Annotated in this window: 39 protein-coding genes and 1 pseudogene (1 of these 40 only partly in view); 11 read left to right on the forward strand and 29 right to left on the reverse strand. The window is 71.8% G+C overall.

What is annotated here, in order from left to right; genetic code table 11:
- From G412_RS0125020 to G412_RS0125060, 9 genes are all read right to left on the reverse strand, one after another.
- On the reverse strand, window positions 1-213 hold the 5' end (the start) of the coding sequence (locus G412_RS0125020) for a tyrosine-type recombinase/integrase (protein WP_028814470.1). Its footprint begins 1,044 nt before the window's first position; 213 of the gene's 1,257 nt are visible here — the first part of the coding sequence; the start codon lies at window positions 211-213; its stop codon lies beyond the left edge, outside the window.
- Between the two features lie 79 nt (window positions 214-292).
- Window positions 293-535, reverse strand: a complete 243-nt coding sequence (locus G412_RS0125025) for a helix-turn-helix domain-containing protein (RefSeq protein WP_028814471.1) — start codon at window positions 533-535, stop codon at window positions 293-295.
- 444 nt (window positions 536-979) lie between these two features.
- Window positions 980-2,455 carry a hypothetical protein gene (locus G412_RS0125030; protein WP_028814472.1) on the reverse strand — a complete coding sequence of 492 codons (1,476 nt, stop codon included), beginning with the start codon at window positions 2,453-2,455 and terminating at the stop codon, window positions 980-982.
- Window positions 2,448-3,311, reverse strand: coding sequence for a bifunctional DNA primase/polymerase (locus G412_RS0125035; RefSeq protein WP_028814473.1), 864 nt, complete (start codon window positions 3,309-3,311; stop codon window positions 2,448-2,450). The genes G412_RS0125030 and G412_RS0125035 overlap by 8 nt, the downstream gene beginning before the upstream one ends.
- 94 nt (window positions 3,312-3,405) lie before the next feature.
- Window positions 3,406-5,193, reverse strand: a complete 1,788-nt coding sequence (locus tag G412_RS0125040) for a MarR family transcriptional regulator (RefSeq protein WP_028814474.1) — start codon at window positions 5,191-5,193, stop codon at window positions 3,406-3,408.
- A 265-nt stretch (window positions 5,194-5,458) separates the two neighbouring features.
- Window positions 5,459-5,824 carry a DUF6251 family protein gene (locus G412_RS0125045; protein WP_028814475.1) on the reverse strand — a complete coding sequence of 122 codons (366 nt, stop codon included), beginning with the start codon at window positions 5,822-5,824 and terminating at the stop codon, window positions 5,459-5,461.
- Window positions 5,794-6,165: an RRQRL motif-containing zinc-binding protein gene (locus G412_RS0125050; RefSeq protein ID WP_037649803.1), complete on the reverse strand. Its 372-nt coding sequence runs from the start codon at window positions 6,163-6,165 to the stop codon at window positions 5,794-5,796. The genes G412_RS0125045 and G412_RS0125050 overlap by 31 nt, the downstream gene beginning before the upstream one ends.
- Entirely contained in the window at window positions 6,165-7,055 is an 891-nt protein-coding gene (locus G412_RS0125055; protein WP_037649806.1) for a DUF2637 domain-containing protein, read from the reverse strand. Before G412_RS0125055 ends, G412_RS0125050 begins: the two co-directional genes overlap by 1 nt.
- The gene (locus G412_RS0125060; protein ID WP_028814478.1) at window positions 7,052-7,315 is read right to left on the reverse strand and encodes a DUF6284 family protein; all 264 of its coding nucleotides are present in this window, start codon (window positions 7,313-7,315) and stop codon (window positions 7,052-7,054) included. The genes G412_RS0125055 and G412_RS0125060 overlap by 4 nt, the downstream gene beginning before the upstream one ends.
- 687 nt (window positions 7,316-8,002) lie before the next feature.
- Between G412_RS0125060 and G412_RS0125065 the strand changes: the two genes are divergently transcribed.
- On the forward strand, window positions 8,003-9,133 hold the full coding sequence (locus G412_RS0125065; protein WP_483027167.1) for a helix-turn-helix transcriptional regulator: 1,131 nt from the start codon (window positions 8,003-8,005) through the stop codon (window positions 9,131-9,133).
- On the opposite strand, the gene G412_RS0125070 is transcribed toward G412_RS0125065, so the two are convergent.
- Window positions 9,117-9,905, reverse strand: a complete 789-nt coding sequence (locus tag G412_RS0125070; RefSeq protein ID WP_078607348.1) for an NUDIX domain-containing protein — start codon at window positions 9,903-9,905, stop codon at window positions 9,117-9,119. The genes G412_RS0125065 and G412_RS0125070 overlap by 17 nt on opposite strands.
- Window positions 9,906-10,242: 337 nt before the next feature.
- Here G412_RS0125070 and ettA point away from each other — a divergent pair, with 337 nt between their 5' ends.
- The 3 genes from ettA to G412_RS0125090 are packed head-to-tail and all read left to right on the forward strand — an operon-like array spanning window position 10,243 to window position 13,106.
- Complete coding sequence (gene ettA, locus G412_RS0125080) at window positions 10,243-11,907, forward strand: energy-dependent translational throttle protein EttA (RefSeq protein WP_078607350.1); 1,665 nt, start codon at window positions 10,243-10,245, stop codon at window positions 11,905-11,907.
- A 6-nt stretch (window positions 11,908-11,913) separates the two neighbouring features.
- Window positions 11,914-12,390, forward strand: coding sequence for an acyl-CoA thioesterase (locus G412_RS35925; protein ID WP_037649808.1), 477 nt, complete (start codon window positions 11,914-11,916; stop codon window positions 12,388-12,390).
- Complete coding sequence (locus tag G412_RS0125090; RefSeq protein ID WP_037649810.1) at window positions 12,387-13,106, forward strand: DUF8185 domain-containing protein; 720 nt, start codon at window positions 12,387-12,389, stop codon at window positions 13,104-13,106. The genes G412_RS35925 and G412_RS0125090 overlap by 4 nt, the downstream gene beginning before the upstream one ends.
- A gap of 140 nt (window positions 13,107-13,246) precedes the next feature.
- Here G412_RS0125090 and G412_RS0125095 read toward each other — a convergent pair whose 3' ends face one another.
- The 4 genes from G412_RS0125095 to G412_RS0125110 all read right to left on the reverse strand — a co-directional run bounded on the left by G412_RS0125095 (window position 13,247) and on the right by G412_RS0125110 (window position 20,921).
- The gene (locus tag G412_RS0125095; protein ID WP_028814482.1) at window positions 13,247-14,206 is read right to left on the reverse strand and encodes an ABC transporter ATP-binding protein; all 960 of its coding nucleotides are present in this window, start codon (window positions 14,204-14,206) and stop codon (window positions 13,247-13,249) included.
- Window positions 14,203-16,968: an FtsX-like permease family protein gene (locus G412_RS0125100; RefSeq protein WP_028814483.1), complete on the reverse strand. Its 2,766-nt coding sequence runs from the start codon at window positions 16,966-16,968 to the stop codon at window positions 14,203-14,205. The genes G412_RS0125095 and G412_RS0125100 overlap by 4 nt, the downstream gene beginning before the upstream one ends.
- A gap of 1 nt (window position 16,969) precedes the next feature.
- Window positions 16,970-20,305, reverse strand: a complete 3,336-nt coding sequence (locus G412_RS0125105; protein WP_028814484.1) for an FtsX-like permease family protein — start codon at window positions 20,303-20,305, stop codon at window positions 16,970-16,972.
- A 211-nt stretch (window positions 20,306-20,516) separates the two neighbouring features.
- Window positions 20,517-20,921, reverse strand: coding sequence for a globin (locus G412_RS0125110; RefSeq protein WP_028814485.1), 405 nt, complete (start codon window positions 20,919-20,921; stop codon window positions 20,517-20,519).
- A 116-nt stretch (window positions 20,922-21,037) separates the two neighbouring features.
- On the opposite strand from G412_RS0125110, the gene G412_RS0125115 reads away from it, so the two are divergent.
- Window positions 21,038-22,015: a methyltransferase domain-containing protein gene (locus G412_RS0125115; protein ID WP_028814486.1), complete on the forward strand. Its 978-nt coding sequence runs from the start codon at window positions 21,038-21,040 to the stop codon at window positions 22,013-22,015.
- A 72-nt stretch (window positions 22,016-22,087) separates the two neighbouring features.
- Here the strand turns inward: G412_RS0125115 and G412_RS38475 are convergent.
- From G412_RS38475 to G412_RS0125190, 14 genes and pseudogenes are all read right to left on the reverse strand, one after another.
- Window positions 22,088-23,351, reverse strand: a pseudogene (locus G412_RS38475) (FHA domain-containing protein).
- A 64-nt stretch (window positions 23,352-23,415) separates the two neighbouring features.
- Entirely contained in the window at window positions 23,416-24,789 is a 1,374-nt protein-coding gene (locus G412_RS0125125; protein ID WP_028814487.1) for a vWA domain-containing protein, read from the reverse strand.
- A gap of 112 nt (window positions 24,790-24,901) precedes the next feature.
- Window positions 24,902-26,197 (reverse strand): PP2C family protein-serine/threonine phosphatase, encoded by a 1,296-nt coding sequence (locus G412_RS0125130; RefSeq protein WP_028814488.1) that lies wholly within the window; start codon window positions 26,195-26,197, stop codon window positions 24,902-24,904.
- Window positions 26,198-26,200: 3 nt separating this feature from the next.
- Window positions 26,201-28,993, reverse strand: a complete 2,793-nt coding sequence (locus G412_RS0125135) for a serine/threonine-protein kinase (protein WP_167546488.1) — start codon at window positions 28,991-28,993, stop codon at window positions 26,201-26,203.
- Window positions 28,990-30,273: a hypothetical protein gene (locus G412_RS0125145; protein ID WP_037649850.1), complete on the reverse strand. Its 1,284-nt coding sequence runs from the start codon at window positions 30,271-30,273 to the stop codon at window positions 28,990-28,992. The genes G412_RS0125135 and G412_RS0125145 overlap by 4 nt, the downstream gene beginning before the upstream one ends.
- A gap of 158 nt (window positions 30,274-30,431) precedes the next feature.
- The gene (locus G412_RS0125150; protein WP_051338607.1) at window positions 30,432-31,457 is read right to left on the reverse strand and encodes a glutamate ABC transporter substrate-binding protein; all 1,026 of its coding nucleotides are present in this window, start codon (window positions 31,455-31,457) and stop codon (window positions 30,432-30,434) included.
- Between the two features lie 26 nt (window positions 31,458-31,483).
- Window positions 31,484-32,833, reverse strand: coding sequence for a hypothetical protein (locus G412_RS0125155; protein ID WP_037649811.1), 1,350 nt, complete (start codon window positions 32,831-32,833; stop codon window positions 31,484-31,486).
- Window positions 32,834-33,258: 425 nt separating this feature from the next.
- Complete coding sequence (locus G412_RS0125160) at window positions 33,259-34,230, reverse strand: N-acetylglucosamine kinase (RefSeq protein WP_028814493.1); 972 nt, start codon at window positions 34,228-34,230, stop codon at window positions 33,259-33,261.
- Window positions 34,221-35,486, reverse strand: a complete 1,266-nt coding sequence (locus G412_RS0125165; RefSeq protein WP_028814494.1) for a 6-phospho-beta-glucosidase — start codon at window positions 35,484-35,486, stop codon at window positions 34,221-34,223. Before G412_RS0125165 ends, G412_RS0125160 begins: the two co-directional genes overlap by 10 nt.
- 14 nt (window positions 35,487-35,500) lie before the next feature.
- Window positions 35,501-36,367 (reverse strand): carbohydrate ABC transporter permease, encoded by an 867-nt coding sequence (locus G412_RS0125170; protein WP_037649852.1) that lies wholly within the window; start codon window positions 36,365-36,367, stop codon window positions 35,501-35,503.
- A 5-nt stretch (window positions 36,368-36,372) separates the two neighbouring features.
- Window positions 36,373-37,320, reverse strand: a complete 948-nt coding sequence (locus tag G412_RS0125175; RefSeq protein WP_028814496.1) for a carbohydrate ABC transporter permease — start codon at window positions 37,318-37,320, stop codon at window positions 36,373-36,375.
- A 7-nt stretch (window positions 37,321-37,327) separates the two neighbouring features.
- Window positions 37,328-38,662, reverse strand: a complete 1,335-nt coding sequence (locus G412_RS0125180) for an ABC transporter substrate-binding protein (RefSeq protein WP_028814497.1) — start codon at window positions 38,660-38,662, stop codon at window positions 37,328-37,330.
- Window positions 38,663-38,717: 55 nt separating this feature from the next.
- Entirely contained in the window at window positions 38,718-39,938 is a 1,221-nt protein-coding gene (locus G412_RS0125185) for an ROK family transcriptional regulator (RefSeq protein ID WP_028814498.1), read from the reverse strand.
- A gap of 87 nt (window positions 39,939-40,025) precedes the next feature.
- Window positions 40,026-41,099, reverse strand: coding sequence for a mechanosensitive ion channel family protein (locus tag G412_RS0125190; protein ID WP_028814499.1), 1,074 nt, complete (start codon window positions 41,097-41,099; stop codon window positions 40,026-40,028).
- Window positions 41,100-41,339: 240 nt separating this feature from the next.
- Between G412_RS0125190 and G412_RS0125195 the strand changes: the two genes are divergently transcribed.
- Window positions 41,340-41,876, forward strand: coding sequence for an HNH endonuclease (locus G412_RS0125195; RefSeq protein ID WP_028814500.1), 537 nt, complete (start codon window positions 41,340-41,342; stop codon window positions 41,874-41,876).
- Between the two features lie 511 nt (window positions 41,877-42,387).
- On the opposite strand, the gene G412_RS0125200 is transcribed toward G412_RS0125195, so the two are convergent.
- Window positions 42,388-45,387 (reverse strand): glycoside hydrolase family 84 protein, encoded by a 3,000-nt coding sequence (locus tag G412_RS0125200; RefSeq protein WP_028814501.1) that lies wholly within the window; start codon window positions 45,385-45,387, stop codon window positions 42,388-42,390.
- A 250-nt stretch (window positions 45,388-45,637) separates the two neighbouring features.
- On the opposite strand from G412_RS0125200, the gene G412_RS0125205 reads away from it, so the two are divergent.
- From G412_RS0125205 to G412_RS0125225, 5 genes are all read left to right on the forward strand, one after another.
- Entirely contained in the window at window positions 45,638-45,835 is a 198-nt protein-coding gene (locus G412_RS0125205; RefSeq protein WP_374224731.1) for a hypothetical protein, read from the forward strand.
- Entirely contained in the window at window positions 45,836-48,163 is a 2,328-nt protein-coding gene (malQ, locus tag G412_RS0125210) for a 4-alpha-glucanotransferase (RefSeq protein ID WP_028814503.1), read from the forward strand.
- Between the two features lie 20 nt (window positions 48,164-48,183).
- The gene (locus G412_RS0125215; protein WP_028814504.1) at window positions 48,184-48,414 is read left to right on the forward strand and encodes a hypothetical protein; all 231 of its coding nucleotides are present in this window, start codon (window positions 48,184-48,186) and stop codon (window positions 48,412-48,414) included.
- Window positions 48,415-48,596: 182 nt separating this feature from the next.
- A complete protein-coding gene (locus G412_RS0125220) occupies window positions 48,597-49,547 on the forward strand; it encodes a DMT family transporter (protein WP_028814505.1) in 951 nt (316 codons plus the stop codon).
- A gap of 41 nt (window positions 49,548-49,588) precedes the next feature.
- Window positions 49,589-50,497: a LysR family transcriptional regulator gene (locus tag G412_RS0125225; protein WP_028814506.1), complete on the forward strand. Its 909-nt coding sequence runs from the start codon at window positions 49,589-49,591 to the stop codon at window positions 50,495-50,497.
- The last annotated feature ends 1,144 nt before the right edge of the window (window positions 50,498-51,641 follow it).

Here is a 51,641-nt window from a genome sequence, read left to right on the forward strand (position 1 = left end):
CGCGTCCATGTCGGCTTCAATCCGCGTCAACCACTTCTCGGCACCCCCCTTCTGACGGTCTGGGAAGCTCTTGGACTTCTCGGTGCCGTCGGGGCCGATGTAGCGGGCGCGGTAGCGCAGGCCGATGCCGTAGCGGTCGGAGCGGACTCGGGTGGGCTTGCCGTTTGCGTCAGTCTCGGTCTTGAACCAGCGGTCTTGGATGTGGCCTGCCATGTGGTGGCGATCCTCTCAACACGCAGCAGGGAGAGCCGCTGGGTAGCGGCTCTCCCTGCTGGTTGTGGTGGGTGTTGGACTAGGCGGCGTCCTGGTCGGCGCTCTTGCGGTCGACTACGTGGGCGAGTACGTCGGCGGGGTCGTAGCGGATGTGTTTGCCGATGCGGAAGCCGGGCGGGCCGATGCGCTTCTTACGCCACTGGTAGACGGTCTCCTTGGGCACCTCGAAGATCTCGGCGATGTCGTCGGGGGTGAGGTAGCGGTCCGGCAACCCGGCGCGGAGCGTGGCGCGCGGGTCTGGCAGTTCAAGTGCGGTGCTCATGGCGTGTCCTCCGTGCGCCGGTGGCTGTTTCGGGGGCCCGTGTCTGTCCGAGGTGCGGATTTCTGCGTCATTGCGTCACCAGCGTCATCTAGGCTTCTGACCTGCGGTTTTGTGTGACGCAGTGGTTCGGGGGTGCGTCATCGGTGCGTCATGGGCTGCGTCATCGGGTGACGCAGATGACGCAGGATGACGCAGAGACCGCCGTCTGCGTCATGGCTTTCGTCGCAGGTCAGGTGCCGTTTCTCGACCTGCATGACGCAGATGACGCAGCGTCTTCCCTCTTAGGACAAAAGGAGGGGGTGTCTGTTGTAGTTCGGTGCGCCTCACAGCGTGAAGAAGGAGCCGCTTCGCGGCGCGACCACCAGGGCGGCGTTCCGCCGAACAGCAAGAAGAGCACGCCTGGCCGGGTGCTCTTCTTGCTTGTCCGGGCGAACACGGTGCGGGTCAGAACACCCGCTTCTGTTCGTGTGGGGGCGGGGTGGTCTGGCGGGTCATTTCGAGGTAGCGGCCCTCGCTGGTGCGGCCCGTGTCGATGAGGACACCGCGAGCGGCAAGCGTCGGCTGGAGGCGCTTGAGGCGGTCGGAGAGGACTTTGCCCGTGGTCGGCCAGCCCTTGGGCAGGGGACGCAGTTCGTCACCGCTGTAGAGGCGACTGAGGCAGTGCAGCCACTCGGTGGAGGTCATCCGCTGCTCGCCGCCCGGTTCCATGCTTTCGGCATGCTTGAGAACGGTCTGCGCGAGGAGATCGCCCTCGATCACGTCGTCGTTCAGGTCGTCCAGACTGGCCCGGTACGCGTTGAGGGCCCCAAGGCCGGTTGCCGCGTCGAGCTGCGCGCACAGGTGGGCGAAGTCGGCCATCCGCAGGTCGGTGGGGGTCTCCGCCTCGGCTGCGCGGACCTTGACCGCGAGGTCCAGGAGCGAGCCGAGAACGACGGGCAGGATCTCCGCGTACTCCGCCCACAGTTCTGCCTCGGTGCGCCTCACGCGGGGCCGCTCCAGGCGCAGGGGCAGGAGCCGTTCCGCGAGGTCGGGCCGGATGACGCCCACGTCGATACCGGTCAGGAGCAGGGGGCGGCGGTAGCCGACGCGGAACACGTCCCCGTCGGTGAACAGGGCGCGCTTGACGTTCTCGGCTCCGGTGACGATGCAGCACATGGCGTCGGACAGGTCCGGGGTCATGTGGGAGAGGTTGTCCAGGGCGGTGACCCATCCGGCCGCGACCGCCGCGATCAGGTTCTCCTCGTCCTTCGGGGCGCGGCGCAGGTCGCCGCTCATTCCCTCGATGATCCGTACCAGCATCCGGCCGCCGGTGGACTTGCCCGCGCCCTGCGGGCCGGTGAGGAACGGCGCGGGGACGGGCACGGACGGTCCCAGGCAGCCGATGAGCCAGGCGATGGCCAGGCATTCGGTCTCGGCGTTGGCGAAGTTGCACAGCCGCATCAGGAGGTCGATGCCCTTGCCGTCGGTGTCCTTGACGGGCAGGGGCAGTTCCCCGGTGAGCTGGGTGCGGCGCCAGCACACCTCGCGCGGGTCGGGGGTGAGGATGTCCCATCCGGTGGGGTGGATGCGGACGGACTGCCCGTCGTTGCGGCCCAGGTCCAGCCACGTCGCTCCGTCGAATCCGGGGGCGACGCGGATGTGGACGGGCTGCACGTCCTCGGTCAGCGCGAGTGCTTCGATCAGGTCGAGCGCCTCCTTGAGCGCGCTCCCGTTGAACACGCCGCGCCCGTCCCTGAAGAGGCCGACCATGAGTTCCTGGCGGTGGCTGCCCGTCGTGCCTTGGGAGCGGATCGGGCGGGCCACGGGGTGGCCGTTCTTCTGCGCGTACACGGTTCCTTCGGCGGTGCGGAAGTACCGGAAGTGCTCTTGGGCGTAGTCCGCGATGACCTCGCGGGCGGGAGTCTTTTCGTCCTCAGACATGGCTAAGTCCCAACGTGGTCAGGGCGTTGGTCCACGCGTCGGTGCAGTGCCGGGCGGTTTCGCCCTTGGTCTGTGCGGCGGTGAACAGCCGCGCGGTGTGCGCCTCGGTGAGGCAGCCGCAGCGGCCGTGCGTGGACAGCACGGCGAGGAACGTCCGGTACACGGTGGCGTGCACCGCCTCACGAGCCTCGGTGATGCGCTGTTCCGCCATGGCGATGCCACGGTCCAGATAGGCGGGCGTGCGGTGAGGGCAGTCCCCGCCCCCGGCCAGTGCGGGCACAGTGATGGCCGCCGGTCGAACTGCGGTGGGCTCCTTTACGACCAGTGCGCGCACGACTTCCGGCAGCGCCGTCATGGTGCCGGTGCCGGGGCCCAGCCACCGGGCGTAGGACATGAGCGACTTGATGTCCACGCCGGGCCGCACGGCGTTGGCGGACTGCATGGCGCCCTGGTAGAGCCAGTGCTCACCTCGGGTCGTCGGCACGGCCCGTGTGGCGGGCAGGCTAGCGCGCGCCCATGCGATGGCGTCCGCGTTGTCCAGGTCCACCACGGTGAGACCGGCCCCACCGGGGTGGTAGGCCACAGCCGCCGCGTCGCGCCACGTACGTGCCCAGGTCGTGGAGCGGAGGACGGCGGGGTCGGTGGTGGCGGCGGCCCAGCCGTGGCAGGGTGCCGGGCAGGTGCAGGGGCCGGGGGTCTTCATGTTCGGTCGGCCGCCGCATGCGTTGTCGGCGCAGCGGCGGCAGTTGCCGAACGGCACTTTCCCTGCTCGTAACGGCAGCACGGGCACGTTGGAGGCTGCCAGGGAGAGCGCCGTAGGCAGGTGCTCTCCCTGAATGATGGTGGGTTGAGTCATGCTGAATGTCTCCAGTTCTCTGTGAAGGTGCTGGATTGGCGGCGGCCCCGGTTCTTGGCGGAAGGGGGCCGCCGTTGTCGTTCGTCGGAAGGGGTCAGGCGGCGGCGGTGTCGTCGCCGCGCGTGGTGGTCAGTCGGCCGTCCAGGGTGCGGACGACCGTGCCGCCGGTGGTGAGGGTTTTGACGGCCTTGGACACGGCGCCCTTGGACAGGCCCGTGATGGTGGCCAGGTCCTTCTGGAGGACCGGTTCGTCGGCGGTCTCGATGGCCTTGAGGACACGGTTGACGGCGCTGTCCGTGGCCGGTGCCGTCTCGGTCGCGGTGTCCTTGACGAGGGTGAGCGTCGGGGCTCCCGCGGCTTCCACTGAAGGAGCGGCGGTGCGGGACCACGGGGTGCGGTCGGGCAGGGCGATGACGACTGCCTTGTCCATGTAGCGGACCTTGACGGGGTCGGGCTTGCGCACGCCGTCGCGGATCAGCGCCACACCGGGGACCGGGAGTTCGTCGGCGTTCCATCCCTTGGCCTGTGCGTCCTCCCCGAGGACGACGCGCGCTTCTGCGGGGGTGCGTACGGCGAGGCAGATGGAGACGCCGATCTGTGGGGCGATCTGCTTGGGGATGCCGTCGCCGATGGTGGGCTTTTGAGTCATCCACCACAGGTCGATGCACGCCGCGCGACCCATCCGAGCCAGGGACTCCAGGCCAGGCAGCGCGGACCGGTTGACGGTGCGCGTCTTGCCGTCTGCGGCCTCGGTCTCGTAGGGGACCTTGTCGGCGGCCGTCATGACCTCGGCGCCCTCGTCGACGACGACCGTGATGCGCGGACGGCCCGCCGTGGGGGTCCAGGTGTCCTGGCCCTTGGGCAGGATGCTGAGCCGGTCCAGCATCTCCGTCTCCAGCTCGTCGACCACGTCGACGACTTCGCGCGGAGTGGAGGCGACGCGGGCCCGGTGGTCCCACAGGCGGCCTTCCACCCGCTTGAGGTCGATAATGACGAGCGCGTTCGTCTGTCCCTCGGAGGCGTCGTACAGCAGCGGCCGGGAGGCCACCGACTTGCCTGCGCCGGATCGTCCGGCGATCAGCAGTCGTTCCCCGAGCGGCACGGTGACCTGCTCGCCGGTGACGGTGTCGATGCCGAGCGAGCGGCGCTCCGGGGTCCACGTGAGGTCGTCGCCGTCGGCCGCGCTGCGGGTGCGCAAGGTGAGTTCGGCCCAGCCGCCTTGCTTGCCTGCCTTGATCTGCATGCGCAGGCTCGTGCGTGCCCCGAGCAGGGCGCGGATGTGGTCCTCGGCCGTGCGGAGCTTGGTCGCGGTCCATGTGCCGTCGAGGCGGACGGAGCAGACGATGCCCGCCTCGGTCAGCTTCGGCCGGCCGGTTAGCGTGCCCGCCAGGCCGCGCTGTTCGGCGTGCTCCTTCCAGTGCTGCGGCGCGAGCCGCTTGAGCAGCGCCGTCTCTTCGGCGGTGGGCTTGAGTCCGGTGGTGTCGCGCTCGCGCAGGGCCACCCACACGGTCAGGGCGGTGATGGCGGCGACGACGGCGACGGCCGACCACACCCACACGCGGGCAGTGACCTGCGGCAGCCAGACGTATCCGGCGACACCGAGCGCGGTGGCGCTCTTGGACGCGATCAGCCACATGGGGTCCGGGACGCGCCGCTTGGCGGTGCGCAACTCCCGCTCCGCGCGGTGGCGCAGGGAGGTGACGCCCTCGGGGTCGATGGCGCGTGCGGTGGCGAGCGCGCGGCGGGCATCGCGCACGAGCGGCTTGCGTTCGGCGCGCAGAGTGCGGCGGCGGTCGGCTTCCTTGCGCCACCGCTCCGCGCTCCAGCGGGCGGCGGTGGCGGCGTACTGGCGGTGGGTGCGCCAGACTTGTCCGTGACTCACGGGTGTCCTCTTCTCTGGGATGAGTGGGTCGGTGGTGACGGGCCATGCGGCGGCCCGTCACCACACACATGTGTTACGCGGAGTGAGCGTGTTTCCGGTTTTCTGGTTTCCGAGGCGGCCCCTACGCGTGCGCGCGCGGGGACGGAAACTTCCGTCACCCTGCGTTGCTACGGGGCCTGTGGCGGCCGAACGGCCCTCGGGGGGTCAAACCCCACCCGGAAGGCCCTTCGGGCGCCCTGCGGGCCGTCTATGGGCTCGCGGTGATTTAGCGGCCCTTCCGGATGCGCTTGCCGGTGCTCTTGGTGCCGGTGGTGACCGAGCGGACCACGGTGACCAGGGCCCAGCCGAGGACGAGCGCGATGAAGGCGAGCATCGCGAGGTTCGCGGCGATGGCGGTCAGTACGCCGACGAGCAGCGGGCCGAAGTAGACGCCAGCCGCGACCGCACCGGCACCGACGCCGGAGCCGAGCGCGACGCGCTGCATCGTGCGGTCCGGCGGCGCGTGGTGGATGTGCACCACCTGCGGCCCGGCGGGCTGCTGGACGGGAAGAGAGGCGGGGTCGGCGTAGACGTGGCTGCCGTCCGGGAGCTGGACGACCGTCAGCGGGCGGTGTGAGGGGAGCTGTTCCATGACGCACCCTCCGGGGCGTTGTCGGGGAAAGCGCAGGCAGAGCACATGCCGAGCGACGGCGGAATGACGTACCCGGCGTCGCGTCGGCACTCGGGGCAGGTACGACGGGCAGCGTTGGCCTTGGCCAGAGCCGCCCAGCGGGCCGGGGTCATCGCACGCACCGGCTTGGCCCTGTCGATGCGGTAGAGGTAGGCGACCAGCGGGCCCCGTCGGCGCCGGGGCCGCTCCACCTGTGCCGCCACCTCCTGACCACCCGGACGGAGTCCCAGGGCGCGGAGCTGGCGGTAGGTCGCGTAGCCGTCCGGAGCGAGCCGCCACCGGTAGACGGGCAGCGCAGCCATCACGCGACCTGAAGCCCGCGTTCAGCACGCAGGGTGTCCCGCAGGGTACGGGCGTTCGCAGGCGAGGTACGGACCTCACGGCGGATGCCCTCGGCAGTCAGCTTCGCGTCCGCCCAACCGGCCGTGGCCTTCCGTGCCTCGTCGAGCAGCTCATCCCGGGTGCGCTTCGGGCGCGGAGTGCGGGCCACCTCCGGCACGCGGCCCGTGGCCCGGCGCGGGCCGGGCGACTCGGCAGCCACCGCGCGCCGCTCGACCGGCGTCACAGTCGGCTGCTCAATGGCCTGGACCGGCTTGGCTGGGATGGTCGACTTGAGGAACCCGACGGCCACCGGTCGGGGCAGCGGCTTCACGTTCGGCGCGATCACCGCCGGGGTCGATACCACGAGGTCAGAACTAGACCGATTCCTCACGCTATTGGTCGATTCATCAGCATTCGTGGTTGGAGCTGCGATCGGGGTGGGGCGGTGGTGCAGCACCTTCGCCACGAGGTCGGACCCGAAGTAGATCGACCCGACTGGCAACGAGGTGGCGAGCAGTACCAGAACCCAGTTCGCCGGGTCCCAGTCGGCCAGTCGACCCCAGTCGACCGAGCCGCCATGCAGCTCCGGGACCAAGCCGTGCACGTAGTTCAGGACGAGCGAGGCGACGGTGTAGGCGGCCAGCACCCGCAGCGCGAACGTCCGGTCCCGCCCGGCGAGCACGAGCGTGGCGATCAGGGCCAGGGCCATGAGGCCGTCGACGACGAACGGGTACAGCGTCGCGGCCGTGGCATCCGCGCCGATGGCGCCCGCGATGTCGCGCAGGGCGTTCCAGGACACTCGGAAGGCCATGGCGACCACGACGACCAGCGCGAGCACGAGGGCCGTGCGGCCCTTGCGGTGCAGGCTCATGCGGCACCGCCCGTCTGACCGGACAGGCCGTTGACCTGGTCGCGGTGCGCGGCGAGCACACGTCGGCGGGCCCGGCGGATGCGCCGCTCGTCCAGCTCGCACGGCGTGCGGTCGATGACGATGATCTGTGCGTCCAGCAGTTCCATCTCCGCGCGGATGACGGGCATCTCCGCGTCGATGGCGTCCAGCTCCGCCTCTGTGGGCTCCATCCACGGCTCGAACGCGGTAACAGCTTCCTGAACAGTGACGATGTGGTTCATGGGTCGTGTTCTCCCTAGCAGGTGGAACGGCCCGAGAAGCGGCCCCGGTGTTTGCCCACCGGGGCCGCGCGCCGTTGAAGTCGGAACATCCAGCTCCCTGCCGCTCCCCCCGTACGGCACCGCACGCGGCGGTCCGGACGGGGGAAGGAGGCAACCGGCCGCAGCGCTCTTGCTGCGGAAGTCAGTGAGACGCGGGCGGCGTTGCCGTCGTGCTGGTCAGGCGCGATGGCGCCGGGCGATGTCGTCGGTACATGTGCGTCTCCTCTCTGCCGTGGCCGGATGTGGTGGTGCACTGCAAGGGGGACCAAGTCCCCACCCTCCGGCCGTTGCTCGCGGTCACCGGGCCACCTCGCCAGTCGGGCCGAAACCCTGTCCCCTGGCCTTCACGGGCGGTCTTGCAGCGTCCTCCGCCCCTTGCTTGCGCACCGGGAGGCGGAAACAATTCCGTCATCTGGTGCGCACCAGAAGGAAAGTATCTGGTGCGCACCAGAGTCAAGGGCTTCGTCGTTTCGAGTGGGGTCCGTCCGCCCCGGTGCATCTCCAGAAGACCCGTTCGGGTAGGGGTGTCGGTAGCCAACAGCGCTTCACAGCAGGCCTGTTAAGGAGCTAGTTAAGGCCTGTTGACCTGCGGCGGTATGAGGCATGCTGGAATGGTCAGTGAGCGGATCCAACGTCGGGCGGTGGCCTGTGAGTACAGGACTTCGGGGCGCGCGAACGGCGCGTGGCTGGTCTCAGGAGCGTCTGGTTCGCGAGATAGAGCAGTACGCCCGACAGCACGTCACCGACGTTGCTTCCACTGCGAGTTTGCGGGTGTACGTATCCGAGTGGGAGAACGGCAGGCGCACTCTCTCGGACCGCTACGCAGTGATCCTGAGGCAGCTTCTCGGGGTCACTGACAGGGAGTTGAGGGGTGCCCCGCTCGCTTCCGCTCCGCCGATGGCCGACGGGTATGACGAACTGCTGGGCAGGATCGATTCAGCCAGCAGCGTCAGCCAGTCCATGGTGAAGACGTTTAACGACCAGACCGAGCTACTGCGCACCATGGATCGTCAGTTGGGCGCATCCGGTCTCGTCGACCAAATGACGGGGCATCTCGCCCGTCTGGAAGACGCGCTGAATTTCGCAGTGCTTCCCACCGCACGCCAACCTGTCGCGCTCGCGCTCGCGGGGGCGGCGACCCTGGCAGCATGGCAGGCGATCGACTCTGGAGCGGTCGAACGAGCGTGGCGTCACTACGAACTCGCGAAGCGGGCAGCGCACGACGCTGAGGCGCCGATGTACCTCGCGCACGCTATGGCGGAGCAGGCATACGTACTCTGCGAGGCTGGCCGGCCGTCCCTCGGTGTCGACCTGGTACGCGATGCGCAACGGACCGTTGGCCAGGCGGGTTCGCCGCGTCTCCGGGCATGGCTGTACGCGGCCGAAGCGGAGATGTGCGCCCACGCGGGAATGCCCGACGACTGCCGACGCGCCCTCGATGCGGCCCTGGCCAGCATCCCGCCCGGATCCGAGGACCGAGACCCGGACATGTTGAGCATCTTCCTCAACGGCGCCCACTTGGCCCGATGGCACGGCAACGTTCTTGCCCTGCTCGGTGACGGTGACGCGGTGACCAGCCTGTATGACGCCCTGGACGTGGTGGACCCCACCTTTGTCCGAGCGCAGGCCGGTCTCCACACCGATCTCGCCCAAGCGCACGTCGCGCGAGCTGAGTATGACGACGCGCAGACCCACCTGCGACAGGCACGGCTGTTGGCGAGCCGCACCGGTTCCGTGCGGCAGCGCCGCCGTGTCGATCTGCTCAGTGCGCGGCTGTGAGCCCCTGCTTGCCCCGGCTCGCGAGGATGTGCAGCAGGGCAACGAGGGTGCCGGACCCCATCAGGTCACCGCGTGCCATAAGCCCCGGCACGTCAGCTAGCGGCACCCATTCGATGTGTCCCGCCTCTTCAAGGTCCGTTGGGGAACCGACGCGCTCAGCTCCATGCCCTACGAAGATCTCGTGAGGTGAGTCGACCATGCCGACCATGGGCTGATACGTGACGACGTGTTCCACTGCTTTGGGGCGCCACCCCGTCTCTTCCACCACTTCCCGCATGGCCGTGTGCGACGGGTCCTCCCCTTCGTCCACGATGCCCCCCGGAAGCTCCCACCCCCACTGCTGAGGGACGAAGCGGTACCGCCACATCATCAAGACGCGGTCCTGATCATCCAGAACGGCAGTAACGGCGACGTGATGCAGCTTCACCACGTGATGTTCGAAACGCTCCACTCCCGGCGGTTCAACGTCCCAGAGCTGAAGCTTGACCCATTGGTTGTCGTAGACGTCCCGCTCGCCATGGATGCGCCACGGCTCCAGCCCCTCGGGTGTCGTGACGCTCACCGCTCCCGGTACCCGGTACGAACTCCGCCCTCGAACTTCCAAAGCGCTCTCAGCGACGAGTCGGGCCAGTACCTGCCGCAGCGCGGTACGGCCGATGCCGAGTTCCTCTACGAGCGCCCGTTCCGAGGGGAACTTGTCGCCGGGGGCATACCGGCCCGTAGCGAGTCGATCGCGCAGCGTCTCGTAGACCTTCGTCGTCTTCGGTCCCATCCGTGGAGCACTCTCCGTTCTCAGGTGGTGCATAACAGCGTAGTGGGCCACGCGCACACTGCCTCCGGTCTCGGGTGGAAGGGTGAGAGAGTGGGGCTTCGGACCTTCGCTGAGCCCCGTATAGCAGCAGGTCGGAGCCCATCTCCTGGGCCGTCTACGGGCCGTCCGAGGGCGACCAACGACGGCCAACAACGACCAACAATGACGGGTACCAGACACAGGGCCACCTACTGCGCCGCTGGTCAGGGGCCCTCCGCCATACCCGTTTCCGTCGCGGGGTGGACGTCAGGCAAGATGGGGTGTATCTGCCCACACATCGATTGCCGGACGGTTTCTCTTGGCTGAGTACATCTACACGATGCGCAAGACGCGCAAGGCGCACGGCGACAAGGTGATCCTTGACGACGTCACGCTGAGCTTCCTGCCGGGCGCGAAGATCGGTGTGGTGGGGCCCAACGGTGCCGGTAAGTCCACGGTGCTGAAGATCATGGCCGGACTGGAGCAGCCGTCCAACGGTGACGCGTTCCTGTCGCCCGGCTTCAGCGTCGGCATCCTCATGCAGGAGCCGAAGCTGGACGAGTCCAAGACCGTTCTGGAGAACGTCCAGGACGGCGCTGCCGAGATCATGGGCAAGCTCAAGCGCTTCAACGAGGTCGCCGAGCTCATGGCGACCGACTACTCCGACGAGCTGCTCGACGAGATGGGCAAGCTCCAGGAGGACCTCGACCACGCCAACGCCTGGGACCTCGACGCCCAGCTGGAGCAGGCCATGGACGCGCTGGGCTGCCCGCCCGGCGACTGGCCCGTCACCAACCTCTCCGGTGGCGAGAAGCGCCGTGTCGCGCTCTGCAAGCTGCTCATCGAGGCGCCCGACCTGCTGCTCCTCGACGAGCCCACCAACCACCTCGACGCCGAGTCGGTGAACTGGCTGGAGCAGCACCTCTCGAAGTACGCGGGCGCCGTTGTCGCCGTCACCCACGACCGGTACTTCCTGAACAACGTCGCCGAGTGGATCCTCGAGCTCGACCGCGGCCGCGCGATCCCCTACGAGGGCAACTACTCGACGTACCTCGACAAGAAGTCGGCCCGCCTCAAGGTCGAGGGCCGCAAGGACGAGAAGCGTCAGAAGCGGCTCAAGGAAGAGCTGGAGTGGGTCCGCTCCAACGCCAAGGGCCGCCAGACCAAGTCGAAGGCGCGTCTCGCCCGGTACGAGGAGATGGCCGCCGAGGCGGACAAGATGCGGAAGCTGGACTTCGAGGAGATCCAGATTCCGCCGGGCCCGCGCCTGGGTTCGGTCGTCGTCGAGGTCGACAAGCTCTCGAAGGCATTCGGCGACAAGGTCCTGATCGACGACCTGTCCTTCACCCTGCCGCGCAACGGCATCGTGGGCGTCATCGGTCCGAACGGTGCCGGTAAGACGACCCTGTTCAAGATGATCCAGGGTCTGGAGACCCCGGACTCCGGCTCGATCCGTGTCGGCGAGACCGTCAAGATCTCGTACGTCGACCAGAACCGCTCCAACATCGACCCGAAGAAGTCGCTCTGGGCGGTCGTGTCGGACGAGCTGGACTACATCAACGTGGGCCAGGTCGAGATGCCTTCGCGGGCGTACGTCTCCGCCTTCGGCTTCAAGGGCCCGGACCAGCAGAAGCCGGCCGGTGTCCTGTCCGGTGGTGAGCGCAACCGCCTCAACCTGGCGCTGACGCTCAAGGAGGGCGGCAACCTGCTGCTCCTCGACGAGCCGACGAACGACCTGGACGTCGAGACCCTGTCGTCGCTGGAGAACGCGCTGCTCGAGTTCCCGGGTGCGGCCGTGGTCATCTCCCACGACCGCTGGTTCCTGGACCGGGTCGCGACGCACATCCTCGCGTACGAGGGTGACTCGAAGTGGTACTGGTTCGAGGGCAACTTCGAGTCGTACGAGAAGAACAAGGTCGAGCGCCTCGGCGTGGACGCGACGCGGCCGCACCGTGCGACGTACAAGAAGCTGACGCGAGGCTGACTGATCTTGTCGCGTCACATCTACCGCTGCCCTCTGCGCTGGTCGGACATGGATGCCTTCGGGCACGTCAACAACGTCGTCTTCCTCCGGTATCTGGAGGAAGCGCGGATCGACTTCATGTTCCGGCTGGCGCCGGGGGACGGCTCGCCGTCGTTCGCCGGCGGGTCTGTCGTGGCCCGGCACGAGATCGACTACAAGCTGCCGCTGGTCCACCGGCACGAGCCGGTGACCATCGAGTCGTGGGTCACGAAGATCGGTGCGGCGTCGCTGACGATCGCGTACGAGGTGAAGGACACGGACGCCGACGGCTCCGAGCGCGTGTACGTCCGGGCCTCGACGGTCGTCGTGCCGTACGACCTCGAAGCGGCGCGGCCGCGGCGGATCTCGGCGGAGGAGAAGTCGTTCCTCCAGGAGTACCTGGACGACGGCGGCGCCGGCGATCGCGCCGGCCGGCGCGGGACGCGGGGGGCTGTCGCCGCATGACGGCGCTGAGCGGGCTGGTGCTTGCCGACGCGGGGGAGGCGGCGGATCTTGCCGCGTTCCTCGGGCGGCTGATCCATTACGACCGGGCCGCGGCGGTTCGTCTGCAGGTGGGCGGTGGGGCGGTGGCGGTTTTCGGGCGGCCGCCGTCGTTCGACGTACTGGCTGTTCGGACCTCGCGGCTTGCGGGGGCGGATGCGGGTGGCGCGGGTGCGGGTGCCAGTGCCGGTGCGGGTGATCTTGACGTCACCGTGTCTGCCGGGGAGCTTCTCGAAGGCATCGACGAGTCCACCGGGGCGGTTGCCGTGCCCGGTGCGGTTACGGGGCCGCCGTGGGCCGGGGTGCTGCCGCCGCGTGGCGGCTGGCGGCAGGTTCCGGGGCTGCCGGGGCCCGACGCGATGCGCGCGGCGGTCGCGGCCGCGGTCGCGGAATTCCGGGCGCGGGACGAGGCGTTGGCCCCGGAGGACCGGACGCGGGCAGCTCGGGACCGTATCGGGCGGGAGATCTGGTCACGCACGCTGGGCGAGACGGAGCTGCCGCTGCGGGCGGTGCACGCCGCGCAGTCGCTCGGCTTCCTGAGGCCCGCGCGCCGGGCCGACGCGGACCCGGCCGCGGTCGCGCTCCTGGCTGCGGGCGGCTGGCTCCGCCTGCGCACGCCGTACGGGTCGATCGCGGTACGTCGCGCAGGGCTCGGGGTGCTTTCGGTGGCCCCGGTGTAGGTGGGGCCGGCGGGGGCCCTGGAGCGGCTTGCGCCGGGACGGGTCGGGCGGTGCGGCCGGGGGCCCAGCGGGCGGTTCCGTCCGCAAACGCCGGACGGGCTGGGTGGGTGGGTGGCCGGGTTCGAGCTGTGCCGGTCCGGTCAATCCCTGGTGTTGTCGGGCCAGATTCCTATGTGGTCCTGTTCCAGTTCCAGCATGACCCGGTGTTCCATACCCAGCGCCCGGGTGTATTCCGCGGGGAGCTGCAGGCGGCCCGCCCGGTCCAGCATCGCGTACTCCCTCGCCACCACCGACTCCTGGCCCGTCGTCGCGTCGACCTCCGTCCGGCGCAGTACCTCCGACGACGTGCGGCCGTCGCGGATGGCCACCGTGCGGCGGACCTCGCTCGCCACCTGCTGGTCGTGGGTGACGATGACGATCGTCGTGCCCAGCTCCTCGTTCGCCGTACGGAAAGCCCCGAAGATCTGTTCCGCGGTCGCCGAGTCCAGTTCTCCGGTCGGTTCGTCGGCCAGGAGGACCGAGGGGCTGTTGGCGAGCGCCACCGCGATCGCTGTGCGCTGCTGCTCGCCGCCGGACATCTGGTGCGGGCGGCGGTCGCGGCAGTGGGCGACCTCCAGCATCGTGAGGAGCGCGTCGGCGCGGGCCGCGCGGTCACGGCTGCGGCTACGGCCGCGCAACTGCATGGGGAGCGCCACGTTCTGGGCCGCCGTCAGGTACGGGAGAAGGTTGCGTGCCGTCTGCTGCCAGACGAAGCCCACCACGTCCCGCCGGTACCGCAGCCGTTCCTTCGCGCCCATCGTCAGCAGGTCGCAGCCCGCCACCTTCGCCGCGCCCGCCGTCGGCTCGTCCAGGCCCGCCAGGATGTTCATCAGAGTGGACTTGCCGCTGCCCGACGCCCCCACGAGGGCCATCAACTCGCCCTCGTCCACCAGCAGGTCGAGGCCCTGGAGCGCCTGGACCTCCACGCCGTCCGTCGTGAAGATGCGGACCAGCCGGTCGCAGGAGATCAGCGCGTCGTGACCGTACGCCGGGCGGGCGCGGTGGGTCTTCGCCCGCCGTTCGAGCTCACCGAGGGATGTGGGGGAGGTGTCGGTTGTCATGTGGCGTCTCCTGCCCTGAGTTCCGTTGTCGTCCTGAGGCGCGTCGTCCACCAGGCCTGCACCAACGCCACCACCGCCGCGATCGCGACAACGGCGCAGGCCGGCAGGAGCAACGACCAGGAGTCCGTGCGCAGTTGTACGACGCCCAGCGCGTCCAGCACCTCCAGCCGCCTCGGCGCCGCCATCGCCAGCTCCCCCAGATCGAGGCCGGGGCCCACGAGCTTGATCGCCGCCCAGCCCACCACCGCCCCGCCGAACGCCGCCAGCAGCGCCTGCGGCAGCGATTCGAGGACGAGCAGGCGCCGGCCCTGCGCGCGGGTGAGGCCCATGGTGCGCAGCCGGGCGAGGAGCGCCCGGCGTTCGGGGACGGTCTGGAGCAGGGAGAGCAGTACGGCCAGTACGGCGTATCCGGCGCCCGCCGCCACGGCCGCCGTGTAGAGGCAGCCGGCGCCCGCCTGGACCGGCGAGTCGGCGAGCGCGGCGCGCTCCTCGGAGCGGAACTTCACCTCGGCACCCTTCCCGGCGTCCCGTACCGCCGCCGATACGGCCGCCGTGTCCATGCCGTCGCCGGTGACCAGCAGGGTGTTCGGCAGGGGACGGTCCAGGTCGGCGGCGTTGACAAGCAGGAAGCCTTCGCCGGGCAGCGCGGGTGTGGTGGGGCGCTGGGCCGCCACGCGCACCTCGAAGTTCCCCGCCGAGGAGGTCAATCGCGTCGTACCCGCGCCGAGCCGCCCGGCGACCGACGGGGACGCGATCGCCCGGACCGGGCCGGCCGGCGATGGACGCTCGCCCGGTCGCTCAAGGATCTCGGCCGGAAAAGCGCCCAGGCCGGTGCGGCGCGCCAGCCGGGCGTACGACTCGGGCTCCACGGCCACCAAGGACACCGAGCCCTCGCGGTCGCGCAGGTCCAGGTCGTAGTCGATGAGCACGGGCGTCACCTCCCGCACCCCTTCGGCCTCGCGCACCGCACCCGCCAGCGAGGGCGGCAGGGCCTTCAGCCCCGATATCCGCGCGTCCGCGCCGACCGCCAGCGTCGACGCCCGCTCTCGCGCGTCCGCGATCCCGGTGAGTACGGAGCCGCCGAAGGCCGCAGTGGTCAGCGCGGTCAGCAGGGCGAGCAGTGGCAGCGCGGCCGTGGCGGGGGAGCGGCCCGCGCGGGCCAGCGACAGGAACCCGATCGCGCCGCGCCGCCGTGCCATCGACCGGGCCGCGAGCCGCAGGGGCAGCGGATAGAGGCGTACGAGAACGAGCGCCGCGATGACGCCGACCAGTACCGGGGCCGCACTGACCAGTTGGTCGACCTGGCCCGTCCCCGCGCCCCGGCGGCGCAGTGCGGCGACCGCCGCGGTGGCGAGCGTGAGCAGGGTGAGCTCGGCGACCGTACGCCGCCTGGACGGTCTCGCGTGCACCAGGTCGTTACGCCCGCCGTGCGCCCGCGGCCTGCGGTGGACGTACACGGCGCGCAGTGGCAGCGCGCAGCAGGCGATCAGCGCGACGGCCCCGGAGGCCAGTGCCGCGGGCAGCGCGCGGCCGGCGGGGAGCAGCAGCACGGCCAGCCCCCAGCCGCCCGCGGCGGCGGGCACCGCCAGGACCGCTGTCTCGGCGAGCAGCCGTCCGCCGATGCCGCGGAGGGAGCCGCCGCGTGAACGCAGCAGGGCGAGCTCGGCCCCGCGGCGCGCGGCGGCCAGGCCGCCGGCCATCAGCAGCACCACGGACGCGACGGTGCCGACGCCGAACGCCGCGACCGCGACGACGGGGCCGATGGCGCCGAGGGTCCCGGAGTAGGAGGCGAGCAGGTCGTCCAGGCGGGAGTCGACGTTCACGCCGGGTACGGCCTCGGCGCGCATCCGGGCCAGGCCGGGGCCGTGTTCGAGGGAAGCGATCCGGGTTCTGAGACCGGGCAGACCGGCGGCCGTGAACGCGTCGGGCCGGGGTGCGAAGCGCCAGTACAGCTCGGGGCTCGGGTCGACGCCGAAGATCGCGGGGGCTGCTTCGGGGGCCAGCAGCAGCGCCGCGACCCAGTACCGCATGGGCGCGCCGGAAGTGGGCTCGAACCGCAGACCGGGGGTGCGGAGCAACGGTTCGTACGACCAGTAGCTCAGCTCGGGCCGGCGCGGCTCGACGATCCCGGTGACGGTCACCGCCAGGCTGCCGCGCCGCACGGGCGAGCCGACGTGGACGGTGGAACCGACCCTGAGCTTCAGTGACTTCGCGGTGGCGGTGGTGACCGCGGCCTCCACCGCGCCCGTCCGCCCGGTGACCGTGGCCGCCCCGGCCCGCGGCAGCCGCCCGTCGCGCAGCCGGGAGTGCTGGGACAGCGCGGACTGGGTGCTCAGCGAGAACCTCGGCGGCAGGCCGTCCGGGCGGGGGAGCCAGGGGTCGTCCGCGATGAACGGCTCGATGGTGTGCACGCCGTACGCCGACTGCGGGGCATCGGCCGGCAGTCCGTCCGGCAGCAGTTCCTCCGCCTTCCGGTACCGCTCGGCCATGAGGGCGGGCCGGGCGTACTCGTGGCGTCGGGACGGATTGATCGTGTCGTCCGACAGGTCGGTGGTCAGCTCGATGACGCTCTGGCCGGCCGACGCCGTGCGCACCGCGTGGCGCAGGCCCCGGTCCTCGTACGTGTCGACCGCGCGGGGGAACGCCGCCCCGAGTGCGGAGGTGAGCAGTACGAGCAGCACGAGCGCGACGGCCGGGCCCGGCGCGGCACGCAGCCGGGTGCGGACCCACGGCGCGACCGCCTTCTTCGCCGTCCCGCCCATGTCAGTTGCCTCCTTGGGTGCGCAGGGCGGTCGCCGGATCGCCCCGCCGCAGCGCGAGCGCCGCCACGATCAGCAGGGGTACGGCGGCCACCCCGGCCAGCAGCGCCGTCACCGGCCCGGCGGGCAGTTCGACCAGGACGTGCGGGACGGGCCGGGCGGCCTGTTCGGTGAGCACGATGAGCGGGATCACGGTCCGGGCCAGCGCGGTGCCCAGGGCCAGCCCGACGAGCAGGGCCAGGCCGATCAGCAGGCACTGTTCGGCGGCGTGCAGGCGGGCGAGCCGGCGCCGGGGTGCGCCGAGGGCGCGCAGTACGGCGAACTCGGCGGAACGTTCCCGCAGCGACCCCGCCACGCTCACCGAGAACCCGACGGCGGCCAGCGCCGCCGCGACGACGGCCGCCGCGATCAGCGCCGCCTGTGGGCCCGCGCCCAGGGGGTCGTCGTGCAGCTCGCGGGCGATCTCGTCGCGCACCTGGATCTGCGCGGGGTCGAGGTCGCGCCGCTCGCGCAGCGCCGACGCCACGTCGCCGGACGCGCCGGGTTCGGTGAACAGCCACCATTCGGTGGGCGGCAGCGAGGCGTTGGGCAGCGCGGCGAGCACCTGGTTGACGGCCCGCAGGTCGAGCAGAACCGCGCCGCCCTCGGTCTCGGGGTCCTTGGCCTGCGCGAGGGTACGGGTGCTCGGCCCCGTGGTCGGCAGTTCCCGTACCACTGCGGTGATCTTCACCTTCAGCGATTCGCCCGCCAGCGGGATCTCCAGGACGGAACCGGCCTCGGCGCCGCTGGAGTCCAGGAAGCGGTCGGTCACGACGGCGGCGGGCAGCGGCGGCTCGGGAGCGGCGGCGGTGATCCGAATGCCGACGGTCAGCGGGTCGGCGTACTGGCCGGCGGCCCTCTCCGGTCTGCCCGTGTCGTACGTGATGTCCAGCGGTGCGGCCGCGGAGGAGCCGAGCCGGCGGATGCTCGGCATGACGTCGATCAACAACGGGTCCGTCGTGCCGATGGATGCCTTGGCGCGCCACTTCAGCCCCTTGGGCAGCGGGACTTCACGGGAGTCGCCGTCCGCGCCCAGCGACCGTACGGCGCCGAGGGTCAGCCGCTCCCGCGCGTCCGCGACGTCCAGCAACTCCTGGTCGATGTCGATCGCGGTGAGCGTCAGCGGCCCGGCCGGCTTCCCCTCGGGGGCGCCCGCCGCCCCGGCGATGTCCAGCGTGTACGTGTGCGGGCGGCCGCCCGGCCGCAGCGGCCCCATCGAGAGCTGGTACGGCACGCCGTAGCGGTCCTCCAGGGTGACTCTCAGGGACGGGGCCAGGTCGTCGCCGGCGTTCAGGTTCGTCGACCGGAAGGTCATGTCGAGGGCGAGCCGGGCGGTGTCCTCGGGCAGCAGTACCCCGTCAGAACCCCGCCCCGGCTTCGCGGGCGTCAGAGCGCCGGTCACGCGGTCCGCGTCCCCACCCTCGGCCAGGTCGTCGCGCAGCCGCAGCCCTTCGGCGGCGAGCGCGGTGTCCAGGGCGAGAACGGTCGCCGAGCGCCCGTCGGACAGTTCCAGACCGGTACGGGCGGCGGGCGCCGCGGAGCGTACGCCCGGCAACGCGTCGTACACCCCGCCCTGGCCCAACTGCGGCGTACCGCTGCCCAGTACGCGGACCGGCGCACCCGATCTGAAGTCAGCCTGGTCGTCCTGCGAACGGTCCCACGTCGCGCCCTGCCCGATCGCCAGCACACCCATCGCCACCGCCGGCACGAGCAGCAGCACCGGGCCCGCGCCACGCATCGGACGGCGGCTGAGCTGCCAGCCCGCCAAGGCCGCCGACAGGCCCCGGCCACGGGCGGTGCGGCGCTCCGCGAGGCGGGCGAGGGGCGGCAGCAGCCGCAGGGTGGGCAGCGTGCCGGCCAGCAGCGCAAGCGCGGGGGCCGCGACCAGCAGCGGATCGATGCCCAGCCTGCCCTCGCGGTCACCGCTGAGCGCACCGCTGCCCGAGGCCCGCCGGTCGAGCTGCCAGTACGCGACACCGGCGATCACCAGGAGCCCGATGTCCGCGCCCGCCCGCAGCGGACCGGGCAGCGCGCGGGCGCGGCCGCCGCCCTCGCGACCCGCGCCGAGCGCCGGTGCCACCACGGCCGCCGCACAGCCGGCCGCCACCGCCGCGCCGACCAGCCAGAGCTGCCCGGTCAGGGGGGTGTTGAGACGCAACCCGATCCGGGACAGCGGCCCTTGCCCCGCGATCAGCCGGGTCAGGGGCCCGGCGAGCAGCGGCGCGCACAGCCCGGCGGGGGCGGCGAGCAGGACGGCCTCGGCGGCGGCGAGGACGGTGACGCGCTGCCGGGAGCCGCCGCGGGCCCGCAACAGGGCGGTCTCGCCCGCCCGTTCGGAGCTGAGCAGCCGGGCGACCAGGAGGAGCGCGTAACCGGCGAGCAGCACCAGCTGGAGCGAGACGATCAGCAGCGTTGAACGGGAGACCAGGAGCGAGCGCTCCGACTGGTCCAGCACGTCGGGCAGCGACGTGCGGACGGTGACCTTCCCCTTGAGCGGCTCCTGGGCGTCGAGATGGGCGAGGGCGCTCTTCGCGGCTTTGCGCAGCGGCCCGATCCGGTCGGTGGTGACCGTACGGAAGTCGGCGGTCGCCAGCCAGCCGACGTGGCCCGTGCTGACACGGCCCGAGCTCATGAGCGCGGGGTCCGCGAGCAGCGGACCGTAGGTCGTGAACGCGAGCTTGCTGACGCCGCGGCCGCCCTGCTCGTCCAACTGCCAGTAGGGATCAGCCCGGTCGGCGGGCCGGTAGAGGCCGGTGACACGGACCTTCAGCGCCGCGCCGCCGAGCCGGTCGGTGAGGGCGAACACCTTCCGGCCGGGCTTCACCTTCAGCTCCTGGGCGACCACTTCGGGCAGCGCCACGTCGGCGACGGCGCCGGTCACCCTGCCGGGCCAGACACCCGCCGTCAGCCGTACCCGCGAGCGGTCCAGCGAGGCGAGGTGCGTGAGGTCGGGGTCCTCGTCGGTGGCGCCGGACGACCGGAGGCCGGGCGGCAGGGCGTACGGTCCCGAGCGGCCGAGCCCGCGCAGCTCCACCGGCAGCCCGTCGAAGGCCTGGCGCGCCCCGGCCAGCACTGCGTCGTCCGCCTTCGCGTGCCCGCCGGTCAGCGCCTCCCCCTTGATCAGCAACGCTGACGCCGCGGCGTTCCTGGTCCGCAGGGAGTGGCGGAACCCGGCGTCACCGATGGAGCCGGAGAAGGCGGTGAGGGTCGCGAGTACGGCCGTCGTCAGGAGGACGGACAGCAGCGCGGCGGCAAGCAGCAGCCGATGCGCGCGTACGCGCAGAAATATGAACCCCGCCACCCGTTCCCCCCGAAACCGCCACACCGTGGTGCTACGCACCCATAGGCCTCTGCCGGTGCCATTGGCCTGTGGGGATGCTGTCAGAGTCGGGTGGCGGACGAAACCGCTTCCACAGGGGACTTGACGCGATCGTGACCGGATTGCGGGCGCCGGTCACCGCGATGCGGGCGTCGGCCCCTCAGTCTCGCCCCTCCCGCGTCAGGCTTCCGCGTCAGCCCTCGGTGTTCAGCATCGAAGCGGCCGCGTACGTCAGGTAGTTCCACAACTGCCGCTCGTGCTCCTCGGACAGCCCGAGCTCGTCGACGGCGGCGCGCATGTGCTTGAGCCAGGCGTCGTGCGCGGCCTTGTCGACGGTGAACGGCGCGTGCCGCATCCGCAGGCGCGGGTGGCCGCGGTTGTCGCTGTACGTACGGGGGCCGCCCCAGTACTGCATCAGGAAGAGGGCGAGCCGCTCCTCGGCGGGGCCCAGATCCTCCTCCGGGTACATGGGCTTGAGCAGCGGGTCCTCCGCGACTCCCTGGTAGAACCGGTGCACCAGGCGCCGAAAGGTCTCCTCGCCGCCGACCTGCTCGTAGAAGGTCTGCTCCTGAAGCGTGCCGCGCGGAATCTCTTTCACCCGTCCATCGTCTCAGACGGACCGGCCGACGACCTAAGGCCTAGGACCGCCACCCAACGCCCACCCACGGCCCCCAGCCACTCGCTTCCCGGCCCGCGCCGCGCGACAGTGGGCGTATGGGCGCACCTGACGTGGACAAGTACGCCGAGGCCCGTGCGGCACTCGTACGGGACATGACGGCGGCCGGGGCCCTCGACGACCCCGCCTGGCGCGCGGCCTTCACCGAGGTCCCGCGGCACCTGTTCGTGCCGTACTACTTCGTCCCCGGCCCGGCGGGCCACGAGCGGCTGTGGGGCGAGGACCCCGATCCCAGGCGGCGGGCGCGGTGGCTGGCAGGGGTCTACTCGGACGCGCCCCTGGCGACGCGCATGCGCGGCAGCGAGCTGGTCTCCTCCAGCAGCCAGCCGTCGCTGATGGCGGGGATGCTGGAGGAGCTGGACGTACGGGACGGGAACGCCGTACTGGAGATCGGCGCGGGCACCGGCTACAACGCGGCGCTCCTCTCGCACCGCCTCGGCGACGACAAGGTGACCACGGTCGACCTCGACCCGGAGATCACGGAGTCGGCACGCAAGCACCTGGAGGCGGCGGGTTACCACCCGACGGTGGTAACCGGCGACGGCGCGCGCGGCTGTCCCGCCCGCGCTCCCTTCGACCGGATCATCGCGACCTGCGCCCTGCCGTCCGTACCGTGCGCCTGGCTCGCCCAGTGCCGGCCGGGGGCGCGGATCGTGGCGCCGCTGGCGACCGGCCTGATCGCGCTGGGCGTACGGGACGCCACGCACGCGGAGGGGCGCTTCCTGCACACTCCGGCGTACTTCGTGCCGCTGCGCGGCGGCCCGGCGGAGTCCACGTCGGGGAACCTGGGCGGGCTGCCGCGCCGAGCGCTGGAGAACGACCTGTTCCGGTTCATGCTCACGCTGACCGCGGGCAGCCTGGACCCGCACGAGGCGCTGACGCTGTGGCACCGCGAGCATCGCCCGCCGCGGGAACGCTTCGGTATCACGATCGCCGGGGACGGCGAGTGGGCGTGGCTGGACGATCCGCAGGGGCCGTACGCATGGCCGCTGGGCGGGGCGGCGGGGGCGGCGTAGATCGGCCGCTGCCGCGAGGTTTCGCCCCCGGAACCCCGCTGCCGCGGGGTTCCGGGGCGTCCGGGGGCTTTGTTAATCCCTGCGGACCGTGATCGTCGTCCACGCGCCGACGTGCACGCGGTCGCCGTCCCGGAGCGGGATGGGGACGTACGGCTGGATCGGGTCCTCCGCGCCGTTCACCGTGGTGCCGTTCGTCGAGTTCTGGTCGACCACCGCCCAGGAGCCGTCGGGCTGCTGGACCAGGACCGCGTGCTGGTGCGATACGCCCGGGTCCTCCGGCGGTACGGACAGGTCGATGTCGGGAGCTTCGCCCGTGCTCTGGCGGCGGCGGCCGATCGTGACCTGGTTGCCGGTGAGCGGGCGCTGCTGCTCGGGCGAGTACGCGGGGAGGTTGAGGCCCGCGGCGTCGGGGCCGCTGCGCTGCATCATCGCCATGAAGTACTCACGGTCGGGGCCCACGGTCGCCGTCCAGCCGGCCGGAGCGGGCGGCTGGTATTGCTGCTGCTGCGGCGGCTGTGACTGTGACTGCTGTGGCTGTGCCTGCGGCGGCTGTGGCTGTGACTGCTGGGGCTGCTGCCGGGGAGGTTGCTGCTGGGACGGCGGGGGCAGCATCCAGTCGTCATCACCGTTGCGGTCCCGCCGCGGAGGCGCCGGCGGCTGCTGGCGCTGCGGCGGTGCGGGCGGTGCCTGCTGCTGGAACGACGGGGGCGGCGGCGGGCCCGGCGGCCGCTGGAAGGGCGGCTGCTGCTGGAACGCGTGCGGCGGGGCCTGCCGGCCCGACTGCTCGGGCGCCGGAGCCGGCGCCGGTGCCAGTGGCTCGGCCGGCCGGTTCATCTGCGACGGGCGCGAGGCCTGGTACTCGTACGGATCACGGGGCTGCGGGGGAGGCGGCCCCTGCTGCTGCGCCTGGAAGCCCGGCGGCAGGTTGAGGCCGGGGCCGGGGCCGCCCCGGACCAGGACCGGAGGTCTGCGGGGCAACCGGCGTGTAGGAGGTGGCCATGTTCGTCAGGAAGTTCCAGCGGCACTCCTCGCAGAACGGGGCCATGGCCTCGCGCGGCGTGCGGCACTGCGGGCACAGCTCCGCCTGGGCGGTGGCGTCCGGCCCCGGCGGCGGGAAGCCGTAACCAGAGCCGCGACCGGGACCAGGCCCAGCACCGGGACCAGGCCCTGCACCGGGGCCAGGACCAGGGCCAGGGCCCTGGGGGTAGCCGTAACCGGGCGCGGGCGGCGGCGGAGGGGGCGGGGGAGGCGGCGGCACGGCGCCGGCCATGCGATGGCCGCAGACCTCGCACCAGTCGTCGGAACCCGACTGGTGTCCGTTCGGGCAGGTCGGCATGTCGGCGCTTCCCCCTCTCGTCCGGCCCGAAGGCCGCAAATCAGTACTTCACACAGCTTTTTGGTTACTTCTTGACGCGAACCGTCTTGGTCGAGCGCGTTTCGAGGGTCATCTCGTCCGCCTCCGCGACCTTCGCTTTGAGTCGCACAGTACCGGTCGTCGCGTCGACGACCTCCACCACCTTCGAAAGGAGTTTCGCGGTGTCCGCGTTCCCGGAAGCGGCCGCCAACTGCACCGCGCGCCCCAGTTTCGCCGTCGCTCCATCGAAATCGCCCGACTTGCGAGCATTGAGGCCCTGTTGGATGACGTGTGCCAGTTCGGCCTGGCCCGTGTAGTGCGCCACCTGTGGGTTGATGGAGGTGGACGCCGCCACGTCGTCCGTCCACACCGCGCGTACGAGTCCCTGGGAGAGCGTCTGCGGCGTACCGCCCGACGGATCGGGGCGGACCAGGGAGACGCGGGCCGCCAGCATCTCCTGGCCGATGCCGGCTTCCGGCACCCGCACGCACACGTGGTAGTCGCGGGACTCGTCACCCCAGGAGCCCGTCGGGTAGTCCCCGGCACGCGGGCCCGCCTCGGTGCGGCGCCCGGTCAGGTCCTCGACCGACGGCGCCACCTGCTTGACGAACTTGATCTCCACACCGACGGGCGTCCACAGCCGCAGCGCCACGTCCGCGACCTCCTTGCCCATCACCTTCTCCATCATCTGCGTGAAGTCCGCCGCGAGCCCGCCCGGGTCGGCGACGATGTCCGCCGTGCCGAGCAGCGCCGAGGCGATGCCGGTGACCTCCTTGACGTCCCAGTCCGTACCGACGCCACGTGCGTCACAGGTGAAGCGGCCCGCGCAGGCTTCGAGCGCGTTCTGGAGGTGCTTGGGGGACTCGTGCTCGTTGCGTCCGTCGGTCAGCACAATGCCGTGCCTGATCGGGGCATGCGCCTGAGCGAGCAACTGATCGGCCAGCCGCAGCCAGGTGCTGATCGCCGTGCCGCCGCCCGCGGTCAGCCGGTACAGGGCCTCCTTGGCCTGCGCCCTGGTCACCTGGTTCGCGGTCGCGAGGCGCCCGTTGCCCGGATAGACCTCCTTGGCCTGGTGCGTACCGCCGACCACCGCGAAGGTCACTCCGTCGCGCAGGGTGTCGACGGCGGCCGCCGTGGCCTCGCGCGCGTTGCGCATCTTGGCCGGCGGGTACTCCATCGAGCCCGAGCAGTCGACCATGATCACGACGGCGGCGCCCGGCCCGCCCGGCGGCTGTCCTCCCGGTATGTACGCGGGCGAGGCCCCGGCCCCGGTAAGAAGCGCGGCGGCCCCGCTCGTGCCGCCCCCGGTGGACGTCACGGTGACGATCGCGTTGACCTCGCGGCCGCCCTCCGGCAGGTACTCGTTCTGGTAGACGTCGACGGAGAACTGAGGCACACGCGACTTCGAGAAATTGGCCATGGTCAATCGGCTCCTCGGACGGGCGGACTCCACTCCACTCACTCCACGAGACACCTGGTGCTGGCGGTCAAGGCGGTGAGTGAGTGACGGGTGTGGTCGGGATGCAGGGGCCTTACGCCGTGCCGTAGGCCGATCCTGCCCCTTGCTCCGGCATGGCGAACGGCAGCACGGCCACTGTTACGTTGTCGTGGCCCCCGCCGTCGAGCGCGTGCCCCACCAACACCTGGGCGCAGTGCAGCGGCCGGGCGGCGGCATCGGCCGGCGCGGCCTGCGCCATCTCGTGCGCCGCCTCCGCGTAGTTCCACAGGCCGTCGGTGCACACCACCACGACGCCCGGCCGGTCCGGCTTGAAGGACGCGGTGTGCGGCTCCAGTTCGTACGCGTCGGCGCCGAGCCAGCCCGTGATCGCGTGGGCGCGCTCGTCGGCGTACGCCTCCGCCTCGTTCATCAGGCCCGCGGCCACCATCTGGGCCGCCCACGAGTCGTCCTCGGTGAGGCGGGCGGGGGGTGCGGTGCGGTCGTCGGGCACCCAGTAGACGCGGCTGTCGCCGACCCAGCCGACGACGAGCAGCCCGCTCGCCACGATCGCGCCGACCAGCGTGCAGGCGGGCGCGTTGGTGTGGCGGTTCGGGTCGTGGTCCATGGCGTGAGCCGGGTCGGTCGCGAGAGAGTTGACCGACTCCGCCGCCGCGACGATCGCCTCGTGCATCGCCTGCTGCGGGTGCGTGCCGCGCGGCAGGGACTCCAGCAGAGCCTCGTTGGCGGCGGTCGCGGCGGCTGCCGACGCCTCGTCGGGGCGGGTCGCCGACGACACGCCGTCGCAGACGATCGCGACGACGGCGGGCGAACCGTCGGGCAGGGCCGCCGCCGAGACCGCGAACGAGTCCTCGTTGCGGTGGTGGCGCAGCCCGCGGTCGCTGACGGCGGCGACCGCGTCCAGCTCCTGCTCCATGTGGTCGCGCTCGCGGGGCTGGGCGTGGCCGCAGTTCTCGCAGTAGCCGTCCTCGTCGATCCGGCCGGTGCGGCACGCGACGCACACCTTGGCGACCGTGCCGGACGGGGGCGTCGGCTCGGGCACGACGGAGCGGGGGTCGACGGGCTGCGGTTCCGCTTCCGGCCGCGGGGGTACGAGGCCGGGCGCCGCCAGCTCGAAGTCGTCGATCCCGGACGCGGGCGCCGCGCGCGGCGGATCGTCGTACCGTATGGCCGCGGGCGGCAGCTCCGGGCCGGGCTCCGCGCCGCCCGCCGTGGGCGGCACCGTGATGGCCACCGTGGGGTGGTCCACCGGCGCCTGCGACAGGGCGGACAGGTCGTACCCGCACGCCCCGCAGAACAAGTCCGCGCGCTCCAGCGGCTCTTCACAGCCGGGACAGGTCGGCTCAGCAGGCAGCTGGCGCATCTGCGACATCTTTCACACCCAGGTCCGGGGGCGGAAACGGTTGGCCCGTTCCACCAGGTCGATCCTCTCCTCGCCGCGCTGGGCGAGCCGGGCAAGCACCCGGTACGAGCGTTCCAGACCGAAGCGCAGGCCGCGCTCGTCCAGTTGGCTGCCGAGCAGCGCGGTCTGCGCGGGGCGAGCCCCGTGCCCACCGGAGAGTACCCAGTCCAGCGCGGTGCCCAGCACCTCGGTGGACAGCTGCTCCCGGCGTACGGCGTCGAGTCCGAAGTTGTCCAGGGCCTCCACCTGGGCGGCCGCCGCCGTCAGGTCGTCGATCAGCGCGTCCTGCGCGGCGCGGCGGCGAAGGCGCGCGCGTACGGCGGCGACACGGGCCGCCGTGTAGTGGATCGACGCCCCGGGCACGGACTCCAGCGTGCGTACGGCGCCGGGCCTGTCGCCCGCCGCGAGCTGGACGCGGGCCAGCCCGAAGGCGGCGCTCACGTAACTCGGGTCGGTAGCCCATACGAGGCGGTAGTACTCGGCGGCGTTGTCGAGCTGACCGAGCACTTCGGCGCACACGGCCAGGGCCAGCTTGGGCGCGGCCTCGCCGGGGAACGCGTCGTAGACCGCGTCGAACGACAGCGCGGCGATCTCGTCGTCCCCCGACGCGAGGGAGGCGATGCCCCGGTACCAGACGACCCGCCAGTCGTCGGGGTGCTGGAGCTCCAGGTCGTACAACGCGTCGGCGGCGGTGGTCCGTTCGCCCATCTCCAGCCGGGCACGCAGCTCGCGCAGCCGAAGCTCGACGGAGTCGGCGGGCGCGGACTGGAGCGCGGCGATGAGCTCCGCGGGGGCGGAGGCCAGCAGGCCCGCGAGGAACCCGGCGTTGGGATCGTCCGGGTCCACGCGCGGCACCGGCAGCGCGAGCGCGGTCGCCCCCGCCTTCAGCGGGGCGAGGTACGGCGAAAGCGCCGGTACGCCGCCGATCCCGACACCGGGAGCGGCCCCCGGCGGCGCGACAGCCTGCGGCACGGTGACGGGCGCGGGCACGGCAGCCTGAGTGCCGGCAAACGCCACACCGTCCCCGACCCCACCGACGAGGGCCGTGCCGGGTGCGGGGGCGTACGCCTGGGGCGGGGCGGGGAGCGGTCCGCCGGGCGGGTCCGGGAAGGGGCCGGTGCTCTGCGCGGGGATGGCAGCCGTGCGCGGGCCGCCGCTCATGGCGGCTGCCCCCGCCGCCGCGCGCCGGGCGCGCCACGCGCGGCGTCCCGCCGGGGCGGCCCGGCTGCCCAGCCGCGACACATCGCCCGTCAGTTCCGCGAACAACCGCGTGTCCGGCACGCGTAGTTCCGGCCCGAACAGTGTCGAAAGCGCCGGGCGCGGGCGGCCCGTCTGCAGCGCCACGACCTCCCGCAGTACGCCCGTAAGCTGCTCCGCCATCTCCGTCGCCGACGCGAACCGCCGCGCCGGGTCCGGGTCGGTCGCCCGTACCAGCAGCCGGTAGAAGGATTCGTACCGCTGGAAGACCTCGATGTTGCCGGGGTCGGGCAGGCTGTCCACGAAGACGTTCGTGTAGCCCTGGAAGTCGAAGGTCAGCACGGCCAGCGTGCGCGCCACCGTATAGAGGTCGGAGGCGACGGACGGGCCGACCTCCGCGACCTCGGGCGCCTGGTAGCCCACCGTGCCGTAGATCGCGCTCTCGTCGTCGTCCATCCTGCGGACCGCGCCCATGTCGATGAGCTTCAACTGGTCCTGCTGCTGGATGGCGTTGTCGACCTTGAAGTCGCAGTACAGCAGATTGCGGCTGTGCAGGTGCCCCAGCGCCTCCAGCGCCTCGATGCCGTACGCGCACGCCTGCTCGACCGGCAGCGGATCCCGCCTGCCCATCGGACCGCGCCGCTCGTTGGCGATCTCCTTGAGCGACTTGCCGCCGACGTACTCCATGACGATGTAACCGTCCATGGAGCCGGTGCGCTGGTCCAGGTGCTCGACGAAGTTGTAGATGCGGACGATGTTGGAGTGCTCGATCTCGGCGAGGAAGCGCCGCTCCGAGATCGCCGCGGCCATCGCGTCCTGGTCGCCCGTGTCCAGCAGGCCCTTGAGCACGACCCACCGGTCCGAGACCGCCCGGTCGACCGCCAGATAGACCCAGCCGAGGCCGCCGTGCGCCAGGCAGCCCATGACCTCGTACTGACCGTGCACGATGTCGCCCGCGCTCAGCTTCGGCACGAAGGAGTACGGGTGCCCGCACTTCGTGCAGAAGCCTTCCGTACGCCCCTTCCTGTCCCCGCGCGAACGCCCCACCGGCGCCCCGCAGTCCGACCGCGAGCAGAAGCGCTTGCGCTCCGGGACCTCAGGGTTCTCCATCACCGCGGACTGCGGATCGGGGCGCGGCACGTCCGGTATCGAGACCAGACCCGCGCCCAGCCGGCTGCGCCCGGAAGCGCCCGTCGACGCGCCGGAACTGCGGACCGAGACGGACCGGGACGTGGACGCGCCCGACAGGGAGCGGGAGAGGCGGCCGGAGACCGAGCGGCGCGAGGTCGAGGACCGTGACGAGCGGGAGGAGGCACGCGACGAGCTGCGCGAGCCGCTGCGCCCGGACGAACTGTCGCCGCCCGGACGGCCCTTGCCGCCGCGGCCGCCGGCCGCCATCCCGGTCGGCGGCGACGACAGCATCCCTTCCCTGAGTTCCCGACCGCGCTCGGACAGGGAAGACCCCAGGGGCGAGACGACGGGAGCCAGCCCGCAGGTGCCGCAGTAGAACTCGCCGCTGCCCATGTCCTCGTACGACCCCTCGCAACCGGGGCGTCGGCACTGGCTCATGACGGGTTCCCCGTCTGGTCTCTGGGCTCGTTCTGTCGCGGGACCAGGACTTCGGCGGCCGCCTGCTGATAGCGCAGCACCGCCTGCTCGGCCGCCCGCAGGTCGCACGGCGCGCTCCACAGCATGCGACGGGCCACGTCGTAACGTTCGATCAGCAGCGGGTCCTCGGCCATGCCGTGCCTGGCGACCTTCGCCCGGTACGCGTCGAGCCGGCCGCGCAGCTCGGCCCGTACCGCCAGCGGCGCGGTGACCGCGGTCAACGACTCGCGCGCCCGCAGCAGTTCGTCCTCGGCCTCCCGCTCCAGGGACTCGAGCAGCGGCGACAGCCGGTGCCACTGGGCGTGCCTGCGGTAGTCGGCCGCCAGCACAAGCTGCTCCTGGAGCGCGGTGGGCGGGCCGCCGACCGCCGGCACCTCGGAGGCGGCGATCTTCGCCAGGACCTCGCCGCGCGCCGATCTGGCCTCGGTCAGCGTGCGGTCCGCGCGCGAGAGCACGTCACGCAGCCGCACCAGCCGCTGCTCGGCGTCCTGCCGCACGGTGAGCACCGCGTCGATCTCGCGCCTGACCTCCTCCAGCGCGCGGGCCGCCCGGTCGTAGCGCTCGGTGTCGGGCCGCCCGCCGCCCGGCGCCGAACTGCCGAGCCCCGGACGCCAGAAGGCCAGCGGGTCGGTCACCACCTGGGAGCGCAGCGCCGCCAGCTCGCGGGTGATCGACTCCAGGTCGTCGCCCGACGGATGCTCACCGGGCCGTACGCCGACGGAGTGCGCCAGCGAACGGGTGCGCTGGAGTTCGGCCGCGAGGAGGTCGATCCGGGCCGGCAGCGCGGACCACACCGCATCCGCCGTGACGACCATGTCGAGCGACTGCGCGTACAGGTCGTTCATCCGGGACACCAGCGCCGCCAGCGTGAGCCGCTCGGAGAGCTTGGCGGGCCCCGTGAGGGACGGCTGGGCGTGGGCGGACACGCCGCCCGCCACCGTCACGCTCTCGCCGCGCAGGAGATCGGTCAGCTCGGACAGGTCCTGGCGGGTGGGGAAGCGCCGCCGGGCCCGCAGCTCACGGGCGGCGCGCAGGGCGGCGGTGTACGTGTCGAAGTACGACCACAGCAGGGTGATGGCGGGCTCCGTGGCGTTCCAGCGCTCCAGCGTGATGCCCGTCAGCTCGGCGCCTTCGAGCAGCCTGCGGCCGGCGTGATCCTGCAGCGCGAGGAGCGAACTCTCGATGGCCTCGTACTCCGCGCCGAGCCGTGCCAGCGCACGGTCCACCTCGTCCCGGTCCATCACCGGCCCGGTGGCATCCGCCGCTACGCTCATCGATCACCTCTCCGCTCTTCCGCTTTTCTGCGCTTCCCGGCTTCCGGCTTCCGGCTTCCCGGCTTCCGGGCTTCCGGTTTCCGCGATGCACTGCCTCGTGTCGTTCTGCCCAGGATTCAACCGGCTCAATTGTCCCGGTACTTCGGCTCCGGTGGTTTCTTGATGCCGGGCAGGTCGTCCTTCAGCCACTTGCCGTACGCCTTCATCCACGGGCCGTTGTCGCCGCCCTCGCGGTAGTCGTCGAGGACCTGGTTCAGCCGGCGTACCAGATCGTCGCTGCCGAGCTTCACCGCGATGCCGTAGTACTCCTGAGTAAACGGTTCGCCCTTGAGCTCGACCGCCGGGTCCTGCGCCGCCTGGCCGGCCGCCAGGGCATTGTCCGTCACCACCGCGTCGACCTCGCCGAGCTGGAGCCGCACCAGGCAGTCGAGCTGGTTGGACACGGTGAGCCCTTCGAACCGCGCGCCGAACGACTTCGCGGCCAGCGCGTCGTACGCCGTGGAGCCCTTCGCCGTACAGACCTTCTTGCCGGCGAGCGAGGCGTCGTAGCCCTTGACCGTCGATTCCTTGGGGGCGAGCACCTGCTGGCCCGCCTGGAAGTACGCGGTCGAGAACGCGACGTCCTTGATCCGGGCGCAGGTGACCGTCATCGTCCTGACGACGACGTCGACCCGGCCCTCCTGGAGGGCGAGGATGCGCTGATTGGTGGGTATGGCGCGGTAGATGACCTTGTCGGGATCGCCGAGAATGTCCTCGGCGATGGCGCGCACCAGGTCGATGTCGAAGCCTTCCAGGTCACGGGTGGCCGGATTGCGGTAGCCCCAGCGGAAGCTGTTCTGATCGACGCCGGCGATCAGTTTGCCCCGCGCCTTGATCTTCTCGATAGCGGGTCCCTCCGCGCCCGACGGCCGCAGGCTGGCCTCCGGGTCCTCACAGGTGTCCGCCCGCGTGGCGACCGCCCGCGTCACACCCTGCCCCGCATCCGGGGCCTGCCCCGCCCCCGCGCCGTGGGAGATCGGCAGCAGCGTGACCGCGGCCGTGAGCGCGCAGGCCGCGGCCATCCCGGCCACGCCGCCCCAGCCGCGCAGCCTGCTGCCGGTGCCGCCGTACCCGCTGCCCGACCTGGTCACCGCGCCTCCTCCCGCCCGCATCTCCCGCCTCACCCGCATTGCCCGCATTACCTGTACTCCGAAAGCCGGCGCCCGATGCCGAGCACGGCGCCTGCCGCGCCCAGTACCGCCAGGACCGCGGCTCCCAACGGCAGCCCGGAGAGCGCGCCCCGGCTGCCCTCGGCGGCCCTTGTGAACTCCGCCTGCTCGTGGGCGAGCGCCTTCTCCAGCGCCGCGTCGACCCCCTTGAAGCACTCGCCCGTGGAGCCCTCGCCACCGATGACCTTCGCCAGGGCGCCTTCGTAGTCGCCGCTGTCGTCGGTGGCGCGCGCGGTGGTGTGCCGCTTGCGCCACTCGGCGGCCTTGTCGGCGGCTTGTGCCACGGGGTCGCTGCCGTGCAGGTCGTCGGCGAGCCGCCGCGCCTGCGCGAGGCGCTGCCCGAGGGCCTTCATGCCGTCGGCGTACTGCGATTCGTACAGGTCGCGCTTGCCGTCCTCGGCCAGTACGGCGCCGCGCGCGACCAGGGTGAGGTTCTCGTTGGCTCGGGCGTTGAGCGAGCTGATGCGCGCGTCGTTGAGGACTTCGAGCGACTCCTGGCCGTGCGCCATGGCGTCCTCCAGCTCGGACCGCGCCACGGCGTGCCCTATGCCCAGCCACAGCAGGACCACGGCTGAGGCGACACTCGCGGCCAGCAGGCCGTGGTTGAACACCCGGTTCGTACGCCGGTAGTTGCGCCGCTGGGCCCAGCCCAGGCCGACCAGGGCGAGGACTCCGAGACCGAGCCCGACGAACGGCCACACCTGGGCGTCGTCGTAGTCGTCCCCGAGCCTGCTGGTCTCCGCCTTGTACAACCGCTCGGCTGCGGGCAGCAGTTCGGTGGTCATGCGCTCGTTCGCGTACCGGAGGTAGGCGCCGCCGAGGGGCAGGCCGAGGCGGTTGTTGGCGCGGGCGCGTTCTATCAGTCCGGTGTACTGGGGGAGTTGGCGGTTGAGGGTGGTGATCTCGCGTCCGGAGGGGCTGGTGCTGTCCGTGTTGGCCGCGGCCTTCACCAGCAGCGCCGAGGCGGTCGCGATGTCGTCCTCGTACCGCTCACGCACGTCCTGCGGTTCCTGCGCGCCCGCCAGGAATCCGCTGGCGGCGGCGGAGTCGGCGTCGGCGAGGGAACGGTAGATGCTCGCGGCGTCGGCGCTCAGGGGCTGGCTGCGGGTGACCACGTCGGTGGCGGCGGCCGCGCGGCCGGAGATCTCCCAGGCGGTCACCGCACCGAACGCGACCACGAGCGCGGCTACGAGGGCGCCGATGATGCGCAGCCGGCCGGGCTCGGTCGTCGCGCCTGCGCGCAGGCGGTCCACGCCCTCCGACCACGCGGTGGTCCGTGCGGGTGGCCGCGCCTCGCGCACATTCGGCGGGTGTGCCACGTGACCTCCCCCTCGGTCATTGACGGTCTGCCGTGCCCGGCAAGCAGTATGGCCGCAGGGACCGGTCTCCACACCAGGATTGACTGGATCTTGTGCCGATCAAGGCTTGCGCGTTCTGATCTCCCCACCATGTATACGCGGGGCGCGCGGCGGTGGTTCCCGGGCCGAAGCCGGCGCACCGGCCTCCCTGCGGGGCTGTTCCCCACCCCGCCCCTTCCCGAACCGGGGCGCTGCCCCAGCCCCCGACGCCCTCCGGACGCTGTCCTCAAACGCCGGCCGGGCTGAAATCCACCGCCGCGGCCCGACGCGAGCCGAGCCAGTCGCTCCTGGGCAACTTTCAGCCGTCCGGCCTTTGAGGACCGGGGTCTGGGGCGGAGCCCCGGTTCGGGAAGGGGCGGGTCGGGGAAAGCGCCGCAGGCAACCGCTCACGCGTAACGGCCCCGCAGTCGTGCGTATGCCTCCGGTGGGGACGAGACGTGGTCCAGGCCGAGTAGGGCCGCGCCCAGGACCGGGGGGGCCGTTACCACGCGCAGGGTCGCCTTTGGGGCGCGGGCCGACATCAGGGACGTGATGCGGTCGTCGAGCTGCGGGTGGCGGGCCGCCAGGACGCTGCCGCCGAGCAGTACCGGCGCCTCCTCGGTGAGGAGGCCCAGGCGTCCCAGCGCCACCCTGGCCATCGCGACGATCTCCTCCGCCTGGCGGTGCACGATCGACCGGGCGATCCGGTCCCCCTCCGCCGACACGGCGAAGAGCACCGGCGCCAGTTCGTGCCGCCGCCCCGGCGCGATACGCCCCAGATGCAGCGCCTCGATCAGCGCGTACATCGACGGCAGCCCGAAGTGCGCCGGAAGCGCGTGCGCCAGCTCCGTGCGCTCGCCCCGGCCGTCCTCCGCCCGCGCCGCGAACCAGATCGCCTCGTCCGCCAGCCCCCCGCCGCCGCCCCAGTCGCCGGAGAGCCGGCCGATCGCGGGGAAGCGGGCGGTGCGCCCGTCCGGCAGCATGCCGACGCAGTTGATGCCCGCGCCGCACACCACCGCGACCCCGCGCGGCTCGTCCACACCCGCCCGGAGGATCGCGAAGGTGTCGTTGCGGACCTCCGTCGTACGCCCCCAGCCACGCGCGTGCACCGCGACCTGCAACTCCTGCTCCTCGACGGGAAGGTCGGCGTTGGCGAGGCAGGCAAAGACACACTCGGCGTCCGTCGCACCCGCCTCCTCCAGCGCCCGGCCGACCGTCTCCGCCAGCGCGTCGACCGCCGCCCCGACCCCCACCACCTGCGGCTGGAACCCCCCGCCCCGCGCGGTGGACAGGACCGAACCGTCCGCCCCGACCACCGCCACGTCCGTCTTGCTGTTGCCCGCGTCGATGGCGATCACAGCGACTGTGCTCACGCCCACGCCAAGTGCTCCCGGTTGTGCGCGATCAGCCGGTCGGTGAGCCCGTCGGCGTACTCGAACTGGCCGATCAGGGGGTGGGCGAGCAGCGCCTTGAAGACGCGGTCGCGGCCGCCGCGCAGCACCGCCTCCAACGCCAGTTCCTCGTACGCCGTCACGTTCGCGACGAGCCCCGCGTACAGCGGGTCCAGCTCCGGCACGGCCAGCGGCGTGGCGCCCGTCCGGTCCACCCGTGCCTGGACCTCGATGACCGCGTCGTCCGCGAGGAAGGGCAGCGTGCCGTTGTTGTACGTGTTGACCACCTGGACCGGGCTGCCGCCGTCGCCCAGCAGCGAGGCCGCCAGATCCACCGCCGCCTCCGAATAGAACGCGCCGCCGCGCTTCGCGAGCAGCGCGGGTTTCTCGTTCAGCGACGGATCGCCGTACATCGCCAGGAGTTCCGCTTCCATCTTCGCCACCTCCGCCGCCCGCGAGGGCTTCGTCCCGAGTTCACGTACCACCTCGTCGTGCGCGTAGAAGTAGCGCAGGTAATAGGAGGGGACGACGCCCAGGCGGTCGAGCACCGCGCGCGGCAGGCGCAGGTCGTCGGCGATCGCGTCACCGTGCTCGGCGAGCAGCTTCGGCAGCACGTCCTCGCCCTCGGGCCCGCCGAGGCGTACCCCCAGCTCCCAGGAGAGGTGGTTGAGGCCCACGTGGTTCAGGTGTACGTCGCCGGGCGCCACATCCAGCAGCTTCGCGAACTTCCGCTGGAAGCCGATCGCGACGTTGCACAGCCCGACCGCCTTGTGACCCGCCTGGAGCAGCGCCCGCGTCACGATGCCGACGGGGTTGGTGAAGTCGATGATCCAGGCGTCCGGATTCGCGCGGCGTACCCGCTCCGCGATGTCCAGGACGACCGGGACCGTACGCAGCGCCTTCGCGAGACCGCCGGCGCCCGTCGTCTCCTGCCCGACGCAGCCGCACTCCAACGGCCACGTCTCATCCTGGTCGCGGGCGGCCTGCCCGCCGACGCGCAGTTGCAGCAGCACCGCGTCGGCGTCCGCGACACCCGCGTCCACGTCGGAGGTGGTCGTGATGCGGCCGGGGTGGCCCTGCCTGTCGAAGATGCGGCGGGCGAGGCCGCCCACCAGGTCGAGGCGGTCGGCGGCCGGGTCGACGAGGACGAGCTCCCCGATCGGCAGGGTGTCCCGCAGACGGGCGAAGCCGTCGATCAGTTCGGGGGTGTAGGTGGAGCCGCCGCCCACCACCGCGAGTTTCATGCCGGTCATGGTCGTCATCCCTTTACTCCGGTCAGTGTGACGCCTTCTACGAACGCCTTCTGGGCGAAGAAGAAGACGACGATCACAGGGGCCATGACCAGTACGGTCGCGGCCATGGTCAGGTTCCAGTCGGTGTGGTGCGCGCCCTTGAAGGATTCGAGTCCGTACGACAGCGTCCAGGCGGCCGGGTTCTCGGAGGCGTAGATCTGCGGGCCGAAGTAGTCGTTCCAGGCGTAGAAGAACTGGAAGAGGGCGACGGCCGCGATACCCGGTCTGGCCATCGGCAGTACGACCCGGATCAGCGTCCGCAGCTCGCCGCAGCCGTCGACCTTCGCCGCGTCCAGGTATTCGTTCGGGATCGTCAGCAGGAACTGCCGCAGCAGGAAGATCGAGAAGGCGTCACCGAACGCCATCGGGATGATCAGCGGCCACAGCGTGCCCGACAGGTCCAGTTGCTTTGCCCAGAACAGGTACATCGGGATGATGACGACCTGCGGCGGCAGCATCATCATGGAGATGACGAGCATCAGGGACAGCGTGCGGCCCCGGAAGCGGAACTTGGCGAGCGCGTACGCCACCGGGACGGACGAGGCCACCGTCAGTACGGTGCCCAGGCCCGCGTACAGCAGGGTGTTCTTCCACCAGGTCAGGAAGCCCGGCGTCTCGAACACCTTCACGTAGTTGCCCCACTCCCAGGTGTTGGGCGTCAGGTCGCGGGTCAGCGCCTGCTGGTCGTTCATCAGCGACGTCAGTACGACGAAGACGAACGGCAGCACGAAGAAGAGCGCGGCCGCGATCCCCAGCGAGTGGACGGCGATCCAGTGGCGCGATGCCTTGCGGCGTGCGATTCGCCCGGCGGGTGTGGCGAAAGCTGCAGTCATGACCTTCACTCACCTGCCTGGAGAATTCCGCCGCGCCGCCGCATCAAAAGCGCGGTGAAGGCCATGGCCAGGGCGAACAGGACGAGGGCCACGACGCACGCGGACCCGTAGTCGAACCGCTGGAAGCCGAGGTTGTAGACGAGCTGGGGAAGCGTCAGCGTCGACTTGTCGGGATAGCCGGGCTCGAACTGCTGGCCCGAACCGCCGATGATGCCGGAGGCGACCTTTCCCGCGACCAGCGGCTGTGTGTAGTACTGCATGCTCTGGATAACGCCGGTGACGACGGCGAACATCACGATGGGGGAGATGTTCGGCAGCGTGACGAAGCGGAAGCGCTGGAGCGCGGACGCGCCGTCCAGCTCCGCCGCCTCGTACTGCTCCTTCGGTACGTCGAGCAGCGCGGCCATGAAGATGACCATCAGGTCACCGATGCCCCAGACCGCGAGCATGGTGAGCGCCGGCTTCGACCAGGACGGGTCGTTGAACCAGCCAGGGGCCGGCAGCCCGAGCTCCCCGAGAACCGAGTTGACCGGTCCCGTCCCCGGGTTGAGGAGAAAGACGAAGGCGAGCGTCGCGGCGACCGGCGGCGCCAGGAACGGCAGGTAGAAAAGGGTGCGGAAGAGGCCCGTGCCCGTCTTGATCCTGGTGATCAGCAGGCCGACGCCCAGCCCGAACACGACCCGGCAGCCGACCATGATCAGGACCAGCCACAGGGTGTTGCGCAGCGACGGCCAGAACATGGGGTAGTGGCTGAAGACGTACGTCCAGTTGTCGAGCCCGTTGAACGTGGGGACGCCGAAACCGTCGTACCGCATGAAGGAGAAATAGACGGTCGACAGCAGCGGGTACGCGAAGAAGACGCTGAAGCCGAACAGCCACGGCGACATGAACGCCGCCGTCCGCAGCGCCGACCTGCGACGCTTGGAGCGGAGCGGGTGCGCGGTCGTGGTCATCGGCGGGTTACTTCGCCTTCGCGATGTCGGTGTCGATCTGCGCGGCGGTCTTCTCCAGTCCGGCCTTCAGGTCCTTCACCGCGCCCTTCTCGTACTGGTAGCCGAACTCCTGGATCGTCTGGAGGTACGTCGCACCGTTCACCGCGCCCGCCGGGGTGCTGGACTTCGGGTGCCGCGCGATGTCCAGGAACGTCTTGAAGCGCGGGTCGAGCTTGAGGTCCGGCGACTTCAGCGCGGCGAAGGTGGACGGCACGTTGCGGATCGCGTTGGCGAACTCCACGACGGCCTCGGTGTCGGTCGTCATGAACTCGACCAGTTCCCAGGCCGCGTTCTGCTTCCTGCTGGCCGGGGCGATGCCCATGATCGTGCCGGAGAGGAAGCCCTTGCCGTAACTGTCGGCCTCGTCGTCGGCGACGGGCATCGGCGCGACACCGACCTCGAACGGCACCTTGGCGTCCTCGGCCATGCCGAGCCGCCACTCGCCGTCAAGCTGCATCGCGACCTGCCCGGTGTGGAACGGGTGCTTGGCGCCCCACTCGTCACCGAAGGTGCCGCGGAAACCCTCCAGCTTCTGGAAGCCGCCGAGCTCGTCCACCAGCTTCTTCTGCTGCCTGAACATGGCGGCGAAGGCCGGGTCCTTGGCGATGTTCGACTTGCCGTCCGCGTCGAAGTACTGCTGGTCCCAGCTCCCCATGTAGTGCTCGGTGGTCGTTTCGTAACCGTGGTAGTTCGGCATGAAGCCGAGCTGTTCGTAACTGTCGCCCCTGGTCTTCGTCAGCTTCTTCGCGGTCGCGGTCAGCTCGGACATCGTCCTGGGGGGCGAGGAGATACCGGCCTTCTTGAAGGCGTCCTTGTTGTAGTAGAGGCCGTACGCGTCGGTGAGCAGCGGCATGGCGCATCGCTTGCCCTCGAACTGCGTGTACTCCAGGGTCACTTTCGGGAACGTCTTCTCCAGGTCGAGCTTCGATTTCTCGATGAAGGGCTTCAGGTCGGCGAAGGCGCCCGACGAGCAGAACTTCCCGACATTCGAGGTCGTGAAGGACGAGACGACGTCCGGGCCCTTCGAACCGCCCGCGCGCAGGGCCTGGTTGAGCTTGTCGTCGTTGATGTTGCCGACGACGTTCACCTTGATGTTCTTGTGCCGCGCCTCGAAGCGGTCGACGTTCGCCTGGATCGCCTTCACCTCGCTCGGGGCGCTCCAGCCGTGCCAGAACGTGATCGTGGTCTTCGCGTCCGGGTCGTCGGTGGCACCGGTCTCCGGCTGCCCCGTACACGCGGAGGCGAGCACGGACATCGCGGCGACGGCGACGGCTGACGCGGTGAGACGGCTGTTTTTGCGCATGGCGAAGCTCCCGAAGTCAGGCGTGATGGGGGAGAGGGGAAGGGAAGGGGAGGGGTTAGCGGGCGGTGGTGTCGAAGACCTCGTCGCGTGTGGTGGCGAGGGCGCTCTCCAACGCCCCGCGCAGTACGGGCTCTTCCTGTACGGAACCGATGACGAGCCGGGGCCGGGGCGCGGCGAGCTCGGCCAGCTCCGCCTGGACCAGCGCGCGCAGCGGTTCACCGCCGGCGACGAGGACCCCGCCGGACAGCACGATCAGTTCGGGGTCGAGGAGGGCGACCATGGAGGCCAGGCCGGTCGCGAGCCCGGTCGCGAAGGCCTGGAGAAGGTCCTGGTACGGTCCGCTGCCCGCCCGCGACGCCTCGCCGATCAGCGCGATCGCCTCATCGATGTACGTCTCACCGGGCGGCACCGCGATGCCCAGCTCCCGCGCCAGCCGTGGCACGGCCTGACCGCCCGCCAGCTCCTGGAAGCCGCCGGAGTTGGCCTTGGTCACCCGGCGTACGAGCGGAGTGCCCGGCACCGGCATGAACCCGACCTCGCCGGCGCCGCCGGTCCAGCCGCGGTGCAGCCGGCCGCCGATCACCAGCGCGGCGCCGAGGCCGCCGTGGTTCCACAGCAGTACGAAGTCCTGATGCCCCCGCGCCGCGCCCAGCCGCTGCTCGGCGACGGCGGCCAGGTTCACGTCGTTCTCGTACTCGACGGGCATGGGCAGCGCGGCCGCCAGGTCGTCGAGGAGGGTGGGGGAGTGCCAGCCGGGGAGGTGGGAGGCGTACCGCAGGCGTCCGGTGCCGGGGTCGAAGGCGCCCGGCGTGCCGATGACGACGCGGTGCACGTCGGCCCGTACGAGCCCGGCGGCCTTGACCGCGCCGTCGAGGGCGTCGGTCACCTGGCGTACGACGGACTCGGCGCGGCGGCCCGGTGTCGGCAGTTCGAACTCACCGGCGGTCGCGCCGGTGATGTCGGCGACGGCGGCGCGGATGCGCTGCGGCGTCACGTCGAGGCCGGCCACGTGCGCGGCGCGCGCGTTGACCGCGTACAGCTGGGCGTTCGGTCCCGGACGTCCCTCCGTCGTACCGGTGGCGACGACGAGGCCGGCGCTCTCCAGGCGGACGAGCAGCTGGGACGCGGTGGGCTTGGACAGCCCGGTCAGCTTGCCGATCTTCGTACGGGAGAGGGGGCCGTGCTCCAGGAGCAGGTCGAGTGCGGCCCGGTCGTTCATCGCCCGCAGAACGCGTGGCGTGCCAGGCGTACTGGACGTACTCGACGTACCGGCCATGGCAAGCACCCACCCACTGTTAGGAAAGTTTCCTATTTCGTGGGACGAAAGTAGGGCGGAGGCAGGGCGGCCGTCAAGGGCGCTCGACTACTTGTTGAGATTCGTGGCCGGCGGCGGGATCGGAGACGCCGCGAGGGACTGCGGGGACGTCGGGCTGGCCAGTGCCGACGGCGCCGCCATGCCCGCCGTCGGGTCTCCCGGCGCGGCCTCGTCGCCGAGCACCGCGGGGCCGCCGACGATCCGGATGCCCGCCCGGTCGAATGCCTGCTTGATGCGCCAGCGCAGTTCCCGCTCGACGCCGAGCGCCTTGCCCGGCATCGTCTTCGCGGAAACCCGCACCACCATCGAGTCGAGCAGCACCGAGTCCAGGCCGAGCACCTCGACCGGGCCCCACAGCAGCTCGTTCCACGGCTCTTCCTTGGCGAGTACGGCAGCCGTCTCGACGATGACCGCGCGCACCCGGTCCAGATCCTCCGTCGGACGCACCTGTACGTCGATCCCGGCCGTGGCCCAGCCCTGGCTGAGGTTGCCGATCCGCTTGATCTCGCCGTTGCGTACGTACCAGATCTCACCGTTGTCGCCACGCAGCTTCGTCACCCGCAGGCCGACCTCTATGACCTCGCCGGACGCCACTCCCGCGTCGATGCTGTCCCCGACGCCGTACTGGTCCTCAAGGATCATGAAGACGCCGGAGAGGAAGTCGGTGACCAGGTTGCGCGCACCGAAACCGAGCGCCACACCCGCGACACCCGCCGAGGCGAGGAGTGGCGCGAGGTTGATGTTGAGCGCGCCGAGCACCATCAGGGCGGCCGTACCCAGGATCAGGAACGACGCGACCGAGCGCAGTACGGATCCGATCGCCTCCGAACGCTGGCGGCGCCGCTCGGCGTTCACCAGGAGGCCGCCGAGCGCGGTGCCCTCGACCGCCTGGGCGCTGCGGTTCATGCGCGCTATCAGCTTCGTGAGGGAGCGGCGGATGACCGTACGCAGCACAGCGGCGATCACGACGATCAGGAGAATGCGCAGGCCCACGCTCAGCCAGGTGGACCAGTTCTGCTCGACCCAGCTCGCGGCGTTGGTCGCCTTCTGCGTCGCCTCGTCCAAGGTGACGGGCTGCTTCTCGGGCGTCGGATCAGCGGCCGACAGGACGGACCAGGGCACGGCGGGGACCTCCAGGCGGGCGGGACGACAACAGACCAACCACACTAACGGGGCATCCCGCCCGACCCGGCGCTGTGTTCGAGGGAGAGACAAGGCTCACCAGGGCATGAAGGCCGTGTGGTCGAAAACACTCCCAGCCCGTTACCCGGACGTGGTGGCGTTTCGACCAGGCATGAGGGGAGACTGAGAGCAGATCGTCCCGGCGCGAGCCACGCGCCGCCGGCGTTATAGGAGGCATCCGTGCCGCATGTCCTGGTCCTCAACGCGTCGTACGAGCCGCTCGGCGTCGTACCGCTCCGCCGCGCGCTCGTCCTCGTCCTGGAGAACAAGGCTCTCTGCCTCGAGGAATCCGGCGCCTTCATGCACAGCGCGACCCGGGCGGTTCCCGCGCCCAGCGTTGTGCGGCTGAAACGGTTCGTACGGGTCCCCTACCGGGGGCCTGTTCCTCTCACCCGCCGTGCACTCTTCGCCAGGGACGGCGGGCGCTGCATGTACTGCGGTGGCGTCGCAACCAGCGTCGACCATGTCGTACCGCGCAGCCGGGGCGGCCAGCACGCCTGGGAGAACGTGGTGGCGGCGTGCCGGCGCTGCAACCACGTCAAGGCCGACCGGCACCTCATGGAGCTCGGCTGGCGGCTGCGTCATCAGCCCGCGCCGCCGTCAGGTCTTGCCTGGCGGATCATTGGGACCGGGCATCGGGATCCGCGCTGGCTGCCGTACTTGCAGCCGTTCGGCGCGGATGACGCGCTGGCCCGGATCGACGGCATCTCCGCCTGAGGCCCGGCCCTGGTCGTCTCCCGTGGGGCGGGGCGACCCGGCTCGCCTGCGGCGGGCATTCCCCAACCCGCCCCTCCCCGAACCCGGGGCTCCGCCCCAGACCCCGCTCCTCAAACGCCGGAGGGGCTGGAGGGTGCCGGCAGGGCGAGATGCGCGGCCGGGGCCGCCAAAGCGGCCCGCCTTGCGGCGAGGGTCCGGCCCGTTCGGGGGCGACGGTCCGGCCTGGCGGCGACGGTCCGGCCCGTCCTCGGGGCAACGGTCGGGCCCGCCCTGGCGGCAACGGTCCGGCCCGCTTGGCGGCCACGATCGGGCTCGCCCAGGGACACGATCCGGCGTCCTCGCGGCAACCTCAGCCCGCGCTGGGGCAAATCCAGCCGTCCGGCGTTCGAGGACAACGCCCGGAGGGCGTCCGGGGGGCTGGGGCTTGCAGCCCACGCGGCGGAGCCGCACAGGTCACAGCCGGGAAGGGGCGGGGTGGGGAAAGGCCCCGCAGGGACGCAACCAGCCCGCGCTAGTCCGCGCCCTCCGCCACCGCGTACGCCTCCACGCCGAACAGCGAGTAGCCGAACGGCAGCGCCCGCTCATCGCACTGCACCCGCACGAACCGCGCGTTCTCCGCGTCCATCCGCACCGTCTCGCGGCCGCCCTGCCCGTCCCTGACCGTCGCCGCCGTGCGCCAGGTGCGGCCGTCCTCGGACACCTGGACGCGGTACTTCTTCGCGTACGCCTCCTGCCAGTGCAGGACGACCTGCCCGAGCCGCACCGGCCCCGCCAGCTCCGCCTGCCACCACGCCGAGGGGCCCATGGGCGAGGTCCACCGGCTCGCCGGGTCGCCGTCGGCGGCGTTCGGTGCCGGGAAGTCGGCGGTCTCGTCGCCGGACGAGGACACCTTCACGCCCTCACCCCGCACGAGATCGGGTCCGGCCGTACGCGGAAACGCACGCACCGTAAGGACCCTGTTCTCCCCGTCGAAGGACACCGGCACCTTGTACTCGCCCGCCGGCACCGCCTTGTCGACCCGGACATCGAGCGGCACGGCGGTGGACGCGCCACGCGGCACCGTCGTCGCCTGCGGGGCCCGCACCTCGATGCCCTTCGGCGCCTCGGCCGTCAGCCGGCCGCGCACCTCGCCCGGCCGCTGCCCGGTCAGCCGTACCGTGACCCGCTCCGGCCTGGCCCCGCCGATCTCCGCGTCCGTCTCGCTGCGCTCCAGCCGCAGCCCCGCACGCGGCTCGTCCGCGAACCAGGGCACCAGGCGGTGCACCACGGGAGCGCCGCCGTCACCGTCCGCGTCCCACCTCAGCCGTACGGCGTCGACACGCGCACCCTTCGCCTCCGTCTGCGTCCAGCCGCTGCCCGACAGCGTGCCGACACGCCGCCAGCCCTCGCCCACGACATGCGCCTCGACGGCCGCGCCCTCGCCCGTACCCGGCTCGGTCATGGCGGTCAGCGCCTCGACGGGCCGCGCCCTGTCGAGCCGCACGGTGTACGCACCCAAGCCCTCCGACACGCGGCCCGCCTCGCGGTCCGCGCCGGTCCAGGCGTCCGCCGCCTCGACGGCCTTCGCCAGGAACGGGTCGAGCACCCCCTTGCCGACGGTGACCCGGCTCGCCTTCAGGGAGCCGCGCAGCGCGTCCAGGTCGAGCGAGGCGCGCCAGGCGGCCGGGCCGTCGCCCCGCGCCTGCGCCTGGAGCAGGTCGACGGACAGCTCGCCGGCCCTCCCGTACCGCGCCAGCTGCTCGGTCCACGGCCGTACCTCGTCGTCAAAGGCTCCGCCCGCCGGCCCCTGGAGCCGCAGCGGGGCCTCGCGCATCACCGTGAAGGCGTCCCGCAGCTTCTTCGCCGCCGCGTCCCGCACGCCCTGGTCGGCAGACGTACGCGCACTCCAGAAGCCGTCGATGAGCGGCCGCAGATACGCCGACTCCTCGCCGCCCAGCACGGACGACGCGGCGTTGCCCGCCAGCGCCCGCATCGCCGCGCGGGCCGCCGCGTCACCACCGGCCAGGTCGTCCATCGCGGCCTGCCAGGACTCCTGCGACTGATAACCGCGCGGGTTCCAGGCGTAGTCGGCGGCCGTGAACAGCGGGATGCGGGAGGCGGACGGCTGCTCCATGGCGTTGGCGAGGAGGGCGGCCGAGCCGGACGCGACGGCGGGCTCCCGGCCCGTGTAGGGGCCGAGGAAGACGCGGTCCTGCGCGTAGTCGTTGACCGGGTAGTTGTCCATGGTGACCAGCGGATGCGCGAACGCGTTGCGCGCACCGGCCAGTTCACGCCCGGTGATCGTCCTGGGTACGACGCCGACGCCCGTCCAGGCGACGTGCACCCCGCCGTCCAGGTGGGCGGCGAGCGCCTGCCGGTAGTCGGTGTCGCCCTCCTGGTAGAACTCCGTCGGCATCACGGACAGCGGCTCGGACCCCGGGTGCCGCTCCGCCAGGTGCCGCGCCACCGCGTTGGCCACACGCGCGTGCGCCTTCGCCGCCGCCTCCGGGCCCGAGCCGAAGGTGTCCGCGTCCGCGCCGCAGTGCCACTCGCTGTAGCTGACGTCCTGGAACTGGAGCTGGAAGGAACGCACGCCGAGCGCCCACATCGCGTCGAACTTGCGGTTCAGCGCCTTGATGTCGTCGTCGGACGACATACACATCGCCTGCCCCGGTGCCACCGCCCAGCCGAGCGTCACATGGCTGCTGCGGGCCCGCTCCGCGAGCGCCCGGAAGTCGGCGCGCTGGTCCGCCGGGTACGGGTCGCGCCAGCGGGCCTGGCGGTACGGGTCGTCGCCGGGGGCGTAGAGGTATCGGTTCTGCTTGGTACGGGCCATGAAATCGACCTGGGCGAGCCGCTGTTCGCGGGTCCACGGCTGCCCGTAGAAGCCCTCGGTCATGCCGCGTACGGCCGTCCCCGGCCAGTCGCGGACGGTGGCCCCCGCGATCTGCTTGCCGCCGCCGCCATCGCCGGAGGCCGTCACCAGTTGACGCAGGGTCTGCGCGGCGTGGAACAGGCCGTCGTCACCGACACCGTCGAGCGCGACCGTGTCCCGCCCGTCGACGCTGCCGACGGCTATCCGGTAACCCCCGGACGGCAGATCGGCGCGTTCGGGCGCGCGCAGGGCGCGCAGCGCGTCGTGCGCGCCGGTGCCTCCCGCCCGTACGACCAGGCCACGCGCGGGCAGCGGCTCATCGGGCCGCACGCGGTAAAGGGTCTGCACGCCCGCGTCGCGCAGTACGTCTCCGAGAGCCTTCAGGGCGTACGGATCAGTGCCCGCCTCCGCGACGAGCACCGCTTCCCCGCCGACCCGCACCGGCTGCCCGGCCGCCCTTATGGTCTGCGGCCGCGGCCATACGGCGGGCAGGGTCGCGGCGTCGCTCTCGCGGTCCGGCTTCGTGGCCCCGGCGGCGCCCGGGTCGGGGTCGGAGGGGGCGGCGAACGCTCCGTGCGAACCGCCGAGCAACCCACCCATCACGGCGACCGCGACCGCGGTCGCGCCCCTCGCGCCTCTCCTGCGCCCCAACTGCACGGCCGTCTCCTCAGTCGCGTCAGTCTTCTCCTGTGGGCCCCGAGCCCACCACCCGTCCGGCCGGGTGTCAATTTGGATACGGGGAACCTGGTGTGACGCGGGACACGTTGATGGAACGTATACGTCTGCGGCCGTGTCCATTGGGTAGGGCTGCTGTGTCCACTTAGCCCACCGTAGGGAGGCCCCTGTGGCCGCTGCACAGCTTCTCCTCTCCGCCCTGTCCAAACCCGTGCCGGCCCCCCGTGCCGACATCACCGCCGCGTTCCCCTTCGACGACGCCGGATTCGCCGAGCCGCTGCTCACCTCCGAGCCGCCCCTGACCAGTGAGCCCCCGATGGCCGACGCCGCCCCGCTCACCAGTGAGCCCCCGATGGCCGACGCCGCCCCCCTGACCAGCGAACCGACCGCCCACGGCACAGCGTCGGGCGTGGAGCCCACGGGGGTCTAGATGGGCCTTGCCCGGCTCGCGGCCCTGCACGGCGTCGCCACGTCCTACCAGCCGTCGGCGCACCGCACGCTCCAGGTCCCCGACGAAACGGTGTTGGCCGTTCTGGCGGCCCTCGGCGTCGACGCGCGCACACCCGAGGCGGTGCGTACGGCCCTCGAAGCCCACGAGGCCGCCGCCGCCCGCCGTCTGCTGCCCGCCACGCTGGTGTCCTGGACGGGCCCGGCCGGCCCCCAGCCGCCCCCCGCCGTCGCCGGCCTGCCTCCGGGCACACGGCTGCGCGTCGAGACGGAGCAGGGGCCGGCGGTGGAGTGGCAAACCCCGGCCGCCGACCCGCCCGGGCCCACACCCGACGCGGCCCGGCCGCCCTCAGCCGCGTCCGCGAGCGCGGCGAGCGAGGGCAGCGTGGGCGGTGACGGCAACGTGTCTGGCCACAGCAGCGTGTTCGGCAACGGCAGCGCGTCCGGTGACGGCAGCGTGGGCAGCGACGCGGGCGTGGGCAGCGAAGGCTGGGACCAGCTCCCTCTCGGAGTGCACCGGCTGGGCGTGCGTACGCCGGAAGGGCAGGAGGACACCGCGACGCTCGTCGTCGCGCCCGCCCGTGTCCCGCAGCCCCCCGGCCGCACCTACGGTTTCATGGTCCAGCTCTACTCCCTCCTCTCCCGGCGCTCCTGGGGCATGGGCGACCTCGGTGACCTCGCCGAGCTGGCCGCCTGGTCCGGGCGCTCCCTCGGCGCCGGCTTCGTGCAGATCAACCCGCTGCACGCGGCCGTCCCCGGTACGCCTACCGACCCCTCCCCCTACCGCCCGTCCTCGCGCCGCTTCCCCGACCCCGTGCACCTGCGGGTCGAGGACGTTCCGGAGTACGCCCATGTCCCGCCGGCGGACCGTGCCCGTATCGACGACCTGCTCGACCGGGCCGCCACCCTGCGCGACGGCGTACTGAACAAGGGCGAGCTGATCGACCGCGACGCCGTGTGGCAGCTGAAGAAGCAGGCCCTGGAGCTCGTACGTCCGGTCCCGCTCGGCCCCGGCCGCCGCGCCGCGTACTGCGACTTCCTCGCCGAGCAGGGCACCGCCCTGGAGGACCACGCCACCTGGTGCGCGCTCGCCGAGGTGTACGGGCCCGACTGGCACACCTGGCCGTCCGCGCTGCGCGACGCCCCGCACTCCGCCGCCGTCGAGCGCGCCCGCAACGAGCTCTGCGACCGTGTCGACCTGCACTGCTGGCTGGCCTGGCTCACCGACTGCCAGCTCGCCGCCGCCCAGAGCGCCGCCCGCGCGGCGGGCATGCCCGTCGGCATCGTCCACGACCTGGCCGTCGGCGTGCACCCCGGCGGCGCCGACGCCTGGGCGCAGCAGGACGCGTACGCCCGCGGCATGTCGGTCGGCGCCCCGCCGGACGCCTTCAACGCCCTGGGCCAGGACTGGGGCCTGCCCCCGTGGCGCCCCGACGTCCTGGCAGCCGCCGGGTACGCCCCCTTCCGAGGCCTGCTGCGCGGGCTCCTGCGCAACGCGGGCGCCCTGCGCATCGACCACGTCATGGGACTGTTCCGGCTCTGGTGGATCCCGGAGGGCCTCGAACCCACGGCGGGGACGTACGTCCGCTACGACGCCGAGGCGATGCTCGCCGTACTCGCCCTGGAGGCCCACCTTGCGGGCGCGAGCGTCATAGGGGAGGACCTGGGAACGGTCGAGCCGGGCGTGCGGGACGCGCTGGCCGAGCGCGGTGTGTCCGGTACGTCGGTGATGTGGTTCGAGCGCGACTGGACCGGTACGGGCCGGCCGCTGCCTCCGGAGAACTGGCGCGAGCACTGCCTGGCCACCGCCACCACCCACGACCTGCCGTCCACCGCTGCCCGCCTGACCGGCGAGCACGTCGCACTGCGCCACCGGCTCGGCCTGCTCACCCGTCCGCTGGAGGAGGAGCGGGCCGAGGCGGCCGTGGAGGTGGCCGACTGGCTGTCGTACCTGGCCAGGCTCGGTCTGCTGCCGGAGGGTGTGGGCGACGAGGAGGGCGAGATCCGCGCGGTGTACCGCTTCCTGCTGCGCACCCCGGCCCGGATGGTCGGCATCTGGCTGCCGGACGCGGTGGGCGACCGCCGACCGCAGAATCTGCCGGGCACCTGGGACCAGTACCCGAACTGGCGACTGCCGGTGGCGGACGCGGAAGGGCGGCCCGTAACCCTGGAGGAACTGGCCGCGTCGCCGCGGCTGCATGATCTGGTCGCCGCTTTCCGGACGCGTACGGCATCGACGGGGGCGGCGGCGGTGCCTGTGCCACCTGCTGGGCCGCCTCCTATGGCACCCCCGGGCGCGCGGCTCCCGTAGGCGTTCGCTACGTTTGCACTGTGGACAAGAAGAATGCCCTGCGCGCCGGTGCCGTCGCGGCCGGTACGACGCTGATGATGCTGCTCATGTCGTCCCCCGCGCTCGCGGCCATCCCCGACGACGGCGACGACCCGGGGCCCGGCCTGAGCGTGGCCGAGACGCTCGGTCTGTATGTCGTGGCTCCGATCGCGCTGTTCCTGGTGATCACGGGCCTCGTCATGGTGCTGGACAAGTCCAAGAAGCAGAGCTGACACCAACCCGTACACGTTTCTGAGGGCGCCTTCCCCGTACGCGAGTGATCGCGTACGGGGAAGGCGCCTTTAACTTTTCGGATCTTTCGCCTCAGCTGAACGAATTCGTCGAAAAGATTCGATGGACCTGATGGGTGCTGTGATGCGACGGTAAAAACCGCAACCAAGTGGGAGGGGATGGCATGGCAGTGCGGGACCGCGTCCGTATCGGCAGCGAGCCGACAGGAGAGAGGACGAGGTCGGGGGAGGCCGGGAAGGCGGAGAAGGCGGCGGTCGTCGGTCTTGTCCTCGCCGCCGTCGCGACGGTCGTCTGGTCCGGCAGCTTCATCACTTCCCGCGCCCTCCACGACTCCGTACCGCCCGTCCAGGCAGCCTTCTGGCGCTGGATCGTGGCCATCGTCGCCGTGGCCCCCTTCGCGGCCCGCGAGGTCTGGCGCCAACGGGCGGTGCTGCGCCGCCACATGGGCTTCGTGGCCCTGGCCTCGCTGCTCGGCGTAACCGTCTACAACACCCTCGTCAACCAGGCCGGGCTCTCCACCTCCGCGGGCAACATGGGCATGATCATGGCCGCCTCGCCGGTCCTGATGGCCCTCTACGAACGCCTGGGAGGCGCCCGCCTCGGCGCCCGCCGCACGGCCGGGATGCTGGTGGCCTGCGCCGGGGTGCTGCTGCTGGTCAGCAAGGGCTCGCCGGCCATGGACTTCGCGGCCGGAGACCTGTGGATGCTGGCGGCGGCGGTCTGCTTCGGCTCGTACAGCGCGCTGCTGCGCCGCAAGCCGGCCGGGATCGGCGGACTGGCTTTCCTCTTCAGTACGTTCGTGCTCGGCGCGCTGATGCTGTTGCCGGCGTACGCCGTCAGCCTGGCGCTCCAGGGCGGCTTCGAGCCGACGGTGGGTACGGTCGGCCCGCTGGTGTACGTGGGTGTCTTCTCCTCCGCGGTCGCCTTCTTCGCCTGGAACAAGGCGATCGCCCTGATCGGCGCGGCGAGGGCGGGCGTCATTTACTACCTCCAGCCGGTGTGTGTGGCCCTGCTCTCCCTCGCCCTGCTGGGTGAGGCGACGGGCCCGACGCAGCTCGTGTGCATGGCGCTGATCCTGGGCGGAGTGATGCTGGGGGCGGGCCGGGGACGGTGACGGGCCGTGGGGTGGCGGCGGGCCGGGATAGATTCCGTACCGTGATCGAGTGGGACATCAAGAAGCTGCGGATCCTGCGCACCCTGCGCGACCGGGGGACCGTGACCGCGACGGCCGAGGCGTTGATGATGACGCCGTCGGCCGTTTCGCAGCAGTTGTCCAACCTCGGCAAGCAGCTCGGAGTACCTCTGCTGGAGGCGCATGGGCGGCGGGTACGTCTGACGGACGCGGCCCATCTGGTGCTGCGGCACGCGGAGGCGGTCTTCGCGCAACTGGAGCAGGCGGACGCCGAGTTGACGGGCTATGTGCGCGGGGAGGCGGGAGAGGTGCGGGTCGGGGCGTTCTCGACGGCTGTGCCCGCGCTGGTGGTGCCGGCGGTGCAGCGGCTGCGTACGACACATCCCGCGCTGGAGGTACGGGTGCGGGAGGCGGAGGCGGCGGAGGCGTACGAACTGCTGGCGGGCGGGGCGGTGGACCTGGCGCTGTCGCTGGCGGCGCACGCACCGACCGCCCGCGACCTCCAACTGGCCCGAGTCCCGCTGCTGGCGGACCCGCTGGACGTGGCGCTCCCAGCGGGGCACCCGCTGGCGGCGGCGCCGGGCCTGCGGCTGGCGGACCTCTCGGGCGAGCCGTGGATCTTCGGCGGGAGCGGGCCGTGGTCGGAGATCACGCGCCACGCGTGCGAGGCGGCGGGCTTCGTACCGGAGCAGGCGCACAGCGCCGCCGGCTGGACGGCGATCCTGGCCATGGTCGAGGCGGGGATGGGCGTGGCGCTGGTCCCGCGCATGGCGGCGGCGGAGCGGCGTACGGGGGTGGTGATGCGAGTGCTGAGCGCGGACCAGCCCCAGCGCCACGTGGTGGCGGCGGTACGCCGGGGTGCGGAGGCGGGCCCGGCGGTGGCCCGCGTCCTGTCGGCGCTGCGCGAGGTGGCGGGGGCACGGCGGGGGTGAGGGGGGCGGGGGGAGCGCGGGTTGCTTTTGGGGGGTGGTGGGCGCCGGGGGGACCACGGGTTGCTTTTGGGGGTCGGTGGGCGCCGGGGGGACCACGGGTTGCTTCTGGGGGGCGGTGAACACCGGGCGGGAACCACGGGTGGCTTCTGGGGGTCGGATTCCGGGCCGTCCCGAGCGCTCCAGGGTCGGTGGGCCGGGGCGGTGCGTCAAGGGCGCTCCTGCGTCGCGTCGCTGCGCGATGGCCCTACGGCCCACCCTTGACCCACCACCCCGGCCCACCGCTAACGCTTTCCACGGGACGGCCCAAGAAAAAACGCCCTGCACGCGAGGTCCGGAGAGTGGTGGGGGTGGGCTCGGTGGCTGTCGGGTGAGTGGGTGGGGCGCAAGAGCTCCAGGGGTGGCCCGGCCCCTGGCTCAGCGACTGCGGCGACGGCCGCTGGTGCGACACCGCCATTCCGACGCAGAGGAGCACCGAGGCCGTGGACGGTCGGCCGACCGGGTCGACCTGCGGGCGTCCGCCCCGGCTGGTGGGCGTCCGCCGCCCCCGCCCGGTGGTCGGTCGGGCTGCGAGCAGCGGCGCCGGTGGAGGTGCGACCGTACTTCCACGCCTGCGGGCGGGCGGGATGAAACGAAACAAGCAGATGACGAAGACCCGTGCATCATTTGCCCTGTTCCGACCCGATCTGGGGGCTGAGTTGCGCGTCATGTGCGGGGTTCGTTGCACCGCAACGGTCCGACGCACCCCGAGGCACGCACCGCACCCTGCGGCGGCCCCGTACGTGTGCGCGGGCCGCCGCCCGTGGCTGGTGGTCAGTACGTCAATGCCACCGTCTCCTTCCACGCGCCGTTGTAGTGCATATCTGGCCGACGACTACGTGCTCGAACATGCAACAAACTCAGCACTTGATGAGTCCGGCACGCCTCCCCAGTCCCACGAGCCCCGGCCGTATCGCTTCTGGTCATCATGGGCGCGTTTCGTCTCACACGGACGGCTCGGAAGCGCTCCGGGTGGTGCGGATCGGGTGCGGCGCTTGCCCAGAGCCCGTGCTCGGCGGTGGCCCCACCACCCACCAAGCCCAGCAACGGGCTTGTGGCTCGGCCGATCACCGGCCGGGGTGGACGCCGTACCGGCCCGAGTCGCCCC

Source organism: Streptomyces flavidovirens DSM 40150 (assembly GCF_000429085.1).
In the GTDB taxonomy this organism is placed as follows: domain Bacteria; phylum Actinomycetota; class Actinomycetes; order Streptomycetales; family Streptomycetaceae; genus Streptomyces; species Streptomyces flavidovirens.

Excerpts from the sequence above, each read along its gene's own strand:
- G412_RS0125025 (WP_028814471.1), bottom strand. The coding sequence starts at position 535 with ATGAGCACCGCACTTGAACTGCCAGACCCGCGCGCCACGCTCCGCGCC.
- G412_RS0125030 (WP_028814472.1), bottom strand. The coding sequence starts at position 2,455 with ATGTCTGAGGACGAAAAGACTCCCGCCCGCGAGGTCATCGCGGACTAC.
- G412_RS0125035 (WP_028814473.1), bottom strand. The coding sequence starts at position 3,311 with ATGACTCAACCCACCATCATTCAGGGAGAGCACCTGCCTACGGCGCTC.
- G412_RS0125045 (WP_028814475.1), bottom strand. The coding sequence starts at position 5,824 with ATGGAACAGCTCCCCTCACACCGCCCGCTGACGGTCGTCCAGCTCCCG.
- G412_RS0125050 (WP_037649803.1), bottom strand. The coding sequence starts at position 6,165 with ATGGCTGCGCTGCCCGTCTACCGGTGGCGGCTCGCTCCGGACGGCTAC.
- G412_RS0125055 (WP_037649806.1), bottom strand. The coding sequence starts at position 7,055 with ATGAGCCTGCACCGCAAGGGCCGCACGGCCCTCGTGCTCGCGCTGGTC.
- G412_RS0125060 (WP_028814478.1), bottom strand. The coding sequence starts at position 7,315 with ATGAACCACATCGTCACTGTTCAGGAAGCTGTTACCGCGTTCGAGCCG.
- G412_RS0125070 (WP_078607348.1), bottom strand. The coding sequence starts at position 9,905 with ATGGGACCGAAGACGACGAAGGTCTACGAGACGCTGCGCGATCGACTC.
- G412_RS0125090 (WP_037649810.1), top strand. The coding sequence starts at position 12,387 with ATGACGGCGCTGAGCGGGCTGGTGCTTGCCGACGCGGGGGAGGCGGCG.
- G412_RS0125095 (WP_028814482.1), bottom strand. The coding sequence starts at position 14,206 with ATGACAACCGACACCTCCCCCACATCCCTCGGTGAGCTCGAACGGCGG.
- G412_RS0125100 (WP_028814483.1), bottom strand. The coding sequence starts at position 16,968 with ATGGGCGGGACGGCGAAGAAGGCGGTCGCGCCGTGGGTCCGCACCCGG.
- G412_RS0125115 (WP_028814486.1), top strand. The coding sequence starts at position 21,038 with ATGGGCGCACCTGACGTGGACAAGTACGCCGAGGCCCGTGCGGCACTC.
- G412_RS0125125 (WP_028814487.1), bottom strand. The coding sequence starts at position 24,789 with ATGGCCAATTTCTCGAAGTCGCGTGTGCCTCAGTTCTCCGTCGACGTC.
- G412_RS0125130 (WP_028814488.1), bottom strand. The coding sequence starts at position 26,197 with ATGTCGCAGATGCGCCAGCTGCCTGCTGAGCCGACCTGTCCCGGCTGT.
- G412_RS0125135 (WP_167546488.1), bottom strand. The coding sequence starts at position 28,993 with ATGAGCCAGTGCCGACGCCCCGGTTGCGAGGGGTCGTACGAGGACATG.
- G412_RS0125145 (WP_037649850.1), bottom strand. The coding sequence starts at position 30,273 with ATGGACCGGGACGAGGTGGACCGTGCGCTGGCACGGCTCGGCGCGGAG.
- G412_RS0125150 (WP_051338607.1), bottom strand. The coding sequence starts at position 31,457 with ATGCGGGCGGGAGGAGGCGCGGTGACCAGGTCGGGCAGCGGGTACGGC.
- G412_RS0125165 (WP_028814494.1), bottom strand. The coding sequence starts at position 35,486 with ATGAAACTCGCGGTGGTGGGCGGCGGCTCCACCTACACCCCCGAACTG.
- G412_RS0125170 (WP_037649852.1), bottom strand. The coding sequence starts at position 36,367 with ATGACTGCAGCTTTCGCCACACCCGCCGGGCGAATCGCACGCCGCAAG.
- G412_RS0125175 (WP_028814496.1), bottom strand. The coding sequence starts at position 37,320 with ATGACCACGACCGCGCACCCGCTCCGCTCCAAGCGTCGCAGGTCGGCG.
- G412_RS0125180 (WP_028814497.1), bottom strand. The coding sequence starts at position 38,662 with ATGCGCAAAAACAGCCGTCTCACCGCGTCAGCCGTCGCCGTCGCCGCG.
- G412_RS0125185 (WP_028814498.1), bottom strand. The coding sequence starts at position 39,938 with ATGGCCGGTACGTCGAGTACGTCCAGTACGCCTGGCACGCCACGCGTT.
- malQ (WP_028814503.1), top strand. The coding sequence starts at position 45,836 with ATGGGCCTTGCCCGGCTCGCGGCCCTGCACGGCGTCGCCACGTCCTAC.
- G412_RS0125220 (WP_028814505.1), top strand. The coding sequence starts at position 48,597 with ATGGCAGTGCGGGACCGCGTCCGTATCGGCAGCGAGCCGACAGGAGAG.